The organism is Amycolatopsis kentuckyensis (assembly GCF_002155975.1).
GTDB classification, from domain to species: Bacteria; Actinomycetota; Actinomycetes; order Mycobacteriales; family Pseudonocardiaceae; genus Amycolatopsis; species Amycolatopsis kentuckyensis.
Window position 1 is genome coordinate 1 of record NZ_MUMI01000073.1, and the last position, 52,523, is coordinate 52,523.

At 71.5% G+C, this 52,523-nt stretch carries 47 protein-coding genes; 14 read left to right on the forward strand and 33 right to left on the reverse strand.

Translation table 11 applies throughout. The features are described 5' to 3' along the window. Positions 1-114: 114 nt before the first annotated feature. Both CCN39_RS07635 and CCN39_RS07640 read right to left on the reverse strand, forming a co-directional pair. Positions 115-573: a hypothetical protein gene (locus CCN39_RS07635; protein ID WP_086839753.1), complete on the reverse strand. Its 459-nt coding sequence runs from the start codon at positions 571-573 to the stop codon at positions 115-117. Positions 574-657: 84 nt separating this feature from the next. Further along, positions 658-1,527: an alpha/beta fold hydrolase gene (locus tag CCN39_RS07640; RefSeq protein WP_086839755.1), complete on the reverse strand. Its 870-nt coding sequence runs from the start codon at positions 1,525-1,527 to the stop codon at positions 658-660. A gap of 67 nt (positions 1,528-1,594) precedes the next feature. On the opposite strand from CCN39_RS07640, the gene CCN39_RS07645 reads away from it, so the two are divergent. After that, positions 1,595-2,326 carry a TetR/AcrR family transcriptional regulator gene (locus CCN39_RS07645; RefSeq protein WP_086839759.1) on the forward strand — a complete coding sequence of 244 codons (732 nt, stop codon included), beginning with the start codon at positions 1,595-1,597 and terminating at the stop codon, positions 2,324-2,326. 108 nt (positions 2,327-2,434) lie between these two features. On the opposite strand, the gene CCN39_RS07650 is transcribed toward CCN39_RS07645, so the two are convergent. The 4 genes from CCN39_RS07650 to CCN39_RS07665 all read right to left on the reverse strand — a co-directional run bounded on the left by CCN39_RS07650 (position 2,435) and on the right by CCN39_RS07665 (position 7,010). Next, positions 2,435-3,100, reverse strand: a complete 666-nt coding sequence (locus CCN39_RS07650; RefSeq protein WP_086839761.1) for a TetR/AcrR family transcriptional regulator — start codon at positions 3,098-3,100, stop codon at positions 2,435-2,437. Between the two features lie 90 nt (positions 3,101-3,190). Beyond that, on the reverse strand, positions 3,191-4,882 hold the full coding sequence (locus CCN39_RS07655; RefSeq protein ID WP_086839763.1) for a flavin monoamine oxidase family protein: 1,692 nt from the start codon (positions 4,880-4,882) through the stop codon (positions 3,191-3,193). Continuing rightward, on the reverse strand, positions 4,879-5,622 hold the full coding sequence (locus CCN39_RS07660) for a carbon-nitrogen hydrolase family protein (protein ID WP_086839765.1): 744 nt from the start codon (positions 5,620-5,622) through the stop codon (positions 4,879-4,881). Before CCN39_RS07660 ends, CCN39_RS07655 begins: the two co-directional genes overlap by 4 nt. Beyond that, positions 5,619-7,010: an amino acid permease gene (locus tag CCN39_RS07665; RefSeq protein ID WP_086839767.1), complete on the reverse strand. Its 1,392-nt coding sequence runs from the start codon at positions 7,008-7,010 to the stop codon at positions 5,619-5,621. Before CCN39_RS07665 ends, CCN39_RS07660 begins: the two co-directional genes overlap by 4 nt. Before the next feature lie 219 nt (positions 7,011-7,229). On the opposite strand from CCN39_RS07665, the gene CCN39_RS07670 reads away from it, so the two are divergent. Continuing rightward, positions 7,230-8,051: an SCO6745 family protein gene (locus CCN39_RS07670; protein WP_434781093.1), complete on the forward strand. Its 822-nt coding sequence runs from the start codon at positions 7,230-7,232 to the stop codon at positions 8,049-8,051. A gap of 118 nt (positions 8,052-8,169) precedes the next feature. Here CCN39_RS07670 and CCN39_RS07675 read toward each other — a convergent pair whose 3' ends face one another. The 6 genes from CCN39_RS07675 to CCN39_RS07700 form a co-directional block, all read right to left on the reverse strand. Further along, positions 8,170-9,453, reverse strand: a complete 1,284-nt coding sequence (locus CCN39_RS07675; protein WP_086839771.1) for a sensor histidine kinase — start codon at positions 9,451-9,453, stop codon at positions 8,170-8,172. Positions 9,454-9,455: 2 nt separating this feature from the next. Then, positions 9,456-10,166, reverse strand: coding sequence for a response regulator transcription factor (locus CCN39_RS07680; RefSeq protein ID WP_086839773.1), 711 nt, complete (start codon positions 10,164-10,166; stop codon positions 9,456-9,458). Positions 10,167-10,213: 47 nt separating this feature from the next. After that, positions 10,214-10,876: an IclR family transcriptional regulator gene (locus CCN39_RS07685; protein WP_086839774.1), complete on the reverse strand. Its 663-nt coding sequence runs from the start codon at positions 10,874-10,876 to the stop codon at positions 10,214-10,216. Between the two features lie 51 nt (positions 10,877-10,927). Continuing rightward, a complete protein-coding gene (locus CCN39_RS07690; protein ID WP_086839777.1) occupies positions 10,928-11,740 on the reverse strand; it encodes a sugar phosphate isomerase/epimerase family protein in 813 nt (270 codons plus the stop codon). After that, positions 11,740-12,873, reverse strand: a complete 1,134-nt coding sequence (locus CCN39_RS07695; RefSeq protein WP_086839779.1) for a DUF993 family protein — start codon at positions 12,871-12,873, stop codon at positions 11,740-11,742. Before CCN39_RS07695 ends, CCN39_RS07690 begins: the two co-directional genes overlap by 1 nt. An 82-nt stretch (positions 12,874-12,955) precedes the next feature. Then, entirely contained in the window at positions 12,956-13,996 is a 1,041-nt protein-coding gene (locus CCN39_RS07700; protein ID WP_086839782.1) for a LacI family DNA-binding transcriptional regulator, read from the reverse strand. 217 nt (positions 13,997-14,213) lie between these two features. Between CCN39_RS07700 and CCN39_RS07705 the strand changes: the two genes are divergently transcribed. From CCN39_RS07705 to lpdA, 4 genes are all read left to right on the forward strand, one after another. Then, positions 14,214-14,618: a nitroreductase family deazaflavin-dependent oxidoreductase gene (locus tag CCN39_RS07705; protein ID WP_086839784.1), complete on the forward strand. Its 405-nt coding sequence runs from the start codon at positions 14,214-14,216 to the stop codon at positions 14,616-14,618. Between the two features lie 77 nt (positions 14,619-14,695). After that, positions 14,696-15,457: a lysophospholipid acyltransferase family protein gene (locus tag CCN39_RS07710; protein ID WP_434781094.1), complete on the forward strand. Its 762-nt coding sequence runs from the start codon at positions 14,696-14,698 to the stop codon at positions 15,455-15,457. Between the two features lie 31 nt (positions 15,458-15,488). Then, a complete protein-coding gene (locus CCN39_RS07715) occupies positions 15,489-16,352 on the forward strand; it encodes an alpha/beta fold hydrolase (RefSeq protein ID WP_086839788.1) in 864 nt (287 codons plus the stop codon). 48 nt (positions 16,353-16,400) lie between these two features. Further along, positions 16,401-17,792: a dihydrolipoyl dehydrogenase gene (lpdA, locus tag CCN39_RS07720; protein ID WP_086839790.1), complete on the forward strand. Its 1,392-nt coding sequence runs from the start codon at positions 16,401-16,403 to the stop codon at positions 17,790-17,792. On the opposite strand, the gene CCN39_RS07725 is transcribed toward lpdA, so the two are convergent. Further along, the gene (locus CCN39_RS07725; protein WP_086839792.1) at positions 17,782-18,228 is read right to left on the reverse strand and encodes a GNAT family N-acetyltransferase; all 447 of its coding nucleotides are present in this window, start codon (positions 18,226-18,228) and stop codon (positions 17,782-17,784) included. The two genes, lpdA and CCN39_RS07725, sit on opposite strands and share 11 nt — an antisense overlap. An 81-nt stretch (positions 18,229-18,309) precedes the next feature. Between CCN39_RS07725 and CCN39_RS07730 the strand changes: the two genes are divergently transcribed. Both CCN39_RS07730 and CCN39_RS07735 read left to right on the forward strand, forming a co-directional pair. Beyond that, a complete protein-coding gene (locus CCN39_RS07730; protein WP_086839794.1) occupies positions 18,310-19,206 on the forward strand; it encodes an NADP-dependent oxidoreductase in 897 nt (298 codons plus the stop codon). Positions 19,207-19,342: 136 nt separating this feature from the next. Continuing rightward, positions 19,343-21,256 (forward strand): S8 family peptidase, encoded by a 1,914-nt coding sequence (locus tag CCN39_RS07735; protein ID WP_086839796.1) that lies wholly within the window; start codon positions 19,343-19,345, stop codon positions 21,254-21,256. A gap of 46 nt (positions 21,257-21,302) precedes the next feature. Here CCN39_RS07735 and CCN39_RS07740 read toward each other — a convergent pair whose 3' ends face one another. Continuing rightward, positions 21,303-21,932 carry a class I SAM-dependent methyltransferase gene (locus CCN39_RS07740; RefSeq protein WP_086839797.1) on the reverse strand — a complete coding sequence of 210 codons (630 nt, stop codon included), beginning with the start codon at positions 21,930-21,932 and terminating at the stop codon, positions 21,303-21,305. A 34-nt stretch (positions 21,933-21,966) separates the two neighbouring features. On the opposite strand from CCN39_RS07740, the gene CCN39_RS07745 reads away from it, so the two are divergent. Beyond that, on the forward strand, positions 21,967-22,701 hold the full coding sequence (locus CCN39_RS07745; protein WP_086839799.1) for an SDR family oxidoreductase: 735 nt from the start codon (positions 21,967-21,969) through the stop codon (positions 22,699-22,701). 30 nt (positions 22,702-22,731) lie between these two features. Further along, entirely contained in the window at positions 22,732-23,724 is a 993-nt protein-coding gene (locus CCN39_RS07750) for an AraC family transcriptional regulator (protein ID WP_086839801.1), read from the forward strand. Positions 23,725-23,827: 103 nt separating this feature from the next. Here the strand turns inward: CCN39_RS07750 and CCN39_RS07755 are convergent, their stop codons facing one another. Next, positions 23,828-24,835: an SDR family oxidoreductase gene (locus CCN39_RS07755; protein WP_086839803.1), complete on the reverse strand. Its 1,008-nt coding sequence runs from the start codon at positions 24,833-24,835 to the stop codon at positions 23,828-23,830. Between the two features lie 71 nt (positions 24,836-24,906). Here CCN39_RS07755 and CCN39_RS07760 point away from each other — a divergent pair, with 71 nt between their 5' ends. Then, a complete protein-coding gene (locus CCN39_RS07760; RefSeq protein WP_086839805.1) occupies positions 24,907-25,779 on the forward strand; it encodes a LysR family transcriptional regulator in 873 nt (290 codons plus the stop codon). Here CCN39_RS07760 and CCN39_RS07765 read toward each other — a convergent pair. Further along, positions 25,776-26,348, reverse strand: a complete 573-nt coding sequence (locus tag CCN39_RS07765) for a nucleotidyltransferase domain-containing protein (RefSeq protein ID WP_086839807.1) — start codon at positions 26,346-26,348, stop codon at positions 25,776-25,778. The two genes, CCN39_RS07760 and CCN39_RS07765, sit on opposite strands and share 4 nt — an antisense overlap. Beyond that, on the reverse strand, positions 26,345-27,790 hold the full coding sequence (locus tag CCN39_RS07770) for a peptide ABC transporter substrate-binding protein (protein WP_086839809.1): 1,446 nt from the start codon (positions 27,788-27,790) through the stop codon (positions 26,345-26,347). Before CCN39_RS07770 ends, CCN39_RS07765 begins: the two co-directional genes overlap by 4 nt. A 105-nt stretch (positions 27,791-27,895) precedes the next feature. Here CCN39_RS07770 and CCN39_RS07775 point away from each other — a divergent pair, with 105 nt between their 5' ends. Next, complete coding sequence (locus CCN39_RS07775; RefSeq protein ID WP_086839811.1) at positions 27,896-29,230, forward strand: LVIVD repeat-containing protein; 1,335 nt, start codon at positions 27,896-27,898, stop codon at positions 29,228-29,230. Here the strand turns inward: CCN39_RS07775 and CCN39_RS07780 are convergent. The 9 genes from CCN39_RS07780 to CCN39_RS07820 all read right to left on the reverse strand — a co-directional run bounded on the left by CCN39_RS07780 (position 29,220) and on the right by CCN39_RS07820 (position 41,102). After that, on the reverse strand, positions 29,220-29,750 hold the full coding sequence (locus CCN39_RS07780; RefSeq protein ID WP_086839814.1) for a GNAT family N-acetyltransferase: 531 nt from the start codon (positions 29,748-29,750) through the stop codon (positions 29,220-29,222). The two genes, CCN39_RS07775 and CCN39_RS07780, sit on opposite strands and share 11 nt — an antisense overlap. Before the next feature lie 96 nt (positions 29,751-29,846). Further along, positions 29,847-31,424 carry a glycoside hydrolase family 13 protein gene (locus CCN39_RS07785; protein WP_086839816.1) on the reverse strand — a complete coding sequence of 526 codons (1,578 nt, stop codon included), beginning with the start codon at positions 31,422-31,424 and terminating at the stop codon, positions 29,847-29,849. Between the two features lie 32 nt (positions 31,425-31,456). Continuing rightward, the gene (locus tag CCN39_RS07790; protein WP_086839818.1) at positions 31,457-32,326 is read right to left on the reverse strand and encodes a carbohydrate ABC transporter permease; all 870 of its coding nucleotides are present in this window, start codon (positions 32,324-32,326) and stop codon (positions 31,457-31,459) included. Beyond that, positions 32,323-33,288: a carbohydrate ABC transporter permease gene (locus CCN39_RS07795; protein WP_086839820.1), complete on the reverse strand. Its 966-nt coding sequence runs from the start codon at positions 33,286-33,288 to the stop codon at positions 32,323-32,325. The genes CCN39_RS07790 and CCN39_RS07795 overlap by 4 nt, the downstream gene beginning before the upstream one ends. After that, positions 33,266-34,642 carry an ABC transporter substrate-binding protein gene (locus CCN39_RS07800; protein ID WP_086839821.1) on the reverse strand — a complete coding sequence of 459 codons (1,377 nt, stop codon included), beginning with the start codon at positions 34,640-34,642 and terminating at the stop codon, positions 33,266-33,268. Before CCN39_RS07800 ends, CCN39_RS07795 begins: the two co-directional genes overlap by 23 nt. A 218-nt stretch (positions 34,643-34,860) precedes the next feature. Then, positions 34,861-35,868: a LacI family DNA-binding transcriptional regulator gene (locus CCN39_RS07805; RefSeq protein WP_086839823.1), complete on the reverse strand. Its 1,008-nt coding sequence runs from the start codon at positions 35,866-35,868 to the stop codon at positions 34,861-34,863. A gap of 41 nt (positions 35,869-35,909) precedes the next feature. Next, a complete protein-coding gene (locus CCN39_RS07810; protein WP_086839825.1) occupies positions 35,910-36,584 on the reverse strand; it encodes a winged helix-turn-helix domain-containing protein in 675 nt (224 codons plus the stop codon). Between the two features lie 99 nt (positions 36,585-36,683). Next, a complete protein-coding gene (locus tag CCN39_RS07815) occupies positions 36,684-38,864 on the reverse strand; it encodes a discoidin domain-containing protein (protein ID WP_086839827.1) in 2,181 nt (726 codons plus the stop codon). Positions 38,865-38,870: 6 nt separating this feature from the next. Beyond that, on the reverse strand, positions 38,871-41,102 hold the full coding sequence (locus tag CCN39_RS07820) for a discoidin domain-containing protein (RefSeq protein WP_086839829.1): 2,232 nt from the start codon (positions 41,100-41,102) through the stop codon (positions 38,871-38,873). Between the two features lie 198 nt (positions 41,103-41,300). Between CCN39_RS07820 and CCN39_RS07825 the strand changes: the two genes are divergently transcribed. Beyond that, positions 41,301-42,083 carry a class I SAM-dependent methyltransferase gene (locus CCN39_RS07825; RefSeq protein ID WP_086839831.1) on the forward strand — a complete coding sequence of 261 codons (783 nt, stop codon included), beginning with the start codon at positions 41,301-41,303 and terminating at the stop codon, positions 42,081-42,083. Positions 42,084-42,151: 68 nt separating this feature from the next. Here the strand turns inward: CCN39_RS07825 and CCN39_RS07830 are convergent, their stop codons facing one another. The 5 genes from CCN39_RS07830 to CCN39_RS07850 form a co-directional block, all read right to left on the reverse strand. Then, positions 42,152-43,933, reverse strand: a complete 1,782-nt coding sequence (locus tag CCN39_RS07830; RefSeq protein ID WP_244210660.1) for a choline/carnitine O-acyltransferase — start codon at positions 43,931-43,933, stop codon at positions 42,152-42,154. Next, on the reverse strand, positions 43,908-44,687 hold the full coding sequence (locus CCN39_RS07835) for a class I SAM-dependent methyltransferase (protein ID WP_086839835.1): 780 nt from the start codon (positions 44,685-44,687) through the stop codon (positions 43,908-43,910). The genes CCN39_RS07830 and CCN39_RS07835 overlap by 26 nt, the downstream gene beginning before the upstream one ends. Positions 44,688-44,703: 16 nt before the next feature. Beyond that, positions 44,704-45,558, reverse strand: coding sequence for a HalD/BesD family halogenase (locus tag CCN39_RS07840; protein WP_086839837.1), 855 nt, complete (start codon positions 45,556-45,558; stop codon positions 44,704-44,706). Positions 45,559-45,648: 90 nt separating this feature from the next. After that, positions 45,649-46,104, reverse strand: coding sequence for a DUF4232 domain-containing protein (locus CCN39_RS07845; protein WP_244210661.1), 456 nt, complete (start codon positions 46,102-46,104; stop codon positions 45,649-45,651). A 121-nt stretch (positions 46,105-46,225) separates the two neighbouring features. Then, on the reverse strand, positions 46,226-48,823 hold the full coding sequence (locus tag CCN39_RS07850) for a bifunctional FO biosynthesis protein CofGH (protein WP_167455006.1): 2,598 nt from the start codon (positions 48,821-48,823) through the stop codon (positions 46,226-46,228). Between the two features lie 153 nt (positions 48,824-48,976). Between CCN39_RS07850 and CCN39_RS07855 the strand changes: the two genes are divergently transcribed. Further along, positions 48,977-50,518, forward strand: coding sequence for an IS1634 family transposase (locus tag CCN39_RS07855; RefSeq protein ID WP_086839843.1), 1,542 nt, complete (start codon positions 48,977-48,979; stop codon positions 50,516-50,518). Here CCN39_RS07855 and CCN39_RS07860 read toward each other — a convergent pair. Next, positions 50,503-51,261 carry an SDR family oxidoreductase gene (locus CCN39_RS07860; RefSeq protein ID WP_086839845.1) on the reverse strand — a complete coding sequence of 253 codons (759 nt, stop codon included), beginning with the start codon at positions 51,259-51,261 and terminating at the stop codon, positions 50,503-50,505. The two genes, CCN39_RS07855 and CCN39_RS07860, sit on opposite strands and share 16 nt — an antisense overlap. Continuing rightward, positions 51,258-52,055: an alpha/beta fold hydrolase gene (locus CCN39_RS07865; protein WP_086839847.1), complete on the reverse strand. Its 798-nt coding sequence runs from the start codon at positions 52,053-52,055 to the stop codon at positions 51,258-51,260. Before CCN39_RS07865 ends, CCN39_RS07860 begins: the two co-directional genes overlap by 4 nt. Positions 52,056-52,523: the final 468 nt, after the last annotated feature.

Sequence of the window (52,523 nt, forward strand, 5' to 3'; positions counted from 1 at the left end):
CGTCCCCAATCACGCGAGATGCGCCGCTGATCACGCCGGGTCGGCTCGCGAGTACGCGAGTCGACCGCTCAATCACGCGAGTCGACCGCTCAATCACGCGAGTCGACCCGCCAATCACGGGGCCCGGAGCACCCGGCCGGCGAACTCGCGTACCCGGACCGACGGTTCGCGTACCGGAACGGACGACACGCGTGTCTGAGAGGTCGACTCGCGTGATCCGAAGGTCGACACGCGTGTCTGGGAGGTCGACTCGCGTGATCCGAGGGTCGACACGGCGCGGCCGAGGAGTCCGGCGGCCAGGGCCGAGGCGAGGACGAGCGCAGCGAGGCCGGAGCCCGGGTCGAAGGTGAGCTCGCCGAACCGGCCGAGGACGAAGCCCGTGTGCAGGCCCCACGAGATCACCGCCACCCCGGTCGCCGCCGGAGGGGAACTTCGGGAGGCGGCGGCCAGGACGACCGCGCCCAGGGTGACCAGCGCGTACCAGGGGTGGCTCGTCGCTCCGGCCAGGTCCGCCACGATCACCGCCGCGACCGCGGCCACGCAGCCGAACGGGAACCCGAAGTCCTCTGTCATCCGCCCAGTCCAGTCGCGAGGGTGCGGCCGAGCGTGCGCCAGGACACATTCCCTACACCCGGCGCCGGGATCTTTACGCGCTATTTACTCGACAAGGGTCACGCCCTTGATCGCGTCCACGAGCGAAGGCCAGACCGCGCGCGGCAGGTTGTGCCCCATCCCCGGGATCACCACCAGCTCCGCGCCCGGGATCGCCTCCGCCGTCGCCTTGCCGCCGCTGACGTTGATCAGCGGGTCCGCGTCGCCGTGGACGACCAGGGCCGGCAGTCGCACCTCCCGCAGCCGGGCCGTGCGGTCGCCCGAGGCCACCACCGCCGCCGCGTGGCGCAGGGTGCCCACCGGGTGGCGGGCGCGGTCGTAGTGCAACGCCGCCTTGGCCAGCAGGAACGCCTCGTCGTCCGGGTAGCCGGGGGAGCCGAGCCGCCGGTAGCCCTCGACGCTGTCGGCGATGGCCTGCTCGCGGGTCGTCGCCGGCGGGCGGGTCAGCAGCGCCAGCGCCCACGGCTCGGCCTGCCCGACGCCCCGGTCGCCGGTGGTCGACATGATCGACGTGATCGACCGCAGCCGGTCCGGGTGGTCGATCGCCAGCTGCTGCACGATCATCCCGCCCATCGACGCCCCGACGACGTGCGCCCGGTCGATGCCGAGCGCGTCGAACAGCCCGACGGCGTCGTCGGCCATGTCCGACAACGTGTACGGCGCACTCGACAGATCGCCGGCCGCCAGCGCGGCCAGGTCCGGCGGCGGCAGGTGGTCGAGCCACGTGGAGAGCCCCACGTCCCGGTTGTCGTACCGGACGACGAAGAAGCCGCGGCCCGCGAGCAGTTCGCAGAAGCCGTCCTCCCAGGTGATCATCTGGGCGCCCAGGCCCATCACGAGGACCAGCGGCGGGGCCGCCGGATCGCCGAACGTGTCGTACTCGAGCTCGAGACCGTTGGCCTGTGCGCGTGCCATACCCCGATCCTGCCGTACCCGCGCGGAGCTGGCACCGGGCCCGGCCGTGCGGTTACCGTTACGCCCCATGCCGACCTCATCCTCGGGCACGGGACAGCGTCCACGGTCACGGGCCGCGGCGGGACTGCCGGCGCTGACGTCCGACTGCATCGTCAGCGCGGCCACCGCGCTCACCGCCCAGCGCGGCCTGGACAACTGGACGCTGCGGGAACTCGCACGCTCGGTCGAGGCCTACCCGGCGGTGATCTACCACCACGTCGGCGACCGGGATGCGGTGGTCAACGCCGTCGTCGACCGGGTCGTCGGGCTGCTGGAGCTGCCGGACGAGCAGCTCCCGTGGCAGGAGTGGTTCACCGAGCTGCTGGCCGGCCTGCGCGCGGTGCTGCGGACCTACCCCGGCTGCGCGCGGCGGCTGGCGCTGTTCGGCCCGTCCGTCAAAGCGGCCACGCGCACCATCGACGCGGGTGTCGGCGTGCTGCTCGCCGCCGGGTTCGGCCGCGAGAGCGTGCTGGCCTACAACCTGCTGCTCATGACGGCGTGCCAGTTCGTCGCCATGGAGGACGACCGCGACGGCGCCCTCGCGCTGCGGATCGACAACACCGAGGAGTACGCGACCTACCGCGAGCGGGCGGACCTGCCGGGGATGGCCGAACTGGGCGCCGCGATGCACGACCTGATGGGCGACCCGGACCTGGCTTCGGGCTATTACGCGCAGCTCTACGACTACGCGGTCCGGCGATGCCTCGACGGCCTCGCGCACCGGCTGGCCGAACTGCACAATCCGGACATCTCGGGCTGACAGCAACTTGACAGTGCCTCGGCGTACCGTGGGCGTGCGTCGGTGGTTCGCCCACTGACCCGGAGCCCCTGGCGCCCTCCTCCCCCTCGTGGCGCCGGGGGCTTCGGTCTACCCGGAATCGCCCTGTCGCGGTGACGGCGGGCCGGTGCGCGGCGGCGCCGCCTGGATGGCCGGGAAGATCTCGCCGACCAGGGTCACCAGCGACTTCGACAGCAGCAGGTGCACCTGTTCGCGGGTCAGCGAGCCGCGCACGAGCCACTCCCGCCCCGCCGACTTCACCATCCCGCCGAACGCGCGCACCAGCGCGTTGAGCTCGGGCCCGTGGTCGCTCTCCCGCGACAGCCCGACGGCTTCCAGCACGCGGTCGGCGGATTCGCGGTCGGCTTCTTCGAGGATGCGCTCCACCTCGAGGTCGCGGCCGATGCCCTCGGGCGCGATCGCGGCCAGCCACATCCGCTCCTGGCTGGTGACCATGTCGAGGAACCACTCGATGGCGACGTCGGCGCGCAGCTCCAGCGGCCCGTCGGGGAGGATCTCGACGGCCAGCCGCGGCACGGTCAGCGCGCGGCGGATGATTTCGAGGTACAGCTCGCGTTTCGTGCCGAAGTAGTGGTTGATCAGCCCCCGCGCCACCCCGGCCGCCGCTGCTATGTCCGAAGTGGACACTGCGGAATAGGGACGTTCACCGAACAGCCGCGCCGCACAAGCGTAGATCTGTTCCTTCCGTTCGTCCGGTTCCAGTCTTCGCCATCTCGGCGCCGGCTCGGTGTTCATCCGCCCATCGTCGCACGGGCCGTTGCGCCGGGCAGGGTAGTCAGCACGATGTCGGATGTGCCGCCACGCCAATACCCGATCGGGGCACGGTCAGTCCGGCAGCGTGATCGGGGCGAGGTCCGCGAAGCCGTCACCCGGGCCCGGATTCGCCGGATCGGTGACCCCGCCGAAGTGGTGCAGCACGCCCCACACGGCGTTGAGCGCCGTCTGCACCGCGCCCTCGGCCCAGCCCGCCGTCCACGAGATGTCGTCGCCCGCCAGGAACAGGCCCCGGTACCGCGTCGGCAGCTCGTCCTGCACGAAGTGCGTGAACAGCCGCTGCTGGTAGCGGTAGTGCCCGGGCAGGTTCGCCTTGAACGCGCCCATGAAGTGCGGTTCCGCCTCCCAGGACACGGTCACCGGGTCACCGATGATGTGCCGCCGGACGTCGACGCCCGGGTAGATCTCGCGCAGCGACTGGAGCATCACCTCGACGCGCTCGCCCACCGACAGCGGCAGCCACTTCAGCGAGTCGTCGGCCCACGTGTAGGACAGGCAGATCACCGCGGGCTCCGCCGGGTCGTCGCCGAGCAGGTACGTGCCGCGCGGCATCCGGTCGGTGAGCGTCATGCTCATCGCGTGGCGGCCGGTCACCGGGTCGCGGTCCAGCCAGAACGGCCGGTCGACCGGCACGAACACCTTCGACGACGCCATGTAGTGCGTGCGCTCGATCGCCGTCCAGTGGTCGATCGGGAACAGCGCTTCGTCGCACTCGATGTTCGACAGCAGCATCCAGCTCTGCGCGGTGAACACCGCCGCCGGAAACGTCCTGATGTGTCCCTCGGTGTCCGTGACGGTGATGTTGCCGGGTGCCGTGCGGTGCAACCGCGCGACGCCGGGCCGCGGGCGTCCGCCGTGCAGCGTGCTCAGGCTGGTGCCCGCGGGCCAGAAAGCGGTGTCTTCCGGGGCGTGCTCCCAAAGCCGGAGCGGGAGCTGCCTGCTGCCGCCGACGATGCTGCGGTGCTCGTCGTCGGCTCCGGTGTAGACCACCCGCAGGATCTCCAGGATGGAGTTGGGGAAGTCGGTGTCCCAGCCGCCGGTGCCGAAGCCGACCTGGCCGAAGATCTCGCGGTGGCGGAAGGAGGCGAACGCGGGGGAGTCGCAGAGGAAGCCGTAGAACGTCTGGTTGTCCAGCCGCGGGACCAGGTCGTTCCACAGCCGCTTGATCGTCTTCGCGTCGCGGTCGCGGATCGCCGTCTGCATCTCGGCGAAGGAGACGTGCTCGGCCAGGGTCCGGTCCCAGGCCGTGGCGACCTCGCGGAAGACGGCGGGCAGGTCCTCCGGCGTGCGCGCGTAGTGGCTCTCCCCCTTGAGGTCCACGACCGTGCTCGGCGTCCCCGGCGCCAGCGGGTTCGGGAACGGCGTGGTCTCCAGCCCGACCTTGTCGATGTAGTGGAACAGGGCGGTCGACGCGGGCGGGAAGCGCATCGCGCCCATCTCGGCGACGACGTCGTCCGGGCAGCCGGGGAACCGCACGGTCCGCAGCCGGCCGCCGATCTCGGCGATCTCGTACACCACCGGCCGCAGGCCCAGCTTCATCAGCTCGTACGCGGTGACGATGCCGGAGAGGCCGCCGCCGATCACGGCGACCTCGGTGCCGTGCCGCTCGGCGGGCAGCGAGCCCAGGCCGGCCGGGTGGGCGAGGTAGTCGTCGTAGGCGAACGGGAAGTCCGGGCCGAACATCGTGATCGGGCGGCCCGCCGGTTCGTCGTGGTGGATCGCGGTCGGGACGGCGGAGGTCATGCGGTCGTTCCTCGGTACAGTTCGGGCCGTCGGTCGGCCAGGTGGGTGTTCTCCAGGCGGGACGCGGCCAGGGCGTCCCGGGTGACGTCGGCGGCGATCACCCCGGGCCCGGCGCCGGCGCGGGCCAGCACCTCGCCGGTCGGGGCCACGACGCAGGAGCGCCCGCAGTAGGTCAGCTCCCGCTCGGTGTCGCAGCGGTTCGCGTAGGCGACGAACAGCTGGCTTTCGTAGGCCCGCGCGGGTACGAGCGTGTCCGCAACGATTTCGTAGGGGCTCATCAGCGCGGTCGGCACGACCAGGAGTTCGGTGCCGGCGAGCGCGTGCGCGCGGACCAGCTCCGGGAACTCGACGTCGTAGCAGATGAGCAGCCCGACCCGGACGCCGCCGAGGTCGGCCTGCACCACGGCCTCGTCGCCGGGGGCGAACCAGGCCTTGTCGAGGTCGCCGAAGAGGTGCGTCTTGCGGTAGTTGGCCAGCCGGTGTCCGCTCGCGTCGACGAGCTGGACGCTGTTGTAGACGTGCTCGCCGTCGGTTTCCGGGTAGCCGTACGCCAGCGCGGTGCCCGTTTGCCGCGCCAAGGCGGACATCCGGGCCGCGGTGGGCCCGTCGGCGGGTTCGGCGAGCTCGTGCGTGCGGGCGCCGATGTGGTAGCCGGTGGTGATCATCTCGGCGGTGACGACGAGGTCGGCGTCGATCCGGGGCAGGTCGCCGAGCGGGCCCTGGTGGATGGCGACCCTCATGCCAGCCTCGACTTCCGGATCCCGTAGCCGAAGTAGATCAGCAGGCCCAGCACCATCCACGCGCCGAAGACCAGCCAGGTGGCGCCGTCCAGGCTGAGCATCATGTAGCCGCAGCAGAGCACGCCGAGGATCGGCGTGACCGGCGAGAGCGGGACGCGGAACGTCCGCGGGCGGTCGGGCTGGCGCTTGCGGAGCAGCAGGACGGCGACGTTGACCAGGCCGAACGCGAACAGCGTGCCGATGCTGGTGGCGTCGGCGAGCTTCCCGAGCGGGATGAAGGCGGCCAGGATGGCGACGAACGCCGAGACGACGAGGGTGTTGGTCCGCGGGGAGCCGCTCTTCGCGTCCACTTGGGACAGGGCGGCCGGGACGAGGCCGTCGCGGGACATCGCGAACAGGATGCGCGTCTGTCCGTAGAGGACGGTCAGCACGACGCTGGAGATCGCCACGATCGCGCCCACCGCCAGCAGACCGGCCCAGAACGGGTTGTCCGAGACGACGTCGAGCACGTGCGAGAGCGCGGCTTCCTGGCCGTCGAACTGCTGCCACGGCAGGGCGCCGACCGCGGCCACCGCGACCAGGCAGTACAGGACGGTGACGATGCCGAGGGAGAGCAGGATCGCCCGCGGCAGGTCGCGCTGCGGGTTCTTCGCCTCCTCGCCGGCGGTCGAGGCCGCGTCGAAACCGATGTAGGAGAAGAAGAGCTTGGCGCCGCCGGCGCTCAGCCCGGCCAGGCCCAGCGGCAGGAACGGCGTGAAGTTCTTCGCCTGCACCGCGCTGAAGGCGATCGCGCAGAACAGCACCAGCGTGGCGATCTTGACCACGACCATGACCGCGTTGGCCCGCGCGCTCTCCTTCGCGCCGGACAGCAGCAGGAGCATCGCGAGGACGACGACGAGGATGGCGGGCACGTTGACGACGCCGCCCGAACCCGGCGGCTGGCTGAGTGCGTCCGGGATGGCGAAGCCGAAGGCCAGCCGCAGCAGTTCGTTGAGGTACTGGCCCCAGCCGACGGCGACCGAGGCGACCGAGACGCCGTACTCGAGCACCAGGCACCACCCGCAGACCCAGGCGACGAGCTCACCGAGCGTGGCGTAGGTGTAGGAGTAGGACGAACCGGACAGCGGGATCATCCCGGCGAGCTCGGCGTAGGACAGCGCCGAGAACAAGGCCGTGACGCCGGCGAGCACGAAGGAGAGCACCACCGCCGGGCCGGCCACCGGGACGGCCTCGCCGAGCACGACGAAGATGCCGCTGCCCAGCGTCGCCCCGATGCTGAGCATGGTGAGCTGCCCGAGGCCGAGCGACCGCTTCAACGTGCCATGATCACCTTCGGCGACCAGGTCGGCGACCGGTTTCCGCCGCACCGTCGCGGCTCGCAAAGTCATGCCGACGACGGTAACGGTCGTTTCCGGAGCGCAAAACAGGAGAACGTTGCGCGTACAGATGAATCACAGGTGATTCATTGCACAAAGGTGTCGAATCACGGTGATTCGTTCCGAGGCGGATTTTTCTTCTGCCGGGGTTGTCGGATCCCGGGTGGGCTGTTCGTGGAGGGGATGAGCGGCCGCCACGAGGGCGCCGCCCGGACCCGCAGGGGGAAGAAGATGCCCGTCGCCCGCCGCATGTACGACCTGGTCGAGCCGATCGGCCTGGTGCCCTACTTCGCCGACGAGTCGGACGAGGCCCTGATGGCGCTGGGCCTGCGCAACGTGTGGGACGCCTACTTCGCCGGCCGCGCCGCGCCGCTGGGCCGGTCGGTGCCGGCCGAGGTCGTCCACGCGATCTTCTACAACTTCGCCCCCGGCGAAGTGGCCCGGCACCTCCCGCGGGTCTGGGAGCTGACCACGCCCGAGGCGGCGCTGGCGGCTCGCGAGCGGGGCTGTGTCGCGGGGATGCGGCGGATCCTCGGCGAGCTCGCGGACGACCCGCGTGTCGCCCGCGCCGCCGACCTCCTGCTGAAGGCGGCGACGAGCGCACCGGTGGAAGGACGCGCGCTCTTCGCCGCGCTGCGGGCGCTCCCGGTGCCGGAGGAACCGGTGGCCCGGCTCTGGCACGCGGCCACCCTGCTGCGCGAGCACCGCGGCGACGGCCACATCGCCGCGTTGCTGACCGAGGGCATCGGCGGGACGGAGGCCCACGTGCTCCACGCCCTGTCCGTCGACCTGCCTGCGGAGAAGTTCGGCCGGGTCTGGCACCTCCCGGCGGCGCAGCTGGACGCGGTCATCGACGGCATGCGCGCCCGCGGCCTCGTCGGCCCCGACGGCTGGCTCACCGCCGAGGGCCGGGCCACGAAGGAGCGGGTCGAGGCCCTGACCGACCGCCTCGCCGAGGCGCCCTACGCCGCCCTGACCCCCGCCGAACTCGACAGCCTCATCGCCGACCTCACCTCGATCTCGGCCCCCTTCCGCGCAACATTCCCGATGTAGCGGCCCACCCGTGATTGGCGGGTCGACACGCGTGATTGAAGGGACGACACGGCCCGCCGTCGTGTCGACCTCTCCATCACGCGTGTCGACCTTCCAAACACGTGAGTTGACTCTCCGGTCACGCCGGGGCGTCGGCGGGGAGGAGGAGGGTGAACGTGGGCGGGTCGGGGCGGCTGAGCCGGAGGCGGCCGCCCTCGGCTTCGGCGAGGCCGCGGGCCAGCCGGAGCCCGATGCCGTGGCCGCTGGGCGTCGTCGCGAACGGGTCCGTCTCGCCCAGGTCCGGGCCTTCGTCGGCGACGTCGATCGCCAGCGCGTCACCGGCGTCGCGGGCCGTGACCGTGACCGTGCCGCGGCCGTGCGTCACCGCGTTGTCCAGCAGGACGCCGAGCACCTGCCGGACCGCCGCGGCCGCCACGCGGGCTGGGGGTGGGTCCTGCCGGTCGACCCGCAGTTCCCGCCCCTGCGGCCCGAGCAGGGCTTCGCCCGCCTGCCGGACCTCCTCGAGGATCGCGCCCAGGTTCAGTTCGGCGCGCGGCGCCCGGCGCTCGCGGCCCAGCGCCAAAAGGTCCTCGATGGTGCGTTCCAGCCGGTCGGCGGACGCGAGGCCGGCGCGGATGGCCGCGTACGGGTCCGCCGCCGGGGTCTCCAGTGCCGCCTCCAGCTGGAGGCGCAGCCCGGTCAGCGGCGTGCGCAGCTGGTGGGACGCCTCCGCGGAGAACGCCCGCTCGCGCTCCAGCGTCGAGCCGATCCGGGCCGCGGTGGCGTCCAGCGTCTCGCCGACCTGGTCGATCTCGGGGATGCCCGCCCGCGGTGACCGGGCGCTGAAGTCGCCGTCGCCGAGCCGCCCGGCCGTGGCGGCGAGCTCCTCCAGCGGCCGGACGAGCCGCTTCGTGAACCGCCGGGCCAGCAGCCAGCTCACCCCGGTCGTCACGACGGCCAGCCCGGCCATGCCGAGCCAGGTCAGGATGATCCGCAGCCGCAGCTCGGACAGCGGCACCGCGGCGCGGACCACCCCCGTCACCCGGGAACCGCTGACCACCGGTACCGCCAGGGCCATTTCGTCGCCTTCGCGGCCGATGACGACGTCCACCGTGGCCTGGGCGGCCTGCCGCTCGACCGGGCCGGCGACGGCGGGCCCGTTCCCGGCGAGCAGCCGCCCGTCCGGGAGGTAGATCGCCACTTCGGCTTCGTCTTCCTCCTCCTCGGACGGCGGCAGGTCAGGCGTCAGGCCGGCGTTCAGCTCGTGCGACACGGCCAGTGCGGCGGCGTCCGCGGCCCGCTCCAGGCTGCCCTTCGCGTCGTCGTGGTAGTACTGCCACACCGCGAAGCCCAGCGGCAGCGCGAACAGCAGGGTGGCGACGAGTGCGGCCAGCACCGTCAGCGAGGTGATCCGGCGGCGCACGGCTACCCTTCGGCCGCGGTCCGGGACGGGTCTTCGAGCCGGTAGCCGTGCCCGCGCAGGGTGGCGATCCGCGGCACCTCGTCCTCGGGCCCGGCGGCCGCCGACAGCTTGCGGCGCACCGCCGCGATGTGCACGTCCAGCGTCTTCGTCGAGCCGTACCAGTGCGCGTCCCAGACCTCGGACATCAGCGTCTCGCGGCTGACCGCGACGCCGGGCTGCTCGGCGAGCCGGGCCAGCAGGTCGAACTCCTTGGCGCGCAGCACCACCTCGCGCCCGCCCAGGGTGGCGCGGCGGCCGGCGATGTCGACGGTCAGCCCGCCGACGGTCACCGGGGGCCGCGCGCCGGCCGGCGCGCCGCGCCGCAGGTGCGCCCGCACCCTGGCCAGCAGCTCGCCCAGCCGGATCGGCTTGGTGAGGTAGTCGTCGGCGCCGGCGTCGAGGCCGACGACGACGTCCATCTCCTCCTGCCGCGCGGTGAGGATGACGAGCACCGCGGCCGGCAGGGCGGCCCGCAGCCGACGGCAGACCTCGACGCCGTCGAGGTCGGGCAGGCCGAGGTCGAGCAGCACGAGGTCGAAATCGCCGGTTTCGGCGGACTGCAGGGCGGTCCGCCCGTCGCGGCGCCAGCACACCTGGTGACCGTGCAATCGCAGGGTCGATTCGAGCACGCTGCCGATCGCCGCGTCGTCTTCCACCACCAGCAGGTTCGGCATGCCGGGAAGCCTAACCAACGGCGCCCCGGATTCCGGACGGCTGTGGCCTATTCCGCCCGCGTCGCGAGGCCGATCTGCGATATCCGCACCGAAGCGGCGGCCAGGGCTTCGGTGAACGCGGCGACTTCACCGGGCCCGAACCGGCTGCTGGGCCCGGTGATCGCGAGCGCGGCCAGCAGCCGCCCGTCGCCGTCGTGCACCGGCGCGGCGACGCTGGACGCCCCGGCCTCCGGCTCGCCGTGGCTGACCGCGGCGCCCTCGGTGCCGTCGAGGACGCGCCCGGCGGCCCCGAACCCGAGCGGCAGCTCGTCGCCGACGCGGCCGACGTGCCGGATGGCCAGCGGCCCCTCCTGCTGGGCCACGCAGACCAGCACGGAGGTGCTGCGCACGTAGAGGTTCACCGTTTCCCGGCATTCCCGGGCCAGCTCGCGCAGTACCTGGCGGACCGGCTCGGGCAGCTGCCACGCCGTGTTCGCCAGGTGCGCCCACCGCAGCATCCCCGGCCCGACGGTGATCCGCCCGTCCGGCCGCGTCCAGAGCAGGCCGCGCTGCTCACAGGTGGCGACCAGCCGCAGCACGGTCGTCTTCGCCAGGCCGCTGGCCGTGGTGAGGTCCTTGACCGCCCAGATCCGGCGGTGTTCCGTGAAGAGGGCGAGCAGGTCGAACGCGCGGAGCACACTCCGGACCGATCCGTCTTCGTCTGCCTTCACGAGCGACCCCCGTCCGCCTGATGGACGCAGCGTACCGTCAGGCGGACCGGTTCAGGCCACGTATCGCTCGAACGCCGTAATGGTCTCCGCCAGCACGTCCCCACCCGGCCGGGCCCACAGGCCGGCGTTGAACACCTCGACCTCGATCGGCCCGGCGTACCCCGCCGCCTCGACGGCCGCGCGCAGGTGGCGGTGGTCGATCGGGCCGTCACCGGGCAGGGCGCGGCCCAGCAGCGGGTCCGGGAGCGGCACCAGGACGTCGCAGACGTGGAACCCGGCGATCCGGCCGGCGGCCGCGGCGATCGACTCCTCGATCCGCGGGTCCCACCAGACGTGGAACTCGTCCACGATCACGCCGACCTGCTCGGCCGGGTGTTCCACCGCGATCGCCAGCGCCTGGTCCACAGTGGACAGCACCGACCGCTCCGCGCACTGCATCGGGTGCAGCGGCTCCAGGCCCAGCCGGACCCCGCGCTCCCCGGCGTACGGCGCCAGCACGCCCACCGCGTCGGCGACCCGCTGCCGGGACGCGGCCAGGTCGTTGCCCGCGATCCCGCCCACCACCAGCACGAGCACGTCGGCGCCGAGCGCCGCGGCTTCGTCGATCGCCTCGCGCGTCTGCGCGACACCGTCCACAGGGGACCCCTCCGGCGTCACGCCGGTGAAGAACCCACCGCGGCACAACGACGAAACCCGCACACCGTGCTCCTCGAGCAGCCGCGCGGCCTCGTCGACGCCGGTCTCGGCGACCTTGTCGCGCCACAGCCCGATCCAGCCGACGCCCGCCTCGGCGCAGCCGGCCACCGCTTCGGGCAGCGTCCAGGACTTCGTGGTGATCTGGTTGAGGCTCAGCCGGGGATCCATCACCCGACCCCCGCGACCTGCAGCAGCGGCCGCATCCGGGCCTCGGCCAGCTCGGGATCGGCCAGCACGCCGGCCTCGTCGGCCAGCCGCAGCAGCGTGGCCAGGTGCGTGATCGTGCGCGCGGACTCGCTCCCGGCGATCATCCGGAAGTGGTCCTGGTGACCGTTGAGGTGGGCCAGGAACACGACGCCGGTCTTGTAGTGCCGGGTCGGCGCGCGGAAGATCTCGCGGGACAGCGGCACGGTCGGGTCGAGCAGGGCGCGGAACCCGGCTCGGTCGCCGGCGTCGAGGCGGGCGAGCGCGGCCGCGGCCACCGGGGCGAGCGGGTCGAAGATGCCGAGCAGGGCTTCGCTGTGGCCGTCCGCGTCCCCGGCGATCAGCTCGGGGTAGTTGAAGTCGTCACCGGTGTAACAGGCGACGCCGTCCGGGAGCGCCCGGCGGAATTCGACCTCGACCTCGGCGTCGAGCACCGACACCTTCACCCCGGTGATCGTGGCGGCGTGCTCGGTGCACAGCGCCGCCAGCTCGCGGGCGGCGGCGCGGACGTCGTCGTGGCCCCAGTAGCCGGCCAGCGCCGGGTCGAACTGCTCGCCCAGCCAGTGCAGCAGGACCGGCCCGCCCGCCTCGGACAGCAGCTTCCCGTACGCGGCGTGGTAGTCGTCCGGACCCGTCGCCGCCGCGACCAGCGCGCGGCTGGCCATCACGACCGGGACCGCGCCCGCGCCGGCGACCAGGGCGAGCTGCTCGCGCCAGGCGTCCACAATGGACGCCACGGTGGCCGGTCCCGGCGGCAGCTGGTCGGTGCCGACGCCGGCGCACCAGCGCCGCCCGGCCGCGACCGCGCCGGTGCGCGTGACCAGCTCCCGCGTCGTCGCCCAGTCGAGGCCCATGCCGCGCTGCGCGGTGTCCATCGCCTCCGCGACGCCGAGCCCGGACGACCAGAGGTGCTCGCGGAAGGCCAGCGTCGTGTCCCAGTCCACGGCGTACGGCTCGTCGGCCAGCGCGTCCGCGACCACGTGCGCGGCGGCGTAGGCGATGCGCGACGACGGCGGCGTCTTCGGGGGTTCGGGGGGCCGTGGCCCGGACGGCGACCAGTTCAGCAGCTCGCCGCCGGGGGCCGGGAGCACGAGCATCGAAGACCTCCGGAAGGGTCAGAAAGCGCTTTCTCAACCCACGGTAGGGCCTGTGCCGCGCCCGCGGCAAGGCCCGGTGGGGTCAGCGCTTGGGCCGTCCGGTGCTTTCGCGCAGGACGACTTCGCCGGACAGCCGGACCGTCCGCGGCCGCGCACCCGCGGCGCCCTTGATCGCCAGGTCCATCGCGCGTTCGCCGAGTTCCTCCAGCGGCAGCCGCACGGTGGTCAGCGCCGGGGCCAGGTCGCGGACCACCGGGATGTCGTCGAACCCGGCCACCGAGATGTCGCCGGGCACGGACAGGCCTTCCTCGCGCAACGCCGTCAGCGCGCCGATGGCCATCACGTCGGTGACGGCGAACAGGCAGGTCGGCAGCTTGCGCTTGCGGCCGGCGAGCAGCCGTTTCGTCGCCTCGTAGCCGCCGTCGCGGCTGAACGCGGCCTCGACGACGTCGTCTTCGCGCAGTTCGATGCCGTGCGCGGCGAGCTCGCCGGAGAACCCGGCCAGCCGGTCGATCACGGTGCTCAGCCGCCGCGGCCCGGCCAGCACGGCGAACCGCTTGTGGCCGAGGCCGACCAGTTCCTTCGCCAGCGCCGCGGCACCGCCCTTGTTGTCCGGCTGCACGGTGTCGATCTTGAGCCCGCGGTGCCTGCTGACCGCCGCGACCTGGCCGCCGCCCCGCCGGTAGGGCTCCAGCTCGGCGGCCATCGCGCGTTCCCACGCCCGGTCTTCGAACGCCGAGCCGATGAGCAGGATGGCCGCGGCCCGCTGCGCCCGCAGCGTCGAGACGTAGGCGACTTCGCGGTCCGGGTCGCGGAACGTGCCGGCGAGCATGACGAGCAGCCCGTTGTCGGTCGCCACCCGCATCACCCCGCCGGCGATGGCCGCGAAGTACGGGTCGCTGACGTCGTGGCAGATCACGCCGACTGTGCGGTGCGTGCCGCCGGCGAGCGCCTGTGCGTGCGCGTTGGGGGCGTAGGCCAGCTCGGCCGCGGCGGCGGACACCCGCTCCCGCAGGTCGGCGCGGACGGAGGCGGTGCCGTTGAGCACCCGCGATGCCGTCGCGAGCGAGACGTTCGCGCTGCGTGCCACGTCTTCGAGTGTCACGTGCGGCCGGGCCTTCATGGCTGGCTCCTCCAAGATCGGTGTCGAGTGTCTCGGCGTGCTCGGTCGGTGCAATCTACTGGGAGGAGGGTGCGTCCGGAGAAGCCGCTGCTCGGGGGACCTCCCCCGAACGAGTGAAAACCGCCGGGAAGATCGGGCGCCGCGGGTGTGTTGTACACCAGGAGAACTCTCAAGTGGTGAGCCCGCCACTTCCGACGACCGCGAAAGGAACACACGCATGCTGTTCGGTGACGAGCACGTCCGCCGTTACGAGGAGACCGACGGCGAGGTCGGCCACGACTGGCAGGAGGGCGTCCCGACGCTGGTCTTGACCACCACGGGCCGCAAGACCGGACAGGAGCGCAAGTTCGCCCTGATCTACCAGGAAGTCGACGGCAACGCGGTGATCGTGGCCTCCAAGGGCGGCGCGCCGAACCACCCCGGCTGGTACTTCAACCTCGTCGAGCACCCCGAGGTCGGCGTCCAGATCAAGGGGGACAAGTTCAAGGCCCGCGCCCGCACGACGTCCGGCGAGGAGCGCGCGAAGCTCTGGGAGAAGCTGGCTGCCGTCTGGCCGGACTACAACGAGTACGCCAAGAAGACCGATCGCGAGATCCCCGTCGTGGTGCTCGAGCGGCTCTGAAGTTTCTGCTGTGATCTGCGCCGCGTTCGGCGCGGGCGGGGGCCGATCCGGCCGGTCGTGGGCTACGAATGACACCCATGGACCGCTGGACCGCCCTGGACACCGAAGGTGAGTTGCTCACCCGACGCCAGATGATCGCCTACGGCCGGCGCTTCGCCCGCGCCGGCCGTGGCGCCTGGTACAGCTTCGCCATCGAGGTGGTCTGGCAGTTCCTGGTCCAGTCCACCCGGTTCCGGGTGCGGGGCTCGCGGCACATCCCCCGCACCGGCGGCGTGCTGGTGGCGTCGAACCACCTGTCGTTCGCCGACCCGACGACGCTCACGGCGTTCTGCCTCGCCGCCGGCCGCGTGCCGCGCTACCTGGCGAAGGCCTCGCTCTGGAAGCTGCCCGTGGTCGGCCGCGTGATGCGCTCGGGACGCCACATCCCGGTCTACCGCGGCGCGGCGACGGCCGCGGAGGCCTACCGCGACCTGGTGGCGTCCGTGCGCGCGGGCGAATGCGTCGCGATCTTCCCGGAGGGCACGTTCTCGAACGACCCGGACGGCTGGCCGATGCGCGGCAAGACCGGCGTCGTGCGGGCGGCGCTGGAGACCGGGGCGCCGGTGATCCCGGTGGCCAACTGGGGGACCCACCACCTGCTGCCGCCGACGGCGAAAATCCCGCACGCGGTGCCGCGCAAGACCGTCGAGCTGGTCGCCGGGCCGCCGGTCGACCTGTCGGACCTCGTCGGGCGCGAGCTGACGCGCGAGGTGCTCGAGGAGGCGACGGCCCGGATCATGGCCGCGATCACCGAGCTGCTGGCATCGATCCGGGGCGAGCGGCCGTCGGTCGCCGCCTGAAACTGTCGGTGGTGGGTGAGAGCCTGCCGGCATGACGATTTCCGGGTTTTCCTACGAGCGGGTGCCGGTCGGGGGCGTGCGCCTCGGCGTCGCGCAGGGCGGCGCCGGGCCGCCGGTGGTGCTGCTGCACGGCTTTCCGCAGACGCACCTCGCCTGGCGCGAGGTGGCGGTGCGGCTGGCGCGCGACCACCGGGTGATCTGCCCCGACCTGCGCGGCTACGGCGGCAGCGACAAACCACCGGGCGACTACTCGAAGCGGCGGCTGGCCGCGGACGTCGTCGAGCTGGCCCGCGCGCTGGGGCACGAACGGTTCGCGCTGGCGGGGCACGACCGGGGCGCGCTGGTGGCGTTCCGGGCGGCGCTCGACCACCCCGCGGCGGTCAGTCACCTGGCGGTGCTCGACGTCATCCCGGCCGTGGACCTGTGGGAGTCGCTCACGGGCACCGACGGGGTGTTCGCGTTCCACCTGTTCCTGCTCGCGCACCCGCCGCCGCTGCCGGAGCGGATGCTGGGCGCGGCGCCGTCGGAGTTCTTCGGGCACTTCCTGGACGGCTGGGTGCGCGACCCGGCGGCGATCCCGCCGGAGGTCCGGGCGGCGTACCTGGCGGCGGCCTCGACGCCGGAGGCGATCGCGGCGGTGTGCGCGGACTACCGGGCGAGCGCGACGGTGGACGCGGAGCACGACGCGGCCGACCGCGCGGCCGGGCGGCGGCTCTCGATGCCGGTGGCCGCCCTGTGGCAGCGTCCGGTTGCCGAGCTGCCCTTCGACCCGGCCGCGGTGTGGGCCTCGTGGGCGCCCGAGCTGCGGACGCACGTGCTGGACTGCGGGCATTTCCTGCCCGAGGAACGGCCGGAGGAGGTGGTCGCCGCGCTGCGTGAGCTGATCGCCGCGTGAGGTCCGGGTCACGCCGCTGGACAGCGCCCCGAAGGGTACTTTCGAGGCATGAGTGCACAACACTTCGATGTCGTCGTGCTGGGGGCCGGGGTGGGCGGCTACGTCGCGGCGATCCGCGCGTCCCAGCTGGGGCTGAGCGCCGCCGTGGTCGAGGAGAAGTACTGGGGTGGCGTCTGCCTGAACGTCGGGTGCATCCCGTCGAAGGCGCTGCTGCGCAACGCCGAGCTGGCGCACGTCGTCACGCAGGAGGCGAAGGCGTTCGGCATCTCCTCCGACAGCCCGATCAAGGTCGACTACACGGCCGCGTACGAGCGGAGCCGGAAGGTCGCCGAAGGGCGCGTCAAGGGCGTGCACTTCCTGATGAAGAAGAACAAGATCACCGAGTTCGACGGGCACGGCACCTTCGTCGACGACCACACCCTCGAGGTCAACGGCGAGCGGATCACGTTCGGCCACTGCGTCATCGCGACCGGGGCGACCACGCGGCTGCTGCCCGGGACTTCGCGCAGCGAGCGCGTCGTCACGTACGAGGAGCAGATCCTCTCGAGCGAGCTGCCGTCGAGCATCGTGATCGCGGGCGCGGGCGCGATCGGCGTCGAGTTCGCCTACGTGCTGCACAACTACGGCGTCGACGTCACGATCGTCGAATTCCTCGACCGGATGGTGCCCCTGGAGGACGCCGAGGTGTCGGCGGAGCTGGCGCGCCGGTACCGCAAGCTCGGCATCAAGGTGCTGACGTCGACCCGTGTCGAGTCGATCGACGACTCGGGCCCGTCCGTGCGGGTGACGGTGTCCTCCGAGAAGAACGGGCAACAGGTCCTCGAGGCCGACAAGGTCCTGCAGGCGATCGGCTTCCAGCCGCGCGTCGAGGGCTACGGCCTGGACAAGACGGGCGTGGCCCTGACCGACCGCGGCGCGATCGCCGTGGACGGCCGCGGCCGCACGAACGTCGACCACATCTTCGCGATCGGCGACGTGACGGCGAAGCTGATGCTGGCGCACGCGTCGGAGTCGATGGGCGTGGTGGCGGCGGAGACGATCGCGGGCGCCGAGACGATGGAGCTCGACTTCCCGATGATCCCGCGGGCGACGTACTGCCAGCCCCAGATCGCCAGCTTCGGCTGGACGGAGGAGCAGGCCCGCGAGAAGGGCTACGACGTCCAGGTGGCGAAGTTCCCGTTCACGGCCAACGGCAAGGCCCACGGCCTGGGCGACGCGGCCGGGTTCGTCAAGCTGATCAGCGACGCGAAGTACGGCGAGCTGATCGGCGGGCACCTGATCGGCCCCGACGTGACGGAGCTGCTGCCGGAGCTGACGCTGGCCCAGCAGTGGGACCTGACGGTGCACGAGGTGGCGCGCAACGTCCACGCCCACCCGACGCTGGGCGAAGCGGTGAAGGAAGCGATCCACGGCCTCGCCGGGCACATGATCAACATGTAGGGACGTCGAAGCGGAGCTCCGGCCGGTCCCAGCCCACCTTCGGCGGTCTGGCGGGGATCGTGCCGGTGCGCCGCGCCCCCATCCGCACGTAGAAGGCCAGCGCGGGCGGGTGCGAAACGACGCGCACGCTGCCGAGCCCCCGCCCGCGGGCCTCGGCGAGCATGTGCGCGATCAGCCGGCTGCCGATGCCGCGCCCCTGGGCGCTGTCGGCGACGAAGAGCATGTCGAGCTCCGCTTCCAGGAGCGCGTAGAAGCCGAGGATTTCGCCGTCACCGATGGCGGTGAAGGTCGGATTGGCTTCGACGTACCCGGGCGTGATGGCGTAACCGTCCAAGATGGACGCGTATTCGCCTTGGTACGCCGAGGACGCGTGCATCAGGGCGGTCAGGGCGGGTGCCTGGTCCGGCGTGGCGCGGCGGATCTCGATTTCGGCCATGCCGCGGACCGTACGGCAGGGCACCGACAGTTTCCGGCCGGCGCTTGACCTCCAGTGCACTTGAAGGATCAGGCTGGGGCCATGAAAGCCGTAGCGTTCACCGAATTCGGCGGGCCCGAAGTGCTCCGCGTCCTCGACCTGCCGGAACCCCACGCCGGGCCGGGGGAGGTCCGCGTGCGGGTCAAGGCCGCCGGGGTGCAGCCGTACGACGCCGCCGTGCGGGCCGGGTGGGAACCGCCCGGTCTCACCTTGTCCTGGCCGCGCGTGCCCGGGAACGAGTTCGCCGGCGTCGTCGACGAGGGCGAACTCGAGGCCGGTACCGAAGTTCTCGGCTTCACCGCCGTGCAGGCCGCCGCCGAGTACATCGTCGTTCCCGCCACCGATGTCACGCCGAAGCCGCCGGACATGCCGTGGGAAGTGGCCGGTGGGTTCACCGCCGGGACGCAGACCGCATCGATCGCCCTGGAGGCGCTGAACCTGCGCGAAGGGGAGACGCTGCTCGTCCACGGCGCCGCCGGATCGGTCGGCACCGCCGCCGTGCAGCTCGCGAAACTGCGGGGCGCCCGGGTGGTCGGCACCGCGAGCGAGGCCAACCAGGACTACCTGCGCGAGCTCGGTGCGACCCCGGTCGTCTACGGCGAAGGACTGAAAGGCCGCATCGAAGCCGCCGCGCCACAGGGCATCGACGTCGTGCTCGACGGGGCCGGCGGAGCAGCGCTGGACGTCTCACTCGAACTGGTGAGAGCGCGGAACCGGATCCTCACCCTCGTCGACCACGGCCGGGCCGCGGATCTCGGCGTGCTCGTCTCGAAGTCCGGGCGCTCGGCCGCGCGGCTCGCCGAGCTGGCCGCGCTCTACGCCAAGGGCGACCTGCGCTTCACCGTGCGCCGGGCCTATCCGTACCCCGAGGCAGCCGCCGCTCATCGCGAAATCGAGACCGGGCACGGCCGCGGAAAAATAGTTCTCACGTTCTTTTGATCGTTCCAGTATGTGGACCTGTGGGTGTTCCCGACTTTGGTCGCTGGAATCCGGCCCGGTCACTACTTAGATTCTCCCCATTACACCCAGTCGGGTGTCATTCGGTCGAGTGGCCGAGTACCACAGGGAGACATCGATGGTGAGATTCAGCCGGGTCGCCGCGCACGCGGTTCCGCTGACGGTCGGCGCGTTGCTGCTGACGACGGGGGTCTCGGCGGCGCAGCCGTCCACGGTGGACGCGGCGGCCGCGCGGACCGAAGCGGGCATCAACGCGCTGCAGAGCATCAAGAAGAGCCTGACCCCCGCGGAACGCAAGCAATCGAGCCAGCTGGTCGTCGAGAAGCGGTTGCGGGCCGACCGGTCACTGGCCGCGAAGCTGCCCGAATACCGCTCCGGCGTCGGTGTCAGCAACGCCGGCACCGTCTCGGTCGACATCGCCGCGCAGGGCAAGGCCGTCGCGAACGCCGTCAAGGCGGCGGGCGGCGCGGTCCGGTACGTCTCGCCGGACGGCGCCGTCCGCGCCGACCTGCCGCTGTCCGCGCTGGACGCGATCGCCGGCCGGGCCGACGTCGCCGAGGTGAAGCCGGCCGCGCAGGCCACCACCTGGAGCGAGCCGGGCAACCGCGACTTCCGCCAGGCCAGTCGAAACGCTGCCGCGCAGGCCGCCGCCGCGACGCAGGTGTCCGAAGGCGACAAGGCGCACGGCGCCGACACCGCCCGCACCACCTACGGTGTCAGCGGCTCCGGCGTGAAGGTCTGCGTGCTCTCCGACGGCGTCGACTCCCTGGCGAAGTCGCAGGCCGCCGGCGAGCTGCCCGCGGTGGACGTGCTGTCCGGCCAGAAGGGCAGTGGCGACGAGGGCACCGCGATGCTCGAGATCATCCACGACCTCGCGCCGAACGCGACCCTCGGCTTCGCGACCGCGTTCACCAGCGAAGCCAGCTTCGCCGCGAACATCCGCGCGCTGCGCTCCACCGGCAACTGCCAGATCATCGTCGACGACGTCTCCTACTTCGACGAATCACCGTTCCAGGACACGCAGGTCGCGCAGGCGGTCAACGACGTGACCGCGGCCGGCGCGCTCTACTTCTCCTCGGCCGGCAACTCGGGCAACGCGACCGACGGCACCAGCGGCTACTACGAGGGCGACTTCCGGGCCTCGGCGTCGAAGATCAGCGGCGTCACCGGCACCCCGCACGACTTCGACCCGAGCAGCACCACGCAGAACTTCGACGCGCTTTCGGCGGGCTCGCTCGGCCGCCCGGTGACGCTGTTCTGGTCCGACCCGTGGGGCAAGTCCGCCAACGACTACGACCTGTTCATCCTGAACTCGTCGGGCAGCGTCGTGGCCTCCAGCGAGAACGGGCAGTCCGGCGCGCAGAACCCGTACGAGATCGCGTCCGTGCCCACCACCGGCTCCGGCTACAAGGTGGCCGTGGTCAAGTACAGCGGCGCCGACCGCTTCATCGCGCTGAACGTCATCCGCGGCCGGTTCGTGGCTTCGGGTTCGCTCAAGGCGTTCAGCACCAACGGTGTCACGAACGGCCACTCGGCCGCGGTCAACGCGTTCAGCGTGGCGGCGGCCCCGGCCGCGGGCGCGTTCACCCGTCCGCTGGAGACCGGTGACCCGGCGAACCCGGCCGGCCCGTACCCCGGCCTGTACACGGCGTCGAGCAAGTGGGAGCGCTTCTCCTCCGACGGCAAGCGCCGCCTGTTCTACAACGCCGACGGCACGGCGATCACCCCGGGCAACGTGTCCTCGACCGGCGGCACGGTCCGCAGCAAGCCGGACATCACCGCGGCCGACGGTGTCGCCACCTCGGTGACGGGCTTCCAGCCGTTCTTCGGGACGTCGGCGGCGGCCCCGCACGCGGCGGCCATCGCGGCCCTGCTCCTGTCGGGCAAGCCGACGGCCACCCCGGCCCAGATCCGCACGGCCCTGGTGTCCTCGTCGATCGACCTGGGCACGCCCGGCTTCGACACGGTCACCGGCAACGGCGTGATCATGGCCGGCCCGGCCCTGGCCGCGCTGGGGGTGGCGGCGAAGTAAGGCGGTTCTGTCCGAGCGGGGTCCGGCGCGAGCCGGGCCCCGCTCGTCATTTCCCGGACACGAGCAGGTGGAAGACGAACTCACCGGAGCTGAGCCGCCGGTGGTCGCGCACTTCCAGCCCGGCTCGGGCGAGCGCGGCTTCGACGTCGGCCAGCGGGCGGATGCGGAAGCCGTGCTCGGTGAACAGCGGTGCCCGGCTCATGAGCTCCGGGTCGCCGAGGCCGAGCACGAACCGGCCGCCCGGCTTCAGCACGCGCGCCACCTCGGCGAACGCACCGTCGAGGTCGTCGACGAAGTAGACGGTGTTCGTGGTGACGGCGGCGTCGACCGAGCCGGTTTCGAGCGGCAGTGCGGTGATCGGCCCCTTGTGCAGGTGCAGCCGGTTCGCGGCGATCTCGCGCCGGAAGGTGCGGCGGGCCCGCTCGAGCATCGTCGTGGAGATCTCGGCGCCGTGGACCGGGCCGGCGCTCCGCAGCAGCAGCGCCAGCCCCAGGCCGCCCCCGAACCCGATGTCGAGGGCGGTTTCGCCACCTTCGAGCCCGAGCGCCGCGACGGCCGCGGTGACCGGATCGCGGTTGCGGCGGTTGAGCATCGCGCCCACGAGCCGGCCGCGCAGGCCGCTAGGGTGGCCGAGTTGCCGGGCGAGCCCCGCCTGGAAGCTTTCGCGAAGTCCCATGCGGGCAGTGTGAGCAGGCGATCGAGGAGGCGCAATGGCGAAGACCGCGGTGGTGACCGGAGCGGGTTCGGGGATCGGGCGGGCCGTGGCGCGCGCCCTGCTCGACGACGGCTACCAGGTCGCTCTCGCCGGACGGCGCGCTTCCGCTCTCGAGGAAACCGCAGCGGGCTTCGAGAACGCCCTCGTCGTGCCCTCCGACGTTTCCGACGAGCAAGCCGTCGAGGCGCTCTTCGCCGCCGTGCGCGACCGGTGGGGACGGCTCGACCTGCTCTTCAACAACGCCGGGATCTCCGCGGGCGGCACCGTCGCCGATCTGTCCGTCGAGGACTGGAAGCGGACCGTCGACGTCAACCTCACCGGGATGTTCCTCTGCGCGCGGCAAGCCGTGCGGCTCATGAAGGACCAGGACCCCCGCGGCGGCCGGATCGTCAACAACGGCTCGATCTCCGCCCACGCGCCGCGGCCCGCCAGTGTCGCCTACACCGCCACGAAGCACGCCGTCACCGGGCTGACCCGGTCGATCTCGCTGGACGGCCGGGCCTGGGACGTCGCCTGCGGGCAGATCGACATCGGCAACGCCGCCACCGAAATGACCGAGCGGATGGCCGCCGGCATCCCGCAGGCCGACGGCCGGGTCGTCGCCGAGCCGACCTTCGACGTCCGGCACGTCGCCGACGCCGTGCGGTACATGGCCGGGCTGCCGCTCGACGCCAACGTCCAGTTCCTCACCGTCACCGCGACGACCATGCCGTTCATCGGCCGCGGCTAGCGCGCCGGCTGCACTCCGGGGGGAGACGAGATGCAGATGCTGTTCGAGGGAACCGACGTCGAAGAGCTGGACGAGGTGGTGACCCGGGAGTTCTCGCCCCACTGCCTGCGCGTCGGCAAGGGGGACCCCGCGCCCGGCCGCTTCCGCCGCCTGCACCGGCAGGGGCTGGCGCTCTACGAGCTGGGGTGGGGTCTCCCGGTCGAGGTCGCGGCCGGCGAACTGCCCGACTTCTACAACGTCCACCTCCCGCTGGCCGGTGAGAGTTCGGTGCGGGTGGCGGGCCGCGAGGTCGCCGCGTCGTGCTCGATCGCCGGACCGGGGATGACCCTGGGCATGTCCCTGCCGGCGAGGTCGGACACCCTGATCCTGTTCCTGCCGCAGTCGGCGGTGGACGGCGCCGTCGCCGAGCAGACCGGCGAGCCGCCCGCCGGCGCCCTGCGGTTCACCCCCGCCCTCGCGGACGGCGATCCGGCGGTGGCCGCTTGGCTGCGGACCGCGCGGGCCTTCGCCGAGTTCGCCGCGTCACCGCTGGCGGCCCGGTCACCGCTGGCCGCCGCCCACTTCGAACAGGTCCTCGTGCACGGCCTGGTCGACATCCAGCCGCACGACCACTTCGCCGCCCTGCCCGCCTACGCCCATCCGGCGCTGCCGCGCACCGTGCGGCGGGCCATGGCGTACTGCGAGGAACACGCGGGCGAGCCGGTGTCGATCGCGGACATGGCCGCGGCGGCGCGGGTCAGCCCCCGCACCCTCCAGGAACGCTTCCGCATCGACTTCGGCACCACCCCGGTGGCCTACCTGCGGCGCGTCCGGCTGGACCGGGTGCACCAGGACCTGCTGCGCATCGCCGACGGTTCCGCGTCGGGGACGGTCGCCGAGGTCGCGACCCGCTGGGGCTTCACCCACCTGAGCCGGTTCGCCGCGTACTACCGCGAGGCGTACGGGCAGCTGCCGTCCCGCACCGCCGATCCGGGCCGTTCCGGCAATCCGGAATCCGCGGACCGTTCGGCGGATAACGGATAGAGCGCGCTCGCCCGCCCTCCGTACGCTGAAGGAGGTCAAGGGGGGTGTCCATGCCGGCACGGTCAGGGGGTCTGTGCCGGCATGGACGACTACGGACCCCGTTCTAGGGGATGACCCGGGCCTTCCGGAACTCGTCGAACAGCCGGAAGAACATTTCCTCTGTTCCGACGTATTCGTGGAAACCCGCTCGCCGCGACTTCGACGTGTCCGCGAACACGTCGTAGTCCCAGCCGAACACGAAGTCGCCGAACGCCCACGAGGACGAGACGTCCGCGTAGGACGCCGTGAGACCGTGTTCGGCGGCCATGCTGGTCCACAGTGGACCTTTGTCCGCCATCACGTCCACGAGCGACATCCGCAGCGGCGGAGCGACGTCGAGGCCGAAGTACGCCGCCAGCTTCGGCCAGAGTTCGCGCCAGCGGAACAGGTCGCCGTTCGCGATGTTGAAGGCGCCCTGCTGCCCGGTCGCCCAGACCGTCGCCGACGCCAGCAGGCCCGCGTCGGTCATCTCCAGCAGGCTGTCGTACGCGCCGGGCTTGCCGGGGAACCGCAGCGGGAGCCCGAGCTCCTTCGAAATCGACGCGTACGCCGCGATCACCAGCGCGAGGTTCATCGGATTGCCCAGCGCGGTGCCGCCGACCACGGACGGCCGGATCGCCGACCACGTCCACGAGCCCGCCCGCCGTTCGAGGAACTGCTGCTGGTCGACGTTGAACTCCGGGGGCATGTGCCCGGCGTCGGTCTCGCGCGCCGGGGTCTTGAACGGGCCGAGGTGCGCGCCGTACACCTTGTAGCCCTGCATCAGGCTGACGTGCTCCAGGCCGGGCGGGGCCGCCTCGACGAGGTTCACCAGCATCGCCAGGTTCGGCCGGACCAGCTCCGCCCACGTCGGTTTGTCCTGGTAGGCGGCGTAGAAGAGGTGCGTCGCCGAGGTCAGCGGGGCGAGTTTCGCGCGCGTGTCGGCCGGGTCGAGCAGGTCGACGGCGATCGTGCCCGGGCCGCCGCGCCGGGAGAGGCCGGTGACGTCCCAGCCGCTCGTGCGCAGGTGCTCGGTGAGCGTGCGGCCGATGATCCCGTTGGCCCCGGCGACCAGAGCTGTCTTGCGTTCCATGTCCTCCAGGCTCGGCCCGCGAGAGGGATAAGTCCAAGGCTTGGTTGTCACCAAGTCGATAAACTGAGCTCATGGCAAGTCTGCGACAGCTCGAGTACCTGGTCACGGTGGTCGACACCGGCTCGTTCACGCGCGCCGCGGAGCAGCTGCACGTGACGCAGCCCGCGTTGTCGCACCAGATGCGGGCCCTCGAGCGAGGCCTCGGCGGCCCGCTGCTGGAGCGGCTGCCGCGGGCGGTCCGGCTCACCCCGATGGGCCGCGCGATGCTGCCCCACGCCCGGGCGGCGCTGGCCGACGCCGAACGCGCGCGCTGCGCGGCCCGCCTCGCGTCCGGGACGACGGCGGGCGAGCTGCAGGTCGCCACGGTGTACTCCGTCAGCCTGGGCGTCCTGCCGCCGGCGCTGCGGGTCTGGCGGCGCGACCGGCCGGAGGTCGACGTCCGGCTGATCGAGTTCCGGCACGCCGACGAGCTGCGCGAGGCGATGGCCGCGGGCGAGGCCGACGTCGCGCTCGGCCCCCGTCCCGGCGACTGGACGGGCCCGGTGCGGGAGCTGGGGGTGGAGGAGTTCGTGGTCGTGCTGCCGGCGGACGGCGCCACCGAAGGCTCCGGGCGCGTCGACCTGGCCACGTTGGCGGACTGCGCGTGGGTGCACTACGCCCCGGGCAACGGCCTGGCGGAACTGGTCGACGCGGCCTGCGCGGCGGCGGGCTTCCGCCCCCGGGCGGCGGTCCGCACCGAGCAGACGGCAGCCGCCCCGATCCTCGCGGCGGCGGGCCTGGGACCGGCGCTGGTGCCGGAGAACGTCCTCCCGCCGCGATTCGACGGCCGGGTGCTGCGTCCGAGCGTGCCGGTCCGCCGGACACTGACGGCGTACACCCGGGCGGCTCCGGATCCGCTGACCGGGGCGTTCATCGAGACGCTCGTGGAGCACGCGACCGTCTAGAGGCGGTCAAGCCAGGGGTGGTCCTCCTCCAGGGCCTGCGCGAGCCAGCGCCGCTGCGCCGCGTCGAGCACCGGGAGGGCCGCGGCGAAGTCCAGCTCGTCCTTGGGCCGGGTGCCGTGGGCCTTGGCGAACAGCTGCACTTCCGGCGCCAGGTAAGGGATGCCGTCGGCCGAGACGCCGCCCAGGGACGCGATTTCCCGGCGCACCGCGGGGTTCCGGCGGGAAACCCACTCGGTCCCCTCCGCCTTGTCCAGCATGCACTGGATCCGCCACGGCGCGGCCGCCGACGGGCGGCACCACACGTCGTCGATGTCGTCGCCCAAGACCTCGCCGCGCGCCCAGGGGCGCAGCGTGCCCGGCGGGTCCGCGGCCCACCACTCCCAGGTCGGCAGCGCCTCCTGGATCGCGAGCTGGTCGCGGCGGAGCAGCAGGACGTCGACGTCGGCGTGCTCGCGGAACGCCCGGCCCACCGCCAGTTCGATCGCGTAACCGCCGGCGATCCACCAGGGCGCGCGCACGCGCGAGAACAGCTCGGCCACCTCGGGCAGGGATGCGGGCTCCCAGCTCACGAGACGCCGATCCCCGCCAGGACCGGGCCGGTGAACGGCGTGGCCGTGACGTCGTGGACCCGGGGGGCCCAGACCGCGTGGCCGTGGCCCGACCACAGCGGGGCCACCGGCAGGTCGCGCAGCAGCTGGTTCTCCGCCAGCCGGTACAGCTCGCCCGCCTCCTCCGGGGTGGCCGCCGCGTCCGCGAGGGTGAGGTTCTGGCGGAAGACCTCGTCCGCGTAACCCGATTCCGACGCCAAGAGGGACAGCAGCTCGTACGGGCTCCCCGTGGCCAGCTTCACGTCCAGAGTGGACGGTCCGTCGAGCCGGTCCGTGCGCGGGGCGGCCTGTGCCGTCACGGAAACGTCCAGTGCCTTGTGCAGCCCGACCACCAAGGTCCGCGTCCATTCTTCCGCGCCTGGTCCGAAGTAGACGGTCGCGCCGCCGGGGAAGGCCGCCTGCTTCAGCAGGGCCTTGCCGGCCGCCGCGTCGAAGCTGCACGGGCGGCAGGTGCCCGCGCGCTCGCCCGGGGCGTCCGCGGGCGGCAGCATCGCCTTGGCCGGGTCGACCTGGTGCGCGAGCGGGCCCGCTTCCAGCGCCGCGCGGTCGACGCCGAGCGCGAAGCCGTGGCGGACCGTCGCGTCGGTGAAGCGGGGGTTCGTCACCGGGAACGCCAGGTAGCCCGCCTCGGGCAGGGCCCAGGACGCGTGGCGGTCGGCGAAGTCCCCGTGCATGGCGTCGTGCCGGTCGCCCGGGACCTCGGCGACGAGGTCGAGCGTGCCCGCCTTGACCGCGTCGTACTGGGCGGCCGGCTCGCCGACCCGCAGCTCGATCTCCGCTGCCCTCCCGGCGCCGACGCGCTTCAACGTGCCGCCGGAGCCCGGGTGCCAGCCGCCGTCCAGGCGATACGGGCCGTTGCCGACCGGCGCCTTCGCGAAGCCGTCCCAGTCTCGGGAAGCGAGCACCGACGCCGGCAGCGGGACCAGGCCCGGCGCGGCGAGCAGCGCGGGCACCTGGCCGGACGGCCGGTCGAGGGTCAGCGTGATCGTGTCCGGTCCCGCCGCCTTGATCTCGCGGGCGCGCAGGAGCTTCGTCAGCACCGGGGAGGACACCCAGCGCGACGACGCGATCGTCCGCCAGGTGTCCACATAGGCCTGGGCGGTGACCGGGGTGCCGTCGTGGAACGTCGCTGGCCGCAGCTTGACCGTCCAGTGCACCCGGTCGGTGCTCTCGATCGACGCCGCCGCACGCGGGGTGACCTTCCCGGACGCCGCGTCGTAGTCGGCGAGCGGCGTCCACAGTGCGCTGGTCACCAGCCGGCCGGCCTGGTCGGCGAGGTCGGCCGGCAGCAGCGTCGCGGGCTCCCGGATACCGACGGTCAGCACTCCGGGCCGGACGGGGTCGGCACCGGAACAGCCCGCGACGGCGAGGACGAGGACGGCGAGCAGGACGAACAGGCGCATGCGCAAGTCCTACCAGTCGGAAGGCAACGAAAGACGGTTGTGTCCGGTTGATCTCCGTCGTACCGTTCGGTGGGTCACGCTCGCCGGCGTTCTGGGAGGTTTCGCGTGCGCACCTGGTTGCGGTCGTGCTTCGCCGCCGTCACCGTCAGCGCCACGCTGGTCGCGACCGGACTGCCGGCCGCGGCCTGCGGCGAGGACGACAAGCCAGCGACCCCGGCCGCCCGCACCGCGGGTGACCCGGGCGCGGTCAAGAACGTCAAGGCCGTCGGCAACGTGCCCGACGCCGCCGGCGCCATCTCGATCGGCTTCCTCGACTACGGCCGCCGCGACGTCATGGTCGTGTCCGGCGAGTTCGGGCTCAAGGTCTACGACCTGACGAAGAACCCGGCCGCGCCGAAGCTGGTCGGGCAGGTCAGCCTGCCGGGCCTGTGGGAGACCGAGGACACCGAGGTCGACCAGGACCGCAAGCTGGTGTTCCTCTCCCGCGACCCGCGTGCGTACGGCGGCACGACCCACACCGGCGAGTCCGGCATCTACGTCGTCGACGTCGCCAAGCCCGAGGCGCCGGCGATCCTCAGCTACGTGAAGGTGCCGGCCGGCCACACCACCAGCTGCGTCGACGGCTGCCGCTACCTCTGGACCGGCGGCCCGGCCAAGGCCGACGACCAGCCGGCCGACTGGGGCGGGCGCCCGATCTGGGTCACCGACATCCGCGACCCGAAGCACCCGAAGGTCAACCCCCAGCCGATCGAGCTGGCCCGCAACGACGGCAAGACCGACTACGTGCACGACGTGCAGGTCGACGCCGACGGCGTGGCCTGGGTGTCCGGCCGCGGCGGCGTCCGCGGCTACTGGACGAACGGCGTCCACCGCGACCCGCTTTCCGGGAAGATCCGCCGCGCCACCGCGCACGAGCCGATCCCGTACGCCGGCGGCGGCATCGCCGAGACGGCCGCGCCGTCCCGGTTCATGCACAACAGCTTCCACCCGGCCGGCCACCGCGTCGGCGACGGCGCTTGGCGCGGCCAGGACCTGATCTACGCGACGGAGGAGAACTTCGTCGACGGCTGCGCGGGCGACGGCGTCCTGACGATCTCGTCCTTGAAGGGCTCCTACCACGGCGAGGGCTGGCGCTCGACCCCGGAGAAGCCGTTCCGGCTGGAGAGCGTCGGCACGTGGAGCGTCAACGGCCAGGAGGGCAGCGACCCGGCCTCGGACGACTGCTCCGCGCACTACTTCGACGTCCGCGGCAAGGTCCTGGTGCAGTCGTTCTACGCGCAGGGCACCCGCTTCCTCGACGTCAGCGACCCGACGAACCCGCGCCAGATCGCCTACTACCGCCCGGCCGACGCGAGCGCGTGGGCGCCGTACTTCCACGGCAAGTACGTCTACGTCGCGGACAACACCCGCGGTATCGACGTCCTTCAGCTCACGAAGTAGCGGTCGGGCACCAGAAGCGGAGGCGCCCGGCCGGGCTGACGTCGGTGAGGACGCCGCCGTTGCGTTCGATCACGCGGCGCGAGGCGTGGTTGTCCGGCGCACAGGTCAGCAGGGCGCGTTCGACGCCGGCGGCGTGGGCGGTCCGCAGGAGGGCCCGCAGCAGCGCGGTCGCGTGCCCCTGGCCGCGTGCCGACGGCCGGATGTCGTAGCCGATGTGCCCGCCGAACTCGGCCAGTCCGGCGGTGAGCCGGAGGTTGAGGCGGGCTCGTCCGAGGTAGCGCGGGCCGGCGGCCCACCAGTAGACGCGGTGCGGCACCCGGTCCCGCTCGACGGGGGCGGTCCCGCGGAGGCCGGCCTCGCGCAGGCTTTCCGTCCAGCGCCGGAACGCCGCCGGGTCGGCGAGGTCGTCCGGCCGGAGGTCGGTGTGCGAACCCTCGCGGTGGTACTCGCGCAGGGCGTCGAGGAACGACTCGCGGTACCGCGAGCCGGGAACGACGAGCCGGGGCCGGGGTTCGGACACCCCGCGACCATCCCCGGTACCGCCGCATCCGGGCAACGCCTTTTTGCGCCACCGGAGGCCGCCGCCGGGGCGAACCCGGCGGCGGCCTCCGGGGGGCTAGTGCCGCAGCCAGATCGCGGTGTCCGTGGGCAGGTCGGTCGAAACCGGTCCGCTGGCCAGCAGGATCTCGCCGTCGGGCAGCGGGACCGGCGAGGCCGAGAAGTTCAGCGCGAACGTGAACTCCGTCCCGAGCCGGAACGCCAGCACCCCCTCGCCCAGCGAGAGCCACTCGAGCGGGCCGTCCGGGAGGTCCCGCCGCAGCCGTAGCCCGGTGCGGTACAGCGACAGCATCGACGCCGGATCGGCCGCCTCCGCCTCGGCCGTGGAGTTCGCCCATTCGAGCGGCTGGGGGAGCCAGGTGCCGCCGGTGCCGAACCCGAAGGGCGGCTCGGACCCGGACCACGGGATCGGGACCCGGCAGCCGTCGCGGCCCGGGTCGGCGCCCCGGGTGCGGGCGAAGACCGGGTCCTGGCGGAGCTCGTCCGGGATGTCCAGCACTTCCCACAAACCCAGCTCTTCGCCCTGGTAGACGTACAGCCCGCCGGGCAGCGCGAGGGTCAGGAGCGCCGCCGCCCGCGCTCGGCGGGTGCCCGACTCGAGGTCCACCGGGGCCGAGTGCAGCCGGTTCGCGAACGAGAAACCCGTGTCCCCCTCGCGGCCGTAGCGGGTGACGTGCCGGGTGACGTCGTGGTTCGACAGCACCCACGCCGCCGGGGCGCCGACCTCGTCGTGCGCCTTCAGCGTGCGGGAGATGACGTCCCGGAAGCGCGCCGCGTCCCACGGGCAGACCAGGAAGTCGAAGTTGAACGCCGAATGCAGCTCGTCGCGGCGCAGGTAGCGTGCCGCCCGCGACATGTCCGGCAGCCACATCTCGCCGACCAGCACGCGCTCGCCGCCGTAGCTGTCGGCGATCTTGCGCCAGGACCGGTAGATCTCGTGCAGCCCTTCCTGGTCGGAGAACGGCGTCTCGTCGCCGTCGTCGACGTCGGGCAGGTGCGGGTCCTTGACCAGGCCGTCGGCGACGTCGATGCGGAAACCGTCCACGCCGCGGTCGAACCAGAAGCGCAGCACGTCCTCGAACTCGGTGCGGATCTCCGGGTTGTCCCAGTTGAAGTCCGGCTGGCGGGAGCTGTAGAGGTGCAGGTACCACTCGCCGTCCGGGACGCGCGTCCAGGCGGACCCGCCGAAGCGCGACTTCCAGTTGTTCGGCGGCTCGCCGCCGTCCGGGCCGCGGCCGGGCCGGAACCAGAACCGCTGCCGCTCCGGCGAACCCGGGCCCGCCTCCAGTGCGGCCTGGAACCAGCGGTGCTCGTCGGAGCAGTGGTTGGGCACGATGTCGATGATCACCCGGATGCCCCGCGTGTGGGCCTCGGCGATCAGGTCCTCCGCCTCGGCGAGGGTGCCGAACAGCGGCTCGATGTCGCGGAAGTCGGCGACGTCGTAGCCGCCGTCGTCCATCGGCGACGGGTACCACGGCGTGAACCAGATCGCGTCGATCCCCAGGTCGGCCAGGTGGTCCAGCCGGGCGCGGACGCCGGCGAGGTCGCCGACGCCGTCGCCGTTGCCGTCCGCGAAGCTGCGGATGTACACCTGGTAGATCGCCGCGCTCCGCCACCAGCCGGTCTTGTCGGTCACGAAAGTGCCCCTCCTGAGTCGTTGTGGCAAGGTCAGCCCTTGAGGCTGCCGGCGGTCAGCCCGGCGAGGATCTGCCGCTGGAAGGCCAGGAACAACGCCACCATCGGCAGGCTGGCCAGCACCATCCCGGCGACGAGCACGTTGAGCGGCATGTCGATCGCCACCCGCTGCAGCATCACCGAGAGCGTCTGCTTTTCGGTGTCCGGGAACACCAGCAGCGGCCAGATGAAGTCCTTCCACGCGGCGACCACCGCGAGGATCGACACCACGGCCAGGATCGGCCGCGAAATCGGCAGGATGATCCGCCAGAGCGTGCGCACCGGCCCGGCGCCGTCGATGCGCGCCGCTTCGACCAGCTCGTCCGGGATCTGGTCGAAGAACCGTTTCAGCAGGTAGATGTTGAACGCGTTCGCCGCCGCGGGCAGCCAGACCGCGGCCGGTGAGTTGATCAGGTTGAGGTGCAGCAGCGGCAGGTCCGTCACCGTCACGTACGTCGGGACCAGCAACGCCGTGGCGGGCAGCATCAACGTCGCCAGCATCAAGCCGAGCACGACGTTGCCGAACTTCGGCCGCAGTTTCGACAGCGCGAACGCGGCCGGGACGTCGATGGCCAGCTGCGCCAGCCACGCGCCACCGGCGACGACCAGCGTGTTGAGGAAGTACTTGCCCAGGCTGAGCTGGTCCCAGGCGTCGGCGAAGGTTTCCGGGTGCCACTCGTGAGGGACGAGCGTGGCCGGCGTCTGCGCCAGTTCCTGCGGCGACTTCAGCGCCCCGGTGACGACCCAGTAGAGCGGGAACATGAAGGCCAGCACGAAAACCGCGAGCGTGCCCGCGAAGACGACGCCGTACACGAGCTTTCCGCGCGGGCTGCGCAGCGCACCGGGGGAAACGAGGGTTCTCATGCCTGGTCCGCCTTCCGCGTCAGCCGCACGTACCACGCCGAGAACACGCCCAGTGCCACGAACAGCAGCAGGCTCATCGCGCTCGCCGAGCCGAAGTCGTTGTAGACGAAGGCGTAGCGGTAGAGCAGCAGGAGCACGGTCACCGTGGAGTCGTCCGGGCCGCCGCCGGTCATCACGTACGGCTCGGTGAACACCTGCATGGTCGCGACGACCTGCAGCAGCAGGAGCACCAGCAGGACGAACCGCGTCTGCGGGAACGTCACGTGCCGCAGGCGTTTCCACAACCCGGCGCCGTCGAGCTCCGCGGCTTCGTAGAGCTCGCCGGGGATCGTGCCGAGCGCGGCGAGGTAGATCAGCGTGGTGCTGCCCATGTTGGCCCACGTCGAGACGAAGACCAGTGACAGCATCGCGGTCGTGCTCGAATCCAGCCACTGGCCGCCGGGGAGGCCGACCGCGCCGAGCGCGGAGTTGAACAGGCCGGGACCGGGGTCGTAGAACCACTTCCACATCAGCGCCGTCACGACGGGTGGCAGCATCACCGGCAGGTAGACGGCGAGCCGGAAGAACGCCTTCGCGTGGCGGAGTTCGTTCAGCAGCACGGCGGTCAGGAACGGGACAGCGAAGCCGAAGACCAGCGCGAGTCCGGTGAACAGCAGCGTGTTGCGCCAGGCGACGCCGAACAGCGGGTCCGCGAAGAGCCGCTGGAAGTTGTCGAAGCCGACCCACGTCGGCGCGTTGACGAAGTCGACCTGCTGGAAGCTCAGCAGCACCCCGCGCACGATCGGGTACCAGGAGAACAGCGCGAACACCACGAGCGCGGCGCAGAGCAGGCCGTAGGCGGTGACGTTCTCCTTGAGCTTGCGACGGAACCTGGCGCCTTCTCGGGCGGCGGCCGGGCGCCGGGCCCGCGACGGTTTCGCCGCGGGCCAGGCGAGCAGGCTACTTGACCTGGGCGAGGACACTGTTGACCTTCGACGCGGCCGAGGAGAGCTGCTGGTCGATGTTCGCGTTCTGGTCGGTCAGCACCGCCTGCATCACGCTGTCGAGCGCGGCGTAGATCTGCTGCGCGTTCGGCGGCTCGATGCTGCCCTTGATCCGGCTCGTCGTGTCCACATAGGACTTGTAGTTCGCGGCGGGGACGTTGGCGTACTTGGCCTTCAGCGCCAGCTGCTGCTCGCGGACCGAGCCGGTCCAGACGTCCGGGGTCGGCTCGGCGGGCAGGCCGACCGGCTGCTTGCCGTCGACGTACTGCTGGATGTGCTTCTCGAAGCGGTCCGGGTTGAGGTACTTCCACTGGATCCACTCGAGGCCGGCCTTGACCTTCTCCGGGGACGCCTTCGGGTTGATCATGTAGCCCTCGCCGCCGAGCAGGGTGCCCTGGCCGCCGGGCATGCCCGCGATGCCGTAGTCCTCGTACTTGCCGTTGAACTGCTTGACCAGCACCGGGATGTTGTCCGGGGCGGCCATGTACATGCCGAGCTGGCCGGCGCCCATCATGCGCTGGACGTCCTGCGCTTCGAGCAGCTGCTTGGCACCCATGGAGTTGTCGGTCCAGCGCATGTCGTGCAGGTACTGGAGGGCCTGCTTGCCCTTCTCGTTCGCGAAGTCGGCGACCCACTTGTCGCCGTCCTTGCGGGCGATGTCGCCGCCCATCGAGTAGAGCCAGCCGGTCAGGTGCCAGCCGCCCTGGTTGTTCTTGCTGTAGTCGGCGTACCCGACGACGCCGTTGCCGAGCGCGGAGATCTTCTTCGCGGCTTCGCGGACTTCGTCCCAGGTCTGCGGCGGCTTGTCCGGGTCGAGTCCGGCCTTCTGGAACAGCGGGCGGCTGTAGAGCAGGCCCATCGTGTAGTTCATGGTCGGCAGGCCGTAGAGCTTGCCGTTCGCGTCGCGGAAGGTGTCCAGTAGTTCCGGCTTGAGGTCGCCGACGTGCGGAACGCTCTTCGCGGCTTCGGTGATGTCGGCGGCCTGGTGCCGGGCGATGATCTGCGCCGGGTCGGTGAAGTAGACGTAGTAGACGTCTTCGAGCTGCCCGCCGGCGAGCTTCGCGGAGAACGTCTTCGGGTCCATGAAGCCTTCGTGCGGGTCGATGTCGATGTTCGGGTGGGCGGCCTCGAACTCCTTGACGTCGGCGTCGAAGACGCTGCGCTCGAACGGCTGGCTGGTCGGCGGCTGCCCGGTGACGGTGATCTTGACCTTGCCGCCGGCCTGGGCGCCGGTGTCCCCGTCTCCGCAAGCGGCGACGGTGAGGGCGAGGCCGCCTGCGGCCAGCAGGCACAACGTCCGGCGGGCGGCGGTTCTGGACCGGGGACTGCTCATCTCAAGCCTCTTCTCGGGGTCGCGACGGCTGTCACGTGATTGCGGTCACTCTAAAGTGGGAGACCGGATCGGCGCAATAACCCGACGAGACTCTGCAAGTTACGAACAGGCCGCAAGCGTGGGTGAGTGACGGGGTTCGAACCCCGTCGCTCACCCGGGTCGGCCGCGCAAAAAAGGCGCGACGGCTCGCAAGCCGTCGCGCCTCTCGGGTCGCGCTGTCAGTCGATGCGGCGGGCGGTCGACCCCCGGACCACCAGCTCCGGCGCGAACAGCAGCTCCTCCGCCGCCACCTCGCCGCCGTTGATCCGCTTGACCAGCAGTTCCACCACCGCCCGGCCCATCGCCTCGATCGGCTGGCGGGTGGTCGTCAGCGGCGGGTCGGTGCAGTTCATCAGGGCCGAGTCGTCGTAGCCGACCACCGAAATGTCGTCCGGCACCGACAAGCCCTGCCGACGTGCCGCGCGGACCGCACCCAGTGCCAGCAGGTCGCTCGCGCACAGCACCGCCGTCGCCCCGCGGGGGTAGAGGCGGGCCGCCGCCGCGTGGCCGCCCTCGATCGAAAACATGCCGTGCTCGACCAGCTCGTCCAGGACCGGCAGCCCGAGTTTGGCCGCGTACGAACGAAACGCTTCGAGCTTGCGCTGTGACGGAACGTGGTCGGACGGGCCGAGGACCAGGCCGATCTTCTCGTGCCCGAGCGAGCTCAGGTGCCCGACGACCTGCTCGACGGCCACCGCGTCGTCGCACGAGACCTGGGGCAGCCCGAGGTGGTCGACCGCCGCGTTGATCAGCACCGTCGGCAGCCGCCGCTCGACGAGGTGGTGGTAGTGCGAGTGGACCGCGTCCGCCTGCGCGTACAGGCCGCCGGCGAACACCACGCCCGACACCTGCTGCTGCAGGAGCAGCTCGACGTACTCCGCCTCCGACACCCCGCCCGCCGTCCGCGTGCAGAGCACCGGGGTGAACCCCTGCTGGGCGAGGGCGTTGCCCATGATCTCGGCCAGCGCCGGGAAGATCGGGTTCTGCAGCTCCGGCAGCACCAGCCCGACCAGGCGGGCGCGCTCGCCCCGCAGCTGGGTGGGCCGCTCGTACCCCATCACGTCCAGCGCGGTGAGCACGGCGGCCCGGGTGCTCGCGGACACCCCGGAGCGGCCGTTGAGCACCCGGCTGACCGTGGCTTCGCTGACCCCGACCTGGCGGGCGACTTCGGCAAGGCGACGCGTCATGGCTGAAACTTTACAGCAACCGAGCGCAAAAGCTTGACGGCCTACTTCGTGACGAGCCGGTAGCCCAGCCCGCGGACGGTCCGCAGCAGCACCGGATTCGCCGGGTCGTCCTCGACCTTCGCCCGCAGCCGCGCGACCGCCGCGTCGACGATCCGCGAGTCGCCGACGTAGCCGTAGTCCCAGACCCGCTTGAGCAGCGCCTGACGGCTGAGCACCTGGTTCGGGTGCTCGGCGAACTCGACGAGCAGCCGGATCTCGGTCGCGGTCAGCGCCAGTTCCTCGCCGCCGCGGGTGACGCTCATCGCGGCGGCGTCGATCTCCAGCTCGCCCACCCGCAGCAGGCCCGCTTCCGGCGCGGCCGGCTGGGCGCGGCGGCCGATCGCCTTGATCCGCGCGTCGAGCACGCGGGGTTCCGCCGGCTTGACCACGTAGTCGTCCGCGCCGCATTCGAGCCCGGCGACGACGTCGATCGGGTCGCCGCGCGCGGTCAGCAGCACGATCGGCAGCCGGCTGCGGGCGCGGATGCGGCGGCAGACCTCGAAGCCGTCGATGCCGGGCAGCATGACGTCGAGGAGGACGAACTCGGCGTCGTCCAGCGACGCCAGCGCGTGCTCGCCGGTGGGAGCGTGGACGACGTCGTGGCCCAGCGCGCCCAAGGCCAGCGAAAGCGCTTCGGCCAGCGGTTCGTCGTCCTCGACGAGCAGCAGACGCGGCACTGGTCCTCCCCGGATGATCTCCTGGGCGATGCTAGTGCAGGGCACGGCGGCCCGGCGGTTCCGTGCGGAACCGTCGAGCCGCCGTGCCGGTTCGTCACATCAGGCCGCGGCCACCTCGAACTCGGCCGCCTGCCCGGCGGGCCAGCCCGTGTTGCCGGTGAACGTCAGCCGCACGAACCGCTGGGACGTCGTCGCGAAGGACACCGACGCCGTGTTGCCCGAAGCCGGGTCGAACGAGTAGCCGCGCGAACCCACCAGCGTCGTGTACGCGCCGCCGTCGGTGCTACCGGAGATCGTCACCGTCTGGGTGCGGGCACCCCAGGCCGACGAGGGCGGCAGGCGCAGGGTCACCTTGTTGATCGACGACGCCGTACCCAGGTCCACTGTCAGCGTCTGCGGGAACGCGTTGTTCGCACTCTCCCAGTACGAGTTCGCGTCCCCGTCCACCGCGTTCGACGGCGGAAAGCCCCCGACGGACGCCGAAGCGGTGATCGCCTTCCCGCGCGCGAGGTTGGTGCCGGGCTGCGGCGGCTGCGGCGGGCCCGAGTTCGGTGCCGGCCAGGTCGAGCAGTCGCCCCAGGTGCCGCTCCAGCCGCTGTTGCCCGACCCGCTGAAGGTCATCCGCGGGATCGACGTCGGGTAGGGGCAGTTGTACGTCCCGGTGACGCCGACGCCGGACGCCGTCAGGTTGCTGATCGACACCGACCCCTGCGTCTGGGACTGCACCACGAACGTCCCGGCACCCTGCACCGAAACGCCGTCGATGGTGATGCCCTGGATCGGCTTGCCCGCGCCGTTGCCGTCGATGAACTGGATGGCTTCGTACGGGCTCTGGATCGCGGTGAACCCGGTGACGCGGATGGTCACGCCGGTGATCGCCTGGTCGCGGGCGTCGAACCACAGCGCGCCGACGCCGAACTGCCAGTTCGGGTCGAGCGCCCCGGCCCGCAGTGCGGTGTTGTTCGACAACGTCACCGTGCCGGACAGGGGCACCGAGTTGAACCGGTTCGCGACCAGGTAGCCGCCGCCGAGGGCGTTGGTGTCCTGGACGAGGTTGCCACTCACGGTGTTGTTCGAGCCGCCGTACAGCGCGATGCCGTTGGCCAAGTTCGGCTGCACGACCGTGTTGTTCGCGATGGTGTTGCCCGAGTCGGCCTGGCCGTTGGACCACAGCGCGAGCCCGTCGTCGCCGTTGTTGCGCAGGTAGTTGTTGCGCAGTGTCGAGTTCGTGACGGCGCCGTCGAAGTTCACGCCGTCGGCCTGGGTGTCGAGGATGCGGTTGTTCTCGATGGTGACGTTCGACGACGCGCCGTTCATCAGCCACAGCCCGCACTTCGTGTCCTGGATCCAGAGACCCGACACGACCGAGCCGGTGCCCAGGACGCCGTGGAACGCGTTGTCGGGGCTGCCGTCGTTGCGCTCGGTCACGTCCCCGAAGACGGCGAAGTCGTACAGCTTGATGTTCCCGGACGCGCTGCCGTTGTTGAAGATGTTGTTGCCGTGCAGCACGGTGTACCACGGGCCCGCGCCGCGGACGGTCGTCTGGTCGATCTGCAGCGCCGAGGGGATCTCGAACCGCCCTTGCGGCACCCACACTTCGCGTCCCTGCGAGCGCGCGGCCGAAAACGCGCTGCGGAACGCCTGCGAGTCGTCGGACGAGTCGTTCGGCGTGGCGCCGTAGTCGGTGACCGACAGCGCGTTCGCCGGTTTCGTGCCCGCGCCGCCGACCTGCTCGAAGTCGGCGAGGTCGAGGGTCGCCTGGCCGACGTCACCCGAGTCGGCCTGCACGCGCACCTTGGCCCCGGCGGCCAGGTTCTGGCCCAGCAGCAGCCGGGCGTCGTCGAAGAAGTGGTGCGTCTTCGCGCCGGGGATCCAGCTCGTGTCCACATAGGAATAGCGCGAGGTCACGGGCAGCGCCAGCTTGGTCCCGTTGACGGACACCGTGAGGCGGCCGGACGAGCCGTCCGGGACGCTGTAGTGCACGTTGATCGAGTTGGCCGCCGCGGGCAGCGTGAACTCGACGTACTGGCCGGTGGTGATCTTCACCGCCTGCCGCCCGGACGCTTCCGAAGCCAGGCTGGCCTGGGTGTGGTCGGGGCCGACGGCCGAGCCGTTCGTCGCCGAGCACTCGGCCTCGACGGTCCGGAACGGCACGCTCGCGCCGCCGGACGCCGTCGTCGGGCAGGTCGCGGCCGCGGCGGGCGTGCCGCCGGCCAGCACGGTCAGGCCGGACGCGGCGAGCGCGGCGGCCAGGAGAGCCGGGATGCGGGACATCGTCATCACCTCTCAGGACGAATAGGCTTCGAGTTCGGACAGCTGACCGGCGGGCCAGCCGGTGTTGCCGGTGAAAGTCAGCCGCAGGGTGCGCACCGACGCCGCCGGGAAGGTCACGGTCGTCGTGTTGCCGGACGCGGGCTCGAACGGGTAAGTCGTCGCGGCCTTGACGCCGTCGACCGCGATCGTCTGGGTTCGCGCGCCCCAGGACGGCGGCAGCTTCAGCACCAGCCGGGAGACGGTCACCGTGCTGCCGAAGTCGACGGTGAACGACTGCGGGAACGCGTTGTTCGTGCTCTCCCAGTAGGAGTTCGTGTTGCCGTCGACGGCGTTGCCCGGGGGGAAACCACCCTGCGATCCGGACGCGCTGACGTTCTTGTGCAGCGCCAGGTTCCCGCCCGGCTGGGTCGGCGTGGTGGTGGGCGGAGTCGTCGTGCCGCCGTTGTCCGAGCCGTACACCGGCGCCGGCCACGGGCCGCAGTACGTCGTCGACCAGCCGGAGTTGCCGCCCTGGTCGGCCAGGCCGGTCATCGCGTCGGGCCCCATGCAGTTGTAGACCCCCGCGCGGCCGATCCCGGTCGCGACGACGTTCTTCACCGACCCCGACGGCTTCGCCTGCAGCTGCCAGGCGAACGTCCCGGCGCCGGTGATCCGGACACCGTCGAAGTGCACGTCCGTGGTGGCGCCGTCGATGAACTGGATCGCCTCGTAGTTGTTGTCCAGCAGGTCGTTGTCCGTGACGTCGATCCGGCCGGTGATGGCCGAGTCGCGCCCGTCGAACCACAGCGCGCCGACACCGAACTGCCAGTTCGAGTCGAGCACACCGGTGCGGATCGCGGTGTTGCGCGCGACCGTCGTGGTGCCCGACAGCGGCATCGCGCTGAACCGGTTGGCGATGTGCAGGCCGCCACCCTGGTCCTGGTTGTCGGCCACGACGTTGTCGGACACCGTGTTGTCGTGCCCGCCGTAGACCGCGATGTTGTTGGCGAGGATCGGCAGCAGCACGGTGTTGAACGAGAACGTGTTGTGGTGGTCGGCGTCGTGCTCGGACCACATGGCCAGGCCGTCGTCGCCGGTGTTGCGCAGGAAGTTGTTCGTCACGGTCACGTTGCTGACGCCCTGGTGCAGGTTCAGCCCGTCCGCGGTCTGGTCGAGGATCCGGTTGCCGGACACGGTGAGTCCGTCGAACGGCCCGTCGAGCCACAGCCCGACCTTCGTGTGCTGCAGCCACAGGTTCTGCACGACCGAGCCGCCGCCCAGCGCGCCGCCGATGGCGTTCGACTGGTCGCAGTCGACCCGCGCGTCGACCTGGCCGATGATCGCGAAGTCGTAGAGCTTCACCGCGCTGCTGACCCCGGGCACGGCGGGGTTCCCGGGGTACGTCGGCGTTCCGCAGCTCGCCGGTTCGCCCTTGCCGAAGATCCCGGCCCGCGGGCCGGTGAGCACCGAGTACCAGGGCCCGGCGCCGCGGATCGTCACCTGGTCGACGGTGACGTGGTGGCCGAGGGTGAAGGTGCCGGCCGGGATCCAGACTTCCTTGCCCTGGCTGCGCGCGGCCGCGACCGCGGAGTCGAACGCGCCCGCGTCGTCACTCGTGTCCCCCGCGGTGGCGCCGAAGTCGGTGACGGACACGGAGTTCGCGGGACGTGCGGCGGCCGGGCCGACCTGCTCGAAGTCGGCGAGATCGACGGTGACCGGGGTGACGTCGCCCGCGTCGACCTGCAGCCTGATCTTCGTCCCGGCCGGGTAGGACGTGCCGAGCAGCGCGCGGGTCTCGTCGTAGAAGTGGTGCGCGTGCCCGTCACCCGGGTTGTTGGTGAACGGGTACGAGCCGTAGTACCAGGCCCACTTCGACGTCAGGGCGATGTCCCGGTGGTGGGCGCCGCCGACGTACAGCGAAAGCGTGCCGTCGACGGAATCCGGGACGCTGTACCGGAAGTCGATCGAGTTCGCCGGTGCGGTCAGGGTGAATTCGACGTACTGGCCCTGGCCGGAGAGCGTCACCGCCTTCCGGCCGGAGGCTTCGCCGGCGAGGGTGCCCGCGGCGCGGTTCGGGCCGATGACCGAGCCGTTCGTCGCGGCGTTTTCCGCTTCCTGTTCCAGGAAGGGAACGGTGGCGCCGCGGCCCGCGGCGAGCGCACCGGCCGGAACCGCGGCGATGGTGACGCCGGCGGCGGCGATCACCGCGGCCGCAAGGGCGCCGAACCGGAACTTGGGCGCGCTGAAGACAGAGCTGGGAGACATGGGCGGCACTGGCCTTTCCGCAGCTGGTGGGGACCTCTGTGATCGGGATCATACGAATCCCGGACAAGAAATCGCAATAGTCGGACGAACTTACGCAAGTTTGCGACAGGAATTGACGACTGGGCCGCATGACCGACGTCCGCTTACGCCCCGCGGAGCAACGCCGTCGCCGGTGGCCCGCGCTGATAGTTTTCAGTCATGAGCCAGCGACGTGCGGACGGGAGCGCCGGGGACGCCGACTACGGCGCGATCGGCGGTGTCTACACCGACTACCGCAAGCCGGATCCCCGGATCGGCCGGTACATCCTCGACGCGCTGGGGGATGCGCGGACCGTGCTGAACGTCGGCGCGGGCGCCGGCGCGTACGAACCCGAAGACCGCGAAGTGACCGCTGTCGAGCCGTCGGCGTCCATGCGCGCGCAACGCCCGGCGGGCCTGCCGCCGGCGGTCGACGCCGTCGCCGAGAAGCTGCCGTTCCCGGACCGGGCGTTCGAGGGCGCGATGAGCACGTTCAGCGTGCACCAGTGGAACGACCTGTGGGCCGGCCTCAAGGAGATGCGCCGCGTCACCCGCGGCCCGATCGCCATCCTGACCTGCGACCCGGATCTGCTGCGCCGCTTCTGGCTGCTCGACTACGCGCCCGAGGTGATCGAGACCGAGGCCCGGCGCTACCCCTCGGTCGACGACATCGCCGACGGCCTCGGCGGCCACACGTCGATCATCGGCGTGCCGATCCCGATCGACTGCACGGACGGCTTCAACGAGGCGTACTACGCCCGCCCGGAACGCTTGCTGGACCCGGGCGCGCGGCTGTCCTGCTCGGCGTGGAGCTTCGTCGACGACCGCGTGCACCACCGCTTCGCCGCCGAACTCCAGCACGACCTCGACGACGGCACGTGGGAACGCCGCTACGGCAAGCTTCGGGAGCAGCCGTCGTTCGAGGGCTCGCTGGTACTGGTGGTCTCGGACCCGACGGCGTGACTCCGCCGCCCTTCGACGCGGCCATCGGCCGGGCGGCGGTCGCCGCCCGGCCGACCTGGCTGCGGCGCCTACTCGGCCAGTAGCTCCTGCAGCTCCCGCACCGCGACCGCGAGTTCGTCGGCGAAGCGGTACATCTCCGCCGAGACGTGCTTCGGCGTGCTCAGGTAGATGTTCCACCGATCCGGCAGCAGCACGTACGCGATGCCGATGCACTGCGGGCTGGTCGAGCCGAAGCCGAAGTACTGGATGTTGACCGACGGCGCCGAGCTGGTGCTCAGGTAGTCGTCGCGCGATTTCAGCCAGCCCGGCGAGGAATACAGCGGCAGGTCCGTCGCTTCCCCACGGCGTTTCGCGATCAGCTGCAGCTCCCACAGGTGCTGCTCCGGCGCGTCCCCGGCCTGGCACTCCTTCGCCCGTGCCACGTGTTTCGCCGCCGCGGCCCGGAACGCTTCGCGCTTCTCTTCCGCGGAAGCGTCGGAGGTCATGACGTCGGCGAAGCGCACGACCTCGGGCGTGACCACCCGCATGGCCTCGGTCCGGCCGTTCTGGAACTGCCGCGTCGCGATCGATTCGTACGTCGCGCCGGTCAGGCCCTTCGCGCGGCGGTGCGCGAGCTGGTACGACATCTGCGCGAAGGCGTCCGGGGACATCCCCAGCTCCTTCGCGCGGTTCGCCCCGAAGTCGAACGACACCGTCTGCGTCGCCGTCGCGTCCGCGTACGCCCGGAAAGCCTCTCGGGCGGCGCGCGCGTCTTCGCGCAGGGCGTCGGTCAACGCGAATTCGACGACTTCGTAGCCGGGCACACCCGAAGCAGGCTCGCGCTCCTCGCGTGAACCGCTCAGCAACGCGTCGGTGAAGCCGAGGATCGTCGTGCCATCGAGTTCGCAGTGCTCGACGTTGATCCCCGCGGTGCCGTCTTCGAACACGATCAGCGACACCGCCTTGTCGTACCAGCGGTTGTCGGCGTACAGCAGCTGGTCACCCGCTTCCAGGGCGTCCGACGGCGTGAAGTCGTCCAGGCACAGGCAGAACAACGCGGTCTCGATGGTTTCCAGCGCGGCGGCGTTGCCCGCTTCGAGAAGCGCGGCTCGCGAAGCGGCCCACTCCGCGCGCGCCTTCGTGGTGAAGGCGCCGGCCGGGACGTCGGTGACGTGGCCGTCCTTGAGGATCGCGCGCAGCCCGTCGGCCAGCTGCGCCGCCGAGTACGGGCGCCCGTCCTCGGCGAGGACGTCCATCCGGAACGGCGTGCCCTTCGAGAACACGACGATGTGCCGCTCGGGCGAGGGGTACCGCGTGCGCGCGGTGTCGAGCAGCTCGCCCGGGATCCGGGTCGCCGAGAACAGGTACTTGTGCTGCACCATCGACTGCGGCGTGCCGCGCAGGAGCACCGGCGGCACGAGTTCGTCGTCGAGCTTCAGCTTGTAGTCCACGGCGGACGCGGTCAGCTCGGCCGCGCGCTCCACCTGGCCGAGCGGGGAGTCCTGGAACAGGAAGAAGAAGTTGGCGTTGAGCGCGATCCGGTCGCGGCGGCCGAGGTAGCGGTACGGCCAGAACGTGTCGAGCCAGCTGCGCACGCCGGGCGAGCGGTCGTACTCCTCGAGCCGGGCCTGCAGCTCCGGACCGGGACCCGCGAGGAACTCCGCGACGGCCGCCTCGGTCTCCGCCAGCTCGTCGGGCGTCAGCAGCGGGGCACACCACTCGAGGAAACGGCGGCAACTGTCCTCCAGCGTGGGGACGGGGACGCGGGGGAGCCGGTCCTCGTTGCCGAAGGTGCGGGTGGACCATTCCGGACTGCTCACGGTCGTCCTTCTGAGTCGGGGGGTCTCAAGCTTCTGCAGGACGGGAAACATACAGCTGCGCGTAGAGCCACCCGTCGGACTCCAGTCCGGTGGGGTCGACCCCGGCCGCGCTCAGCGTGTCGAGGATCTGCGCCTGCTCCTCGGCGGAGGCGAACTGCCGCTGCCGGAAGACGCCTTCGACGCTCGCCGTCTCGTACCCCAGCTCGGCGAGGCTCTCGGCGATCGGCTCGTAGGAGAACATCCGCAGCACGAAGTGCGCCATCCACGGCCGGGCGCCGCGCGCGACCCGGTTGAGGGTCTTCTCGGTGACGTACCCGACGCAGCCGGTCGAGATCACGAGGTCGACGTCGTCCAGGAGCTTCTGCTGGGTGCTGTCCGGGTCGTCGCGCTCGAGGTCGGCGTGGATCGCTTCGTCGAGGAACCCGGCGGAAAGCGCGTACTCGAGCGCCGGGGCCGAGCTGTCCAGGCCGTAGAACTTCGGGCCGCCGGGGCGGACGCGCTTCCGGTCCGCCTCGACCAGCGCCGCGTGGTCCAGCGCGCGCACGGCCGGATCCGTGTAGTGGGCGTACAACTCGTCCATCGTCGTTCCGCAGCGCTGCAGGGCCGCGTTGACGCCGTACGAGCAGCCGACGTCGAGCACGGTCGGCCGCTCGGCGGGGTGCTCGGCGATCAGCTGAGCGAAGTACGGCTTCGCCAGCTGCGGGATGTGGTAGCCGACGCGCTGCAGCGTGCCGAAGAACGGCCGCGGGTCGGGCGCGGTGTAGATGTGGTCGAACGAGATCTTGCCGGTCGAGTCGAAAGGCACGGGCCAGGCTCCTGATCTAGTCGAGCAGTTCGTCGCCGCGGACAGCGCGTCCGGCCAGGTGCGCGGGCAGGACGCGGCCGAACAGCTGTCGCGTCCGCTCCGCGCTGCCGATCACGCCCGGACGCTCGCTGTAGGCGAAGATCGCGGAGTGGCGCGCGATCGCGCCCTCCACGGTACTCACCCGGTGCAGCGCGAAGCGTCCTTTGAACAGCTGGAGATCACCCGGGCGCAGGTCCAGGCGCCGGACCAGCCGGGTGTCGCCGGCCAGCACCGAGCGCACGGCGGGGAAGTTCTCGTCGGCGGCGGACCGGATGTTCGGGCAGTACTCGAAGGTGCCGCCGTCGGCCGCGGCCTGCGTCAGCATGCTGACGGTGTGGGTGTTCGTGTCGAAGTGCCACGGGTGCGCGCGGCCGGGCGCGATCACGTTGAGCGTCAGCCCGGACAGCGGGTCGGCGAGTTCGTGCAGTTCCGGCAGGCCGAAGCAGTCCGCGACGAACCGCCGGAACACCGGGCTGGTGTAGAGCCGGCTGATGATCGCCGACCCCGGGATGCGGTCGCGCGCGACGAAGGCGTTGCCGCGTTCCATGATCGTCCGGCCGGGGTGGTCGTCGGGCAGCGGCTCGTCGATTGCGGTGTTGTAGGCGTTGACCTGTTCGATCTTCGTGTAGGCGTGCGGTTCGAGCGTGGCGCACTCGGCGCGCAGCACGCCGCGCAGTTCGGGGCGGACGAAGTCGGCGAGCACGCTGCAGCCGGCGTCGGCCAGCTCCGCGCGGGTGCGGCCGACGATCTCCCGCCAGGCAGGGCTGTCCGGTTCGGTGAGCGGGTAGCGGTCGGTGTCGACCATTTCCAGTGGCGCTACGGAGGTGCTCATCGTCGAGGTCCCTTCCGGCGGGTGAAGGAACAGAGTTAGCACAGAAGCCCGCTGGTCAACCGTCGGTTTGTGAGCGGTGACACAGGGTCGTCAGTTGCCGATCCCGGTGGCCCACGAACTGACCGTGACGGTGTCCGTGGTGCCCAGGTCGGTGTCGAGCGGCTGTTTCTGCTCGGGTTCGCCCGGGGTGGGGACCACGGAAATCGCGGCGCCGCTGCGCTTGTCGCCACTCGTGACGGTGGCCGACCAGGCGAGCACGGCCACGACCTTCTCGCCCGGTTTGACGGTCAGGTCCTGTGGCCCCAGGTCGCGCGCGAAGTAGGACGTGCCGTGTTCGACCTTGACGTCGAGCGACGAGCCGTCGCCCGCGAGGACCTTCAGGTCCGGGTAGCCGGTGACCTTGCGCGGGACGGTGTCCAGGTTGGTCAGCGTCAGGACGCTCGCGCGGTGCCCCAGCCCGGCTTCGACCTGACCGACCGAAAGCGACAGACCGGTCGACGGCGGCGGCCCGTACGTCGGGCTCGGTGTCGTCGTGGGTGTCGGCACCGGCGCCGGCGGCGGAGTGCTGCAACCAGCGAGAAGCGCTACGACAAGAAACGGAGCAAAGCGAGAAACCCCCATGCGGGTGAAGGGTAGCGGGCGCCGGTCACGCGGCGCCCGCCCCACCTCACGGGGTCAGCAGCGGCAGGAGCGGCTTGCGCACCTGCGTCGCGACGCCGTCCGAAGCCGCCGCCGCGGCGAGCCGCTCGGCCGAGGGCCGTCCGTAGCCCGTCGTGCGCTGGACCAGCGGGCGGCCCAGCGGTTCGACCATCGCGCGCATGTCGCTGATCGTCTTGTACGACCCGTGCGACGCACCGGCCATCCGGCTGATCGTCTCCTCCATCAGCGTCCCGCCGATGTCGTTGACGCCGCCCTGCAGCACCGCGCGGCTGCCCTCGGTGCCCAGCTTCACCCAGGAGCTCTGGATGTTGTCGATCATGCCGTGCAGCAGCAGCCGGGCCAGCGCGTGCACCGCGCGGTTCTCGTTCTGCGTCGCGCCCGGGCGGGCGAGGCCGGCGAGGTAGATCGGCGAGCTCTGGTGGATGAACGGCAGCAGCACGAACTCGCTGAACCCGCGCCGCCCGTGCTTCTCCAGGCCTTCGCGCTGCAACCGGGCCAGCAGCTTCAGGTGCGCGACCCAGTGCGCCGGCGTGTCGACGTGGCCATACATCATCGTGGACGTCGTCGGCAGCCCGACCTCGTGCGCGGTGGTGACGACCTTGATCCACTCCGACGTCGGCAGCTTGCCCTTGGTGAGCACCCAGCGGACGTCGTCGTCGAGGATCTCCGCCGCCGTCCCCGGCAGCGAGTCCACGCCGGACTCCTTGGCCTTGATCAGCCAGTCCTTCAGCGAGAGATTGGTCCGCGAAGCGCCGTTCACGACCTCCATCGGGCTGTAGGAGTGCAGGTGGATCTCCGGCTGACGGCGCTTGACCTCGGCCGCGAGGTCGAAGTACGCGGTGCCCGGCAGGTCGGGGTGGATGCCGCCCTGCATGCAGATCTCGGTCGCGCCCGCGGCCCACGCCTCGTCGACGCGGTCGCCGACCTGCTCCAGCGACAGCGTGTACGCGTCGGCGTCGGTGCGACGCTGCGCGAAGGCGCAGAAGCGGCAACCCGTGTAGCAGACGTTGGTGAAGTTGATGTTCCGCGTGACGACGAAGGTGACGTCGTCGCCGACCGTCTCGCGCCGCAGGTCGTCGGCGATCCGGGTGAACGCGTCCAGCTCCTTGCCGTCGGCGTGCAGCAGGGCGAGCGCGGCGTCGTCGGAGAGCCCGGCCGGATCCTTTTCCGCGCTGCGCAACGCTTCCAGGATGTCCGTGTCGAACCTCTGCGGCCCGGTCTTGATCCGGTCGCCGATCTCCTTCCAGTCCCCGTACACCGAGTCGAAGTCGCTGCGGCGGTCCTCGGTGCGGCCGCTCGTGTCGATCTCGGTGTGCAGGTCGGTGCGGCCGGACTCCTGCCAGCCGCCGTCCGGCTCCTGCCACGGGATGCCGACCGGCATCGCGCCCTCGCGGGCCATCCCGGTGTCGTAGTCGACGAGCGCGGCGACGTGCCGCGTGATCCGCGGGTCCAGCCACGGCTCGCCGGCCTTGACGTACTCCGGGTAGATGGTGAGCCGTTCCTTGAGCTCGAAGCCGGCCTTCTCGGTGCGGCGGGCGAGCTCGTCGATCTGCGGCCACGCGCGTTCCGGGTTGACGTGGTCCGGGGTCAGCGGCGAGACGCCGCCCCAGTCGTCGATGCCCGCGCGGATCATCAGGTCGTACTGGTTGCCGATCAGGTTCGGCGGCGCCTGGATGCGCATCTTCGGGCCGAGCACCAGGCGCGCCACGGCGATGTTCGCGGCGAGTTCCTCGAGGTCGGCGTCCGGCGTCGCGCGCATCTTCGTGTCCGGCTTGGCCCGGAAGTTCTGCACGATGACTTCCTGGATGCCGCCGTAGGTCTTGGCGACCTTGCGGATCTCGAACAGCGCGTCCGCGCGCTCCTCGAACGTCTCGCCGATGCCGATCAGCACACCGGTGGTGAAGGGGACCGAGCTGCGCCCGGCGTCTTCGAGCACCCGCAGCCGCACCGCCGGATCCTTGTCCGGGGAGCCGTAGTGCGGCCCGCCCTTCTCGCTCCACAGCCGGGTCGCGGTCGTCTCCAGCATCATGCCCATCGACGGCGCGACCGGCTTGAGCCGCTGGAAGTCCTGCCAGGTCAGCACGCCCGGGTTGAGGTGCGGCAGCAGGCCGGTCTCTTCCAGGACGCGGATCGCCATCGCGCGGACGTAGGAGAGCGTGTCGTCGTAGCCGTGCGCGTCCAGCCAGTCGCGGGCGGCCTTCCAGCGGTCCTCAGGCCGGTCGCCGAGCGTGAAGAGGGCTTCCTTGCAGCCCATTTCGGCACCCTTGCGGGCGATGTCGAGGACCTCGTCGGGGGACAGGAACGGCGATTCGAGCCGGCCGGGCACGGTGACGAAGGTGCAGTAGCCGCAGCGGTCGCGGCACAGCCGGGTCAGCGGGATGAACACCTTGCGGCTGTAGGTGATGATGCCCGCGCGGCCGGCCTCGGCCAGGCCCGCGTCGCGGATGCGCGAGGCGTACTCGGACAGCTTGGTGAGGTCGTCACCGCGCGCGTGCAGCAGGACGCTCGCTTCGGCTACGTCGAGTGTCTTCCCGTCACGCGCCCGGGCGAGCGCGCGGCGCATCGCGGAGGCGGTCGGGGTGGTGGCGTCGGGTTCGGGTCCCATTCCACCCACGCTAGGACCGTCCTCGCGGGACCAGCCAGTGTGTGTTCCACACCTCTCTCGCCTGCGTGATGCGGGTGATCGTCGCCGCAGGTCAGCGGGTTCGCGTGGTTGTCGATCAGCGCGCCGGCGTGTATTACCTAAAGGGTGGCATCGGTGGTCGGCAAGAAGATCGGCGGACGGACGTACTACTACCTGGCGGAGTCCGCTCGCGTGGACGGCAAACCGCGGGTGGTGACCCAGCGTTACCTCGGCACGGCCGACGAGATCGCCCGCGCCGTCCCGGGCGGCGAACCCGCCTCGGCGTCGTACCGGACGTACGGCGACGTTGCCGCGGTGTGGGCGACGCTGTCCCGGCTCGACTTCGTCGCCCGCGTCGACGACGTCGTGCGCGCGAAGCCGCCGCTGGGGCTGACGCTCGCCGTCGCGGTGCTGCACCGAGCGACCGCTCCGGAGACGCCGATCGGTGCGTGGTGGGCCTCGGCCGCGGACGTCGTCCGGCCCCGGTTGTCCACAGTGGATGGCCTGTGGCGGGCGCTGGAACGCCTCACGCCGGAGCGCATCGCGGGCATCGAGGAGACGGTCGCTTCCGCCGTCTTGGAGGCGGTGGACGACCACGCCGCGCTCGCCGTCGACGTCCCGCAGTTCGCCGCCTTCGCCCCGGCGGACTGCACGCTGCCTTCGGCCTGCCGGGGCGTGCTGGCCGGAGCCGGCCTGCGGGTCACCCGCGACGGCGCGATCCCGCTGGCGTCGCGGCTCTACCGGCGTGACGACGGCACGGCGCCGACGTTCGCTTCGCTGACTTCGGAGCTGGGCCCGGCGACGCTCGTCTTCCACGCGGGCCAGGCGGCCCAGCTCGACCTCGGCTCGCGCAGCGGCTTCGTCGGATCACTGCCGCTGACCGACCACCCGGAGCTGCTGACCCAGCCCGCGTCCGCCCGCAAGCGCGTCGACCCCGAGCGGTTCGCCGGCCTCACGGCCCTCGACACGCACGCGGTCGTCGACGGCGTCCGGCGGCGGGTGATCCTGACCCACTCGGCGACCCTGCACGCGGCGCAGTCCCGCGCGTTCGCCGACGAGCTGGCCACCGCGACCCGCGAGCTCGACGGCCTCGCGGAGGCCCTCGCGGCGGGCACCCACCGTGGCGACCGCGCCCAGGTCCACGCCGAGATCGGCCGGGTGACCCGCGGCCGGCGCATCGAGCGCGTGCTCACCGCGGTCCTGAGCGGGAACCGGCCCGGCGAGATCCGGGTGGAACGCCGGATCGACGCTGCCGCGCTGGCCCGGCTGGACGAGGAGTTCTTCGGCAAGCAGGTGCTGGTCACCGACCGGGACTGGCCGGTCGCCGAGGTGGTGACCGCCTACCGTGCCCGCACCCACCTCGAATCGACGTTCCGCTGGCTGACCGGGCCCGCCGTCACCGGCCCGACCCCGCGCTGGGAGTGGACGCGGCAGCGGATCGCGGCCCACGGCCTGGTCTCGGTGCTCGCGGCGACGGTGACCCACCTGATGCGGCGCGAGGCGGACCGGGCGGGCATGAACCTGTCGGTCCGGGAGCTGCTGGACCAGCTCGCGGGCATCGGCGAGCTGGTCCTGACGTACCCGTCCACCGGCGGGCGGCCGCGGACGAAGCGCCTGCTGACCGGGCTGGACCCGGCGCAGCAGGCGTTGTTCTCCCTGTTTCAGGACTCCCGGTAGATCTGCAGCGCGGAGAAGCTCTGCACCACCGGCATCAGCTCGATGACGTTGATGTTCACGTGCGCCGGTTGGGACGCGGCCCAGTAGACGGACTCGGCGACGTCCTCCGCCGTCAGCGGCGTCGTGCCTTCGTAGACCTTGTCGGCCTTGGCCTGGTCGCCGTCGAAGCGGACCTTCGAGAAGTCCGTGCCGCCGACCATGCCGGGCTCGATGTTGGTGACGCGCACGCCGGTGCCGTGCAGGTCGCTGCGCAGGTTGAGGCTGAACTGGTGGACGAACGCCTTGGTCGCGCCGTAGACGTTGCCACCGGGGTAGGGGTAGGTGCCGGCGATCGAGCCGATGTTGAGCACGTGGCCGCGGCCGCGCTCGACCATGCCCGGCAGCAGCGCGCGGGTGACGTGCGCGAGGCCGCGGACGTTGGTCGCGATCATCTCGTCCCAGTCCTGGAGGTCGGCCTTGTGCGCGGGCTCGAGGCCCTTCGCCAGGCCGGCGTTGTTGACCAGGACGTCCACCTCTCGCCAGTTCTGCGGGAGGCTTTCGACGGTCGTCTTGACCTTGCCCGGGTCGCTGACGTCGAGGGTGATCGGCAGGACGGCGTCGCCGAGCTCGCCGGCCAGCTTCTCGAGCTTGTCCGCGCTGCGGGCGACGGCGATCACGCGGGCGCCCTCGGCGACGAACCGGCGGGCGATGGCGTCACCGAAGCCGGCACTCGCGCCGGTCACGAACACGGTCTGCTGGGTCATGGGGTGGCTCCGCTACTGGTCAGGAACGTGCTGAGGGCGTCGTCGAACTCGGTCTCGCGCTCCAGGTTAGGCAGGTGGCCCGCGCCCTCGATCACCACCAGGGCCGAAGTACTGATTGCCCGGTGGATGAGCTCGGCGTCGCCGACCGGGGTGAACTCGTCCTCGCTGCCGACGACGACCAGGGTCGGGACGGCGATCTTCGCCAGCCCCGGTGTGTAGTCGGGACGCTCGGCGCGTCCCCTGAGCGCGGCGGCCGCTCCTTCCTTGGGGGCGTTGCGCATCATCGTGCGGACGTGCTCTTCGACGTCCGGCCTGGTCGCGCGGGTGTGCTTCGAGATCATCTTGGGGAGGAGCTCCTCGGCGTAGCGCTCCATGCCTTCTTCGGTGATGCGGTCGGCGGTGTCGTAGCGGGCTTGCTTCGCCTGCGGGGTGTCGAGGCCGGCGAAGGTGTCGGCGAGGACGAGGGCCTCGACACGGTCGGGGTGGTCTTCGACCAGCTGCATGACGATCTGGCCGCCCATGGAGAGGCCGCCGAGGACGAACCGGTCCAGGTGCAGGTGGTCGGCCAGGGCGATGAGGTCTGCCGCGAAGACGTCGAGGCCGGTCTTCGTCTGCACTTGGGTCTGCTTTTGGGGCTGTGACTGCCCGTACCCGCGGAGGTCGGGGGTGATGACCCGGTAGCCGTTCTTGGTGAGGTGCTCGGCCTGGGGCCGCCACATCGAGCGGTCGAAGGGGTGGCCGTGGACGAGCAGGACGGGCCGACCGCTCCCGAGGTCGTCGTACGCGAGGTTCATGCGACCGACGCTAAGCGGAGCTTTGCTTCGGAGCAATACGGTGCAATGTAGTCGGAGCAATATTCTTTCGGTGGCGCTCGGCGCCGGTTCGGGGCAGACTGGGCCGCAGGCGGGCTTCGTCATGGGGTCTGACCTGCGCTGATCTTGTTAACCGACCCCCCTGTTTCGGGCCGTTTTCGGGCGTGTAATGTTCTCTTCGTCGCCAGGGAAACCCGGCCGACACGGAGACACGAACCAAGCTCTCGCGGATCGCGATTGAGTGGGTGTCCCACCAAAAACTGCTAGGAATAACCCGCTTCGGGTGACGCTGGGCCTTGGGTCTAGAGTTGTTCGGGGTGTGTTGCTTGAGAACTCAACAGTGTGCTAGTGAACTAAGCCAGTAGAGCTTATGTATTGAACCTCGTATGAGGTTCCTTTGAGAGCATTAAATTGCCTCGATTAAACTGTTCATTGTTGGAGAGTTTGATC

Coding starts and splice junctions, on each gene's coding strand:
- CCN39_RS07635 (WP_086839753.1), bottom strand. CDS start 573: ATGACAGAGGACTTCGGGTTCCCGTTCGGCTGCGTGGCCGCGGTCGCG.
- CCN39_RS07640 (WP_086839755.1), bottom strand. CDS start 1,527: ATGGCACGCGCACAGGCCAACGGTCTCGAGCTCGAGTACGACACGTTC.
- CCN39_RS07645 (WP_086839759.1), top strand. CDS start 1,595: ATGCCGACCTCATCCTCGGGCACGGGACAGCGTCCACGGTCACGGGCC.
- CCN39_RS07650 (WP_086839761.1), bottom strand. CDS start 3,100: ATGAACACCGAGCCGGCGCCGAGATGGCGAAGACTGGAACCGGACGAA.
- CCN39_RS07655 (WP_086839763.1), bottom strand. CDS start 4,882: ATGACCTCCGCCGTCCCGACCGCGATCCACCACGACGAACCGGCGGGC.
- CCN39_RS07660 (WP_086839765.1), bottom strand. CDS start 5,622: ATGAGGGTCGCCATCCACCAGGGCCCGCTCGGCGACCTGCCCCGGATC.
- CCN39_RS07665 (WP_086839767.1), bottom strand. CDS start 7,010: ATGACTTTGCGAGCCGCGACGGTGCGGCGGAAACCGGTCGCCGACCTG.
- CCN39_RS07670 (WP_434781093.1), top strand. CDS start 7,230: ATGCCCGTCGCCCGCCGCATGTACGACCTGGTCGAGCCGATCGGCCTG.
- CCN39_RS07680 (WP_086839773.1), bottom strand. CDS start 10,166: ATGCCGAACCTGCTGGTGGTGGAAGACGACGCGGCGATCGGCAGCGTG.
- CCN39_RS07690 (WP_086839777.1), bottom strand. CDS start 11,740: ATGGATCCCCGGCTGAGCCTCAACCAGATCACCACGAAGTCCTGGACG.
- CCN39_RS07695 (WP_086839779.1), bottom strand. CDS start 12,873: ATGCTCGTGCTCCCGGCCCCCGGCGGCGAGCTGCTGAACTGGTCGCCG.
- CCN39_RS07700 (WP_086839782.1), bottom strand. CDS start 13,996: ATGAAGGCCCGGCCGCACGTGACACTCGAAGACGTGGCACGCAGCGCG.
- CCN39_RS07705 (WP_086839784.1), top strand. CDS start 14,214: ATGCTGTTCGGTGACGAGCACGTCCGCCGTTACGAGGAGACCGACGGC.
- CCN39_RS07710 (WP_434781094.1), top strand. CDS start 14,696: ATGGACCGCTGGACCGCCCTGGACACCGAAGGTGAGTTGCTCACCCGA.
- CCN39_RS07715 (WP_086839788.1), top strand. CDS start 15,489: ATGACGATTTCCGGGTTTTCCTACGAGCGGGTGCCGGTCGGGGGCGTG.
- lpdA (WP_086839790.1), top strand. CDS start 16,401: ATGAGTGCACAACACTTCGATGTCGTCGTGCTGGGGGCCGGGGTGGGC.
- CCN39_RS07725 (WP_086839792.1), bottom strand. CDS start 18,228: ATGGCCGAAATCGAGATCCGCCGCGCCACGCCGGACCAGGCACCCGCC.
- CCN39_RS07730 (WP_086839794.1), top strand. CDS start 18,310: ATGAAAGCCGTAGCGTTCACCGAATTCGGCGGGCCCGAAGTGCTCCGC.
- CCN39_RS07735 (WP_086839796.1), top strand. CDS start 19,343: ATGGTGAGATTCAGCCGGGTCGCCGCGCACGCGGTTCCGCTGACGGTC.
- CCN39_RS07740 (WP_086839797.1), bottom strand. CDS start 21,932: ATGGGACTTCGCGAAAGCTTCCAGGCGGGGCTCGCCCGGCAACTCGGC.
- CCN39_RS07745 (WP_086839799.1), top strand. CDS start 21,967: ATGGCGAAGACCGCGGTGGTGACCGGAGCGGGTTCGGGGATCGGGCGG.
- CCN39_RS07750 (WP_086839801.1), top strand. CDS start 22,732: ATGCAGATGCTGTTCGAGGGAACCGACGTCGAAGAGCTGGACGAGGTG.
- CCN39_RS07755 (WP_086839803.1), bottom strand. CDS start 24,835: ATGGAACGCAAGACAGCTCTGGTCGCCGGGGCCAACGGGATCATCGGC.
- CCN39_RS07760 (WP_086839805.1), top strand. CDS start 24,907: ATGGCAAGTCTGCGACAGCTCGAGTACCTGGTCACGGTGGTCGACACC.
- CCN39_RS07770 (WP_086839809.1), bottom strand. CDS start 27,790: ATGCGCCTGTTCGTCCTGCTCGCCGTCCTCGTCCTCGCCGTCGCGGGC.
- CCN39_RS07790 (WP_086839818.1), bottom strand. CDS start 32,326: ATGAGAACCCTCGTTTCCCCCGGTGCGCTGCGCAGCCCGCGCGGAAAG.
- CCN39_RS07800 (WP_086839821.1), bottom strand. CDS start 34,642: ATGAGCAGTCCCCGGTCCAGAACCGCCGCCCGCCGGACGTTGTGCCTG.
- CCN39_RS07805 (WP_086839823.1), bottom strand. CDS start 35,868: ATGACGCGTCGCCTTGCCGAAGTCGCCCGCCAGGTCGGGGTCAGCGAA.
- CCN39_RS07815 (WP_086839827.1), bottom strand. CDS start 38,864: ATGACGATGTCCCGCATCCCGGCTCTCCTGGCCGCCGCGCTCGCCGCG.
- CCN39_RS07820 (WP_086839829.1), bottom strand. CDS start 41,102: ATGTCTCCCAGCTCTGTCTTCAGCGCGCCCAAGTTCCGGTTCGGCGCC.
- CCN39_RS07825 (WP_086839831.1), top strand. CDS start 41,301: ATGAGCCAGCGACGTGCGGACGGGAGCGCCGGGGACGCCGACTACGGC.
- CCN39_RS07830 (WP_244210660.1), bottom strand. CDS start 43,933: ATGTTTCCCGTCCTGCAGAAGCTTGAGACCCCCCGACTCAGAAGGACG.
- CCN39_RS07840 (WP_086839837.1), bottom strand. CDS start 45,558: ATGAGCACCTCCGTAGCGCCACTGGAAATGGTCGACACCGACCGCTAC.
- CCN39_RS07850 (WP_167455006.1), bottom strand. CDS start 48,823: ATGGGACCCGAACCCGACGCCACCACCCCGACCGCCTCCGCGATGCGC.
- CCN39_RS07860 (WP_086839845.1), bottom strand. CDS start 51,261: ATGACCCAGCAGACCGTGTTCGTGACCGGCGCGAGTGCCGGCTTCGGT.
- CCN39_RS07865 (WP_086839847.1), bottom strand. CDS start 52,055: ATGAACCTCGCGTACGACGACCTCGGGAGCGGTCGGCCCGTCCTGCTC.